The organism is Snodgrassella sp. W6238H11, from assembly GCF_016100525.1.
GTDB lineage: Bacteria > Pseudomonadota > Gammaproteobacteria > Burkholderiales > Neisseriaceae > Snodgrassella > Snodgrassella alvi.
The window spans coordinates 1-42,432 of sequence record NZ_JACFSH010000008.1 but is presented as its reverse complement, the minus strand read 5'-3'; the positions used below and the strand labels follow the sequence as shown (position 1 = coordinate 42,432).

Annotated in this window: 45 protein-coding genes and 1 pseudogene; 27 read left to right on the top strand and 19 right to left on the bottom strand. The window is 41.0% G+C overall.

Going from position 1 to position 42,432, the window contains the following annotated elements:
• The coding region (locus H3V00_RS10610; RefSeq protein ID WP_198231808.1) for an RHS repeat-associated core domain-containing protein at positions 1–514 on the top strand (514 nt) is incomplete at its 5' end.
• Positions 515–704: 190 nt separating this feature from the next.
• Here H3V00_RS10610 and H3V00_RS10605 read toward each other — a convergent pair.
• Positions 705–1,070 (bottom strand): hypothetical protein, encoded by a 366-nt coding sequence (locus H3V00_RS10605; RefSeq protein ID WP_198207896.1) that lies wholly within the window; start codon positions 1,068–1,070, stop codon positions 705–707.
• A 39-nt stretch (positions 1,071–1,109) separates the two neighbouring features.
• On the opposite strand from H3V00_RS10605, the gene H3V00_RS10600 reads away from it, so the two are divergent.
• The 3 genes from H3V00_RS10600 to H3V00_RS10590 all read left to right on the top strand — a co-directional run bounded on the left by H3V00_RS10600 (position 1,110) and on the right by H3V00_RS10590 (position 2,952).
• Positions 1,110–1,907 carry an RHS repeat domain-containing protein gene (locus H3V00_RS10600; RefSeq protein ID WP_198207898.1) on the top strand — a complete coding sequence of 266 codons (798 nt, stop codon included), beginning with the start codon at positions 1,110–1,112 and terminating at the stop codon, positions 1,905–1,907.
• A 12-nt stretch (positions 1,908–1,919) separates the two neighbouring features.
• Positions 1,920–2,348 (top strand): hypothetical protein, encoded by a 429-nt coding sequence (locus H3V00_RS10595; RefSeq protein ID WP_037474060.1) that lies wholly within the window; start codon positions 1,920–1,922, stop codon positions 2,346–2,348.
• A 121-nt stretch (positions 2,349–2,469) separates the two neighbouring features.
• Positions 2,470–2,952 (top strand): immunity 26/phosphotriesterase HocA family protein, encoded by a 483-nt coding sequence (locus H3V00_RS10590; RefSeq protein ID WP_198207900.1) that lies wholly within the window; start codon positions 2,470–2,472, stop codon positions 2,950–2,952.
• Between the two features lie 242 nt (positions 2,953–3,194).
• Here the strand turns inward: H3V00_RS10590 and H3V00_RS10585 are convergent, their stop codons facing one another.
• Positions 3,195–3,353, bottom strand: a complete 159-nt coding sequence (locus tag H3V00_RS10585; protein WP_198231807.1) for a hypothetical protein — start codon at positions 3,351–3,353, stop codon at positions 3,195–3,197.
• A gap of 23 nt (positions 3,354–3,376) precedes the next feature.
• On the opposite strand from H3V00_RS10585, the gene H3V00_RS10580 reads away from it, so the two are divergent.
• Both H3V00_RS10580 and H3V00_RS10575 read left to right on the top strand, forming a co-directional pair.
• The gene (locus H3V00_RS10580; RefSeq protein ID WP_198208159.1) at positions 3,377–4,255 is read left to right on the top strand and encodes an RHS repeat-associated core domain-containing protein; all 879 of its coding nucleotides are present in this window, start codon (positions 3,377–3,379) and stop codon (positions 4,253–4,255) included.
• On the top strand, positions 4,256–4,609 hold the full coding sequence (locus H3V00_RS10575; protein ID WP_198208161.1) for a hypothetical protein: 354 nt from the start codon (positions 4,256–4,258) through the stop codon (positions 4,607–4,609).
• A 122-nt stretch (positions 4,610–4,731) separates the two neighbouring features.
• Here the strand turns inward: H3V00_RS10575 and H3V00_RS10570 are convergent.
• Positions 4,732–5,064, bottom strand: a pseudogene (locus tag H3V00_RS10570) (integrase core domain-containing protein); the annotation flags it as partial.
• A gap of 37 nt (positions 5,065–5,101) precedes the next feature.
• On the opposite strand from H3V00_RS10570, the gene H3V00_RS10565 reads away from it, so the two are divergent.
• Entirely contained in the window at positions 5,102–5,341 is a 240-nt protein-coding gene (locus H3V00_RS10565; protein WP_025315294.1) for an HNH/ENDO VII family nuclease, read from the top strand.
• A gap of 9 nt (positions 5,342–5,350) precedes the next feature.
• Positions 5,351–5,800, top strand: a complete 450-nt coding sequence (locus tag H3V00_RS10560) for an SMI1/KNR4 family protein (RefSeq protein WP_086290327.1) — start codon at positions 5,351–5,353, stop codon at positions 5,798–5,800.
• Here H3V00_RS10560 and H3V00_RS10555 read toward each other — a convergent pair.
• Entirely contained in the window at positions 5,713–6,135 is a 423-nt protein-coding gene (locus H3V00_RS10555; protein WP_198231806.1) for a hypothetical protein, read from the bottom strand. The two genes, H3V00_RS10560 and H3V00_RS10555, sit on opposite strands and share 88 nt — an antisense overlap.
• A gap of 39 nt (positions 6,136–6,174) precedes the next feature.
• Between H3V00_RS10555 and H3V00_RS11600 the strand changes: the two genes are divergently transcribed.
• Both H3V00_RS11600 and H3V00_RS10545 read left to right on the top strand, forming a co-directional pair.
• On the top strand, positions 6,175–6,951 hold the full coding sequence (locus H3V00_RS11600; protein WP_198231805.1) for an RHS repeat domain-containing protein: 777 nt from the start codon (positions 6,175–6,177) through the stop codon (positions 6,949–6,951).
• A gap of 2 nt (positions 6,952–6,953) precedes the next feature.
• Positions 6,954–7,406, top strand: coding sequence for a hypothetical protein (locus H3V00_RS10545; RefSeq protein WP_025315300.1), 453 nt, complete (start codon positions 6,954–6,956; stop codon positions 7,404–7,406).
• 538 nt (positions 7,407–7,944) lie between these two features.
• Here the strand turns inward: H3V00_RS10545 and H3V00_RS11495 are convergent.
• A complete protein-coding gene (locus H3V00_RS11495; protein WP_232335992.1) occupies positions 7,945–8,193 on the bottom strand; it encodes a hypothetical protein in 249 nt (82 codons plus the stop codon).
• Between the two features lies 1 nt (position 8,194).
• Between H3V00_RS11495 and H3V00_RS10535 the strand changes: the two genes are divergently transcribed.
• Together H3V00_RS10535 and H3V00_RS10530 are read left to right on the top strand one after the other, a co-directional pair.
• Positions 8,195–9,301 (top strand): RHS repeat domain-containing protein, encoded by a 1,107-nt coding sequence (locus H3V00_RS10535; RefSeq protein ID WP_198208013.1) that lies wholly within the window; start codon positions 8,195–8,197, stop codon positions 9,299–9,301.
• Positions 9,294–9,746, top strand: coding sequence for a hypothetical protein (locus tag H3V00_RS10530; protein WP_025329789.1), 453 nt, complete (start codon positions 9,294–9,296; stop codon positions 9,744–9,746). The genes H3V00_RS10535 and H3V00_RS10530 overlap by 8 nt, the downstream gene beginning before the upstream one ends.
• Before the next feature lie 242 nt (positions 9,747–9,988).
• Here H3V00_RS10530 and H3V00_RS10525 read toward each other — a convergent pair whose 3' ends face one another.
• Entirely contained in the window at positions 9,989–10,159 is a 171-nt protein-coding gene (locus H3V00_RS10525; protein WP_198208011.1) for a hypothetical protein, read from the bottom strand.
• Here H3V00_RS10525 and H3V00_RS10520 point away from each other — a divergent pair.
• The 3 genes from H3V00_RS10520 to H3V00_RS10510 all read left to right on the top strand — a co-directional run bounded on the left by H3V00_RS10520 (position 10,133) and on the right by H3V00_RS10510 (position 15,355).
• A complete protein-coding gene (locus tag H3V00_RS10520) occupies positions 10,133–10,957 on the top strand; it encodes an RHS repeat domain-containing protein (RefSeq protein ID WP_198208008.1) in 825 nt (274 codons plus the stop codon). The two genes, H3V00_RS10525 and H3V00_RS10520, sit on opposite strands and share 27 nt — an antisense overlap.
• A 638-nt stretch (positions 10,958–11,595) precedes the next feature.
• Positions 11,596–12,501, top strand: coding sequence for a triacylglycerol lipase (locus H3V00_RS10515; RefSeq protein WP_084552574.1), 906 nt, complete (start codon positions 11,596–11,598; stop codon positions 12,499–12,501).
• Positions 12,502–12,874: 373 nt separating this feature from the next.
• Positions 12,875–15,355 (top strand): autotransporter outer membrane beta-barrel domain-containing protein, encoded by a 2,481-nt coding sequence (locus H3V00_RS10510; RefSeq protein WP_198208007.1) that lies wholly within the window; start codon positions 12,875–12,877, stop codon positions 15,353–15,355.
• A gap of 45 nt (positions 15,356–15,400) precedes the next feature.
• On the opposite strand, the gene pgl is transcribed toward H3V00_RS10510, so the two are convergent.
• Entirely contained in the window at positions 15,401–16,099 is a 699-nt protein-coding gene (gene pgl, locus H3V00_RS10505; RefSeq protein ID WP_174830982.1) for a 6-phosphogluconolactonase, read from the bottom strand.
• Positions 16,100–16,736: 637 nt separating this feature from the next.
• Between pgl and lysS the strand changes: the two genes are divergently transcribed.
• Positions 16,737–18,260: a lysine--tRNA ligase gene (gene lysS / locus H3V00_RS10500; protein WP_198208005.1), complete on the top strand. Its 1,524-nt coding sequence runs from the start codon at positions 16,737–16,739 to the stop codon at positions 18,258–18,260.
• A 70-nt stretch (positions 18,261–18,330) separates the two neighbouring features.
• Here the strand turns inward: lysS and H3V00_RS10495 are convergent, their stop codons facing one another.
• The gene (locus H3V00_RS10495) at positions 18,331–18,789 is read right to left on the bottom strand and encodes an FxsA family protein (RefSeq protein WP_025329795.1); all 459 of its coding nucleotides are present in this window, start codon (positions 18,787–18,789) and stop codon (positions 18,331–18,333) included.
• Positions 18,790–18,996: 207 nt separating this feature from the next.
• Here H3V00_RS10495 and H3V00_RS10490 point away from each other — a divergent pair, with 207 nt between their 5' ends.
• The 3 genes from H3V00_RS10490 to H3V00_RS10480 all read left to right on the top strand — a co-directional run bounded on the left by H3V00_RS10490 (position 18,997) and on the right by H3V00_RS10480 (position 21,411).
• Positions 18,997–19,752: a peptidoglycan DD-metalloendopeptidase family protein gene (locus tag H3V00_RS10490; RefSeq protein ID WP_232335991.1), complete on the top strand. Its 756-nt coding sequence runs from the start codon at positions 18,997–18,999 to the stop codon at positions 19,750–19,752.
• A 107-nt stretch (positions 19,753–19,859) separates the two neighbouring features.
• On the top strand, positions 19,860–20,645 hold the full coding sequence (rsmA, locus tag H3V00_RS10485) for a 16S rRNA (adenine(1518)-N(6)/adenine(1519)-N(6))-dimethyltransferase RsmA (RefSeq protein WP_041880532.1): 786 nt from the start codon (positions 19,860–19,862) through the stop codon (positions 20,643–20,645).
• A gap of 37 nt (positions 20,646–20,682) precedes the next feature.
• Positions 20,683–21,411: an amino acid ABC transporter ATP-binding protein gene (locus H3V00_RS10480; protein ID WP_198208003.1), complete on the top strand. Its 729-nt coding sequence runs from the start codon at positions 20,683–20,685 to the stop codon at positions 21,409–21,411.
• A gap of 164 nt (positions 21,412–21,575) precedes the next feature.
• Here the strand turns inward: H3V00_RS10480 and metF are convergent, their stop codons facing one another.
• The 7 genes from metF to def form a co-directional block, all read right to left on the bottom strand.
• Entirely contained in the window at positions 21,576–22,409 is an 834-nt protein-coding gene (gene metF, locus H3V00_RS10475) for a methylenetetrahydrofolate reductase [NAD(P)H] (RefSeq protein WP_198208001.1), read from the bottom strand.
• A gap of 164 nt (positions 22,410–22,573) precedes the next feature.
• The gene (locus H3V00_RS10470; protein WP_025329800.1) at positions 22,574–23,845 is read right to left on the bottom strand and encodes a sigma-54 dependent transcriptional regulator; all 1,272 of its coding nucleotides are present in this window, start codon (positions 23,843–23,845) and stop codon (positions 22,574–22,576) included.
• Complete coding sequence (locus H3V00_RS10465) at positions 23,832–25,934, bottom strand: PAS domain-containing sensor histidine kinase (protein ID WP_084564042.1); 2,103 nt, start codon at positions 25,932–25,934, stop codon at positions 23,832–23,834. The genes H3V00_RS10470 and H3V00_RS10465 overlap by 14 nt, the downstream gene beginning before the upstream one ends.
• A 5-nt stretch (positions 25,935–25,939) precedes the next feature.
• Positions 25,940–26,536 carry a DUF4390 domain-containing protein gene (locus tag H3V00_RS10460; protein ID WP_084547518.1) on the bottom strand — a complete coding sequence of 199 codons (597 nt, stop codon included), beginning with the start codon at positions 26,534–26,536 and terminating at the stop codon, positions 25,940–25,942.
• A complete protein-coding gene (rsmB, locus tag H3V00_RS10455; RefSeq protein WP_198207999.1) occupies positions 26,502–27,755 on the bottom strand; it encodes a 16S rRNA (cytosine(967)-C(5))-methyltransferase RsmB in 1,254 nt (417 codons plus the stop codon). Before rsmB ends, H3V00_RS10460 begins: the two co-directional genes overlap by 35 nt.
• Positions 27,752–28,693: a methionyl-tRNA formyltransferase gene (fmt, locus tag H3V00_RS10450; protein ID WP_084550139.1), complete on the bottom strand. Its 942-nt coding sequence runs from the start codon at positions 28,691–28,693 to the stop codon at positions 27,752–27,754. Before fmt ends, rsmB begins: the two co-directional genes overlap by 4 nt.
• A 67-nt stretch (positions 28,694–28,760) precedes the next feature.
• Positions 28,761–29,264 (bottom strand): peptide deformylase, encoded by a 504-nt coding sequence (gene def, locus H3V00_RS10445; protein ID WP_025329805.1) that lies wholly within the window; start codon positions 29,262–29,264, stop codon positions 28,761–28,763.
• 161 nt (positions 29,265–29,425) lie between these two features.
• Here def and H3V00_RS10440 point away from each other — a divergent pair, with 161 nt between their 5' ends.
• The 6 genes from H3V00_RS10440 (at position 29,426) to H3V00_RS10415 (ending at position 35,060) form a co-directional block, all read left to right on the top strand.
• On the top strand, positions 29,426–30,643 hold the full coding sequence (locus H3V00_RS10440) for a LysM peptidoglycan-binding domain-containing protein (RefSeq protein WP_198207997.1): 1,218 nt from the start codon (positions 29,426–29,428) through the stop codon (positions 30,641–30,643).
• Positions 30,644–31,448: 805 nt separating this feature from the next.
• Positions 31,449–32,195 (top strand): MtnX-like HAD-IB family phosphatase, encoded by a 747-nt coding sequence (locus tag H3V00_RS10435; RefSeq protein WP_198207995.1) that lies wholly within the window; start codon positions 31,449–31,451, stop codon positions 32,193–32,195.
• A gap of 24 nt (positions 32,196–32,219) precedes the next feature.
• Complete coding sequence (locus tag H3V00_RS10430) at positions 32,220–33,041, top strand: carboxylesterase (protein ID WP_198207993.1); 822 nt, start codon at positions 32,220–32,222, stop codon at positions 33,039–33,041.
• A gap of 34 nt (positions 33,042–33,075) precedes the next feature.
• Positions 33,076–33,432, top strand: a complete 357-nt coding sequence (locus tag H3V00_RS10425) for an EamA family transporter (RefSeq protein ID WP_025329808.1) — start codon at positions 33,076–33,078, stop codon at positions 33,430–33,432.
• On the top strand, positions 33,432–33,842 hold the full coding sequence (locus H3V00_RS10420) for a multidrug efflux SMR transporter (protein WP_037392847.1): 411 nt from the start codon (positions 33,432–33,434) through the stop codon (positions 33,840–33,842). The genes H3V00_RS10425 and H3V00_RS10420 overlap by 1 nt, the downstream gene beginning before the upstream one ends.
• 30 nt (positions 33,843–33,872) lie before the next feature.
• Positions 33,873–35,060, top strand: a complete 1,188-nt coding sequence (locus H3V00_RS10415; protein WP_198207991.1) for a DegT/DnrJ/EryC1/StrS family aminotransferase — start codon at positions 33,873–33,875, stop codon at positions 35,058–35,060.
• Here the strand turns inward: H3V00_RS10415 and H3V00_RS10410 are convergent.
• The 3 genes from H3V00_RS10410 to H3V00_RS10400 are packed head-to-tail and all read right to left on the bottom strand — an operon-like array spanning position 35,042 to position 38,482.
• Entirely contained in the window at positions 35,042–35,932 is an 891-nt protein-coding gene (locus H3V00_RS10410) for an arginase family protein (RefSeq protein ID WP_198207989.1), read from the bottom strand. The two genes, H3V00_RS10415 and H3V00_RS10410, sit on opposite strands and share 19 nt — an antisense overlap.
• On the bottom strand, positions 35,925–37,013 hold the full coding sequence (locus H3V00_RS10405; protein ID WP_198207987.1) for a GNAT family N-acetyltransferase: 1,089 nt from the start codon (positions 37,011–37,013) through the stop codon (positions 35,925–35,927). Before H3V00_RS10405 ends, H3V00_RS10410 begins: the two co-directional genes overlap by 8 nt.
• Before the next feature lie 53 nt (positions 37,014–37,066).
• On the bottom strand, positions 37,067–38,482 hold the full coding sequence (locus H3V00_RS10400; protein WP_025329813.1) for an aspartate aminotransferase family protein: 1,416 nt from the start codon (positions 38,480–38,482) through the stop codon (positions 37,067–37,069).
• Between the two features lie 393 nt (positions 38,483–38,875).
• Between H3V00_RS10400 and H3V00_RS10395 the strand changes: the two genes are divergently transcribed.
• Entirely contained in the window at positions 38,876–40,069 is a 1,194-nt protein-coding gene (locus tag H3V00_RS10395; RefSeq protein WP_078474377.1) for an MFS transporter, read from the top strand.
• 139 nt (positions 40,070–40,208) lie between these two features.
• Positions 40,209–41,102, top strand: coding sequence for a polyphosphate kinase 2 (gene ppk2 / locus H3V00_RS10390; protein WP_025329815.1), 894 nt, complete (start codon positions 40,209–40,211; stop codon positions 41,100–41,102).
• Between the two features lie 65 nt (positions 41,103–41,167).
• Here ppk2 and H3V00_RS10385 read toward each other — a convergent pair whose 3' ends face one another.
• Complete coding sequence (locus H3V00_RS10385; protein ID WP_198208017.1) at positions 41,168–41,893, bottom strand: 16S rRNA (uracil(1498)-N(3))-methyltransferase; 726 nt, start codon at positions 41,891–41,893, stop codon at positions 41,168–41,170.
• Positions 41,894–42,432: the final 539 nt, after the last annotated feature.

Below are 42,432 nucleotides of genomic sequence, written 5' to 3'. Positions count from 1 at the left end.
AGACAGAGAAACTGGCTTACATTACAATACGTTCAGGTATTATGATCCGGATATAGGTAGATTTACCCAGCCAGACCCGATTGGGCTGCTGGGTGGCTTGAATCTGTATCAGTATGCGCCTAATGGGTTGACTTGGATTGACCCGTGGGGGTTAAAATCAATATTGCCAGATGATGCTATTGTATGCAGAGGTGGAGCATGCCTTGCTGATTCATTTAAAAATGGTAGTGGTGTTGTAGTTGATGGTACAGGCAAGTTGGATGGAGTTTCAGTAAACAGCGCAGCAGGTAAAACATTAGATCAACTAACTGAAGGTATTCCACACAATAAAGTAGGCGTTACAACGGTTGGAGATATTCGAGCTGCAGGTGGAGATGTTATACCTTCTCCAACTAAAAATAATCCTCATCATGCAACTTTATCAGGTATTACAGCAAAGCAAGCAGAAGCTTTGATGACACCTACTCAGAAGAACCCATCGGCCAAACCAAAATCCAACAAAAGGAATTGTTAATGCAACAAAATAATAAAATATCCGATGATGAATTGAATTTAATAAAACAACGATGTGATAAAGCGACTAAGGGGCCATGGATATCTTACGTCGAAGGTAGAGATCATTCTAGTGGTTCTAATTTTATTATGACTGGAGATGAAAATAATCGCGGGGATGATATTGAGCTTATTGGCGGAACAATAGATGATCAAGAGTTTATTGCACATGCACGACAAGATATTCCTCGATTAATTAATGAAATTAAAAGACTGAAAAAATTAATTGTAGATATATAGTTTAAAAATACAATATCACCGGCAGAATCGAAAGCTGCCAAAACCTGATTCACTGTAACCAGCTCCTGCATTTCAGAGGACACCACTACCGCTACGACGAGCACGGCAGAACTGCCAGCAAACAGACCATCGGCACAACCCAGCACTACCACTACGATGCTGAACACCGCCTGAGCGAAGTACGCATCGAACAAACAGGCCGCAGTCAGCGTTACGGCTACGTCTACGACGCCCTTGGCCGGCGTATCGAAAAACATCAGATAGACCGCGAAGGCCAACCCTACAACCGTACCCGCTTCCTGTGGGACGGGCTGCAGATGATTCAGGAAAGCAGCGCAGACAAACGGCAGAGCCTGTATCTGTATACTGATGAAGGCAGCTATGAACCGCTGGCGCGGATAGACAGAAACGGTAATCAGGAACAACATATCTACTACTTCCACACCGACCTGAACGGCATGCCGGAGGAGCTGACGGATGAAGCCGGTGAAATCGTCTGGGAATGCTCATACCAGCTGTGGGGCAAACCGATACAGGAGATTGCTCATACAGAGATACAACAGAACCTGAGGTATCAAGGACAGTATTTAGACAGAGAAACCGGACTGCACTACAATACTTTCAGGTACTATGATCCGGATATAGGTAGATTTACCCAGCTAGACCCGATTGGGCTGCTGGGTGGGTTTAATCTGTATCAGTATGCGCCTAATGGGTTGACTTGGATTGATCCGTGGGGGTTAACAACAGAAAAAATAAAGCTTGATCCAGATGAGATTCTTGTTAATCCTAAAGATGTTAATTTCTCTCAGAAAACTATTAATAGTGCTTTTGATACACCTGAAGGAAAACGAAATATACAATCAGTAATAAATGATGTTCGTAAGGGAAAAGTAAAAGTCACAGATTTTCCAGCAATAAAAGCTGTGAACGTGAAAGGCCAATTAGTAGTCAGAGATGGCAATAGTCGCTTAGCTATTGCACGCAGCGCAAAGGCTAAACAAATAAAAGTAATTATTGAAACAAATGTTGACAAATTAAGAGATTTTACCGGTAGACTTAGAAACAATGGTCTGCGTAATACAGGGACAACTAAAATTCCGATTTGTAAATAAGAGATAAATGTTATGAAAAAAGATTTTGCTTATGCAGTAGAACTCCCTTATTGGCAAGCCCCAAATGATGATATTATAATAAAATCAAAGGGCGATTCATTAACTGCATTTTTTAAAATATGGAGTTCTTCTGCTAAATACTCTGTATTTACAGGTATATTTGACTTCTCTTACGTTTGGGCTATGCGATTCGAACGTAATAAAGATTTAAGTTATTATATTCCACGCGAAGATGATGATTTCCATGCATGTTATTGGATTGTTCCAGAGTCATCATGGTTGGAAAAATTAAAGGCTGAAAGACGTTCCTTTTTCCCTGATTGGGATAAATATGATGTAGGAGAATACACTCATTATATTATTCAAAGTGATTCATTTTATGTTGAAATAATCGCCAAAGATATTAAAATATCAAGAAAAAAACTAAAGGGTGTTTTTTAAAATTATCATATAGTTTAAATGTCACTAACGCACTGATGCCGGAGCTAAGGCATTAAAAGAATGCTTATCATAGTAAGAAAGGCAATAGTATAAATGGTCGTATAGGAAAAGGAATATGCTGATGAGTGATTTCAAACTATGGGGTTGGGATAAAAAAACACGCACCATGCTACGGTTTATCAAGGCAGGAGACATATTCTGCTTTAAGTTGGATGAACAGAGATATTGTTTTGGCAGAATTATTATCAAGTTTATGGTTGGTCATATTGCCGAGCTGTTTGATAACATTTCTAATTCTCCGGATATATCTGAAGCAGAAATCAAACAAGCCCGGCGATTGATTGAACCAGTGATATTAGACAGCTACTCATTATTTGATAAGAAAATAGAAAAAGGTAGTGACTGGAGAATAATCGGGCATCAACAAAACTATGTGCCTACCGATATGGATGGCGTATATTTCACCTATGGAGAAGAACCGTGGTGTAAGAAGGTGGATATTTGGGGAAATAAAATCCCTATATCTGAACAAGAAGCCGAATCTCTACCTCGTGTATCTGCATTTGGTGACTATAATATTAAAGAATTATTAAAGGATATCTAAAGCCATACTGGGAAGAGTATTATGCTTTTTCCAGCTTTTATTTATTTCAGGAGTAGTACTTGTACTATACCCTGAAACCAGCACAATAATGCTGAGGTTAATTAAAAATTCTACTGGGTTTTACATCAAACGGTATCTGTTAATCAATTTAATACCTGTTTATACCCACCCGTGTATGGATTACCAATTTTGAAACAAATAAATAATTACATATTCTGAAAGCATCTACAGCCCTATCAAGACTAAAAACCACCGGTAACACCCAGCACTATCATTACGATGCCGAACACCGTCTGAGCGAAGTACGCATCGAACAACTCAACAAAACCGAACGATACCGCTACCTCTATGACGCCCTTGGCCGACGTATCGAAAAACATCAGATAGACCGCGAAGGCCAACCCTACAACCGTACCCGCTTCCTGTGGGACGGCTTAAGAATGATTCAGGAAACCGGCCCGAATCATCCTACCAGCCTGTATATCTATACAGACCAGAACAGCTACGAACCACTGGCGCGGATAGACACAGACGGCAACCAAGAACAACATATTCGCTACACTTCCACACCGACCTGAATGGCTGCCCGGAAGAGCTTACCGACGAAAACGGTAAAATACTGTGGGAATGCAGCTTTCAGCTCTGGGGGAAACGGATTCATGAAATCGAACACGAACCCATAGAGCAAAACCTCAGATATCAGGGACAATATTTAGACAGAGAAACCGGCTTACATTACAATACGTTCAGGTATTATGATCCGGATATAGGACGCTTTACCCAGCCCGACCCGATTGGGCTGCTGGGTGGGTTTAATCTGTATCAGTATGCGCCTAATGGGTTGACTTGGATTGATCCTTTAGGATTCTCAAAGAAAGGGGTACCACATGGCTTTAAGAGCTATGGGCAATTTAAGCAATTTGGTCAAACATTACAGGCTGGTCTGAGTAAATTAGGATATCCTAGCTCAGTTTCATACATGCAAGGAAGTTCTGTATCTGGTGTAAGCTTCTCTACAAGACAACCTTTTGATGTTGGTCGTGTTAGTGATTTTGATGTAGCTATATCACATCCAGAGCTATATCAGAAAGCAGAATCCTTAGGGATAGGAAAAGGTGGACGAACTGGACCAATTAAGATGGGTAGTAATATGGCTAAAGATTTAGGTATAGATGATATTCTACAAAGATTATCTAGAATGTCTGGAGATAGACCTGTAAATGCTATGATTTTTAAGTCTTCAGTTGAAATCAAAGCTAAAGGAAAAGGAATCAGAATTCCAGGGAAATGTGGCGGGCGATAAATGAAAAAATTATATTTTCTAAAATACGGCAGTAATAAATCTAAAAAAGAGATAAGTGAATTGTTGAATAATAAATGGGATATAACTTGCTCTGAACATGATAGCTATTATTTTGGGGTGTACTTCTCTTACTGTGGTCTTTATGCGGACAAATTAACTATTACAGATAATTATATCCCGCTATCCGACGAGTGGTTAGATGAAGAAAATAAAGAATTCTGTACATTAATAGAAGTATCTTTTATTAATGGAAAAAATTCTGATAAATTAAGTAAATATAAGTTTTTAAAAAATGTACTTAATCAGGTCGATATACTATCGATGATAAGTGACAAATATATTGAAGAAAATTAATCAATACTTGATAGGTTGTAGTAAAAACTCTCCTTGGATTATTTTGGCTTTTTACTTTCTTGACGTATTAGTAATATCCAGTTTAATTTGTACTAGCTTAAACTTAATCTGACAGACACTATCTACTCATCGGCATTCGTTCTAACACAATGACTGTCTGATGAGTAAAATAAATTTTCTAGCTGCTTTTCCTTAGCCAGTCCTTTTGTCTCTACCCAAGTTTGCCAAGGTGTCTTACCATAACAGTATTTCCCTGAATGTGCTCTTTCCCGATTGTAAAACTCTAGCCAAAGCTCAATATCTTGTTGTATCTCTTTCAATTCTGTATATATTTTACGTCTAAACATAATATCATAACATTCGGTCTTTATCGTCTTATGGAATCGCTCACATATACCATTCGTTTGCGGACTGTAGGCTTTTGTTTTCGTATGCTCTATATCCTCCAATATTAAGTCAAAAGTAAATGAGGGGTGGGCAAACTTAGACTTAATGAAGAATGGATATGCTCCAATAGGCCCAGATGGAAAACAAATGAACCTTCATCATATATTAGGAAAAGAACCCGGCCCAATGGTCGAGTTAGTTTCCTCAACTCACAAACAATATCATAAGCAAATTCATGGATTAATTGAAAATGGAGGGAGCTTTAGAAATACATCTGCTCTAGATAGGCAGTATAATAAATTCAGAAAAGAATATTGGAAATTAAGAGCATTGGATTTTATGTGAGGTAACTATATGGGTGATATTAAAAATCTTGTTACGCGTTTAAATCATGGCGCTCAAGACGAAGTATATTGGCTTGGAGCTTGTGATGAATCACAAATTAACATACTTGAAAATAAGCTAAATTTGTCGTTACCAAATGAATTAAAAGAATTTATTTTATTGGTTGGTGGCGGAGGTGTTGTTGGTGAAGAAATATCAGGCATAGTTGATAATGATGCCTTGGCTGAGTCTGGAGGAGCTATTTATTATGATACTTGTCAGTGTCGAAAGGAATACTCGTTACCATCAGATATGGCAGTTATTTATTTTAAAGATGACGATGTATGTTGGTGTGTTGATTGTAGGAAAAATACTTATGGACAAATAGTTAATTATGATCTTTTCTCAAGAAAAATATCAAACGTTCTTGCACCGTCATTCAAATTTTTTTTTGAAGAATATGTAAACTTACGGACGTAAATTAAGACTGTCGCAACCAGAGATACTGGGAAACCCTGCAATATGATGCCGCTGTCAACCTGCTGGACAGCAAATACAGAGAAGACTACAGCAACTACAACCTGATTCGCTGTAACCAGCTCCTGCATTTCAGAGGGCACCACTACAGCTATGACGAGCACGGCAGAACTGCCAGCAAACAGACCATCGGCACAACCCAGCACTACCACTACGATGCTGAACACCGCCTGAGCGAAGTACGCATTGAGCAAACAGGCCGCAGTCAGCGTTACGGCTACGTTTACGATGCCCTTGGCCGGCGTATCGAAAAACATCAGATAGACCGCGAAGGCCAACCCTACAACCGTACCCGCTTCCTGTGGGACGGCTTAAGAATGATTCAGGAAACCGGCTCGAATCACCCCACCAGCCTATATATCTATACAGATCAGAACAGCTACGAACCACTGGCGCGGATAGACACAGACGGCAACCAAGAACAACATATCCGCTATTTCCACACCGACCTGAACGGTTGTCCGGAAGAGCTTACCGATGCCAACGGCGAAATACTGTGGGAATGCAGCTTTCAGTTATGGGGAAAACAGATTCATGAAATTAAGCACGAACCCATAGAGCAAAACCTCAGATATCAGGGACAATATTTAGACAGAGAAACTGGCTTACATTACAATACTTTCAGGTACTATGATCCGGATATAGGACGCTTTACCCAGCCAGACCCGATTGGGCTGCTGGGTGGGTTTAATCTGTATCAGTATGCGCCTAATGGGTTAACTTGGATTGATCCACTTGGATTACATGTATCACACGGAATTGATGTTCTCGCTGATGACTGGGCAACTAAAGGTGCCCATGCTCATATTGACAAAATGGAGATTGCAATAAAACCTGGAAAAAATGGTGAAATAATTTACAAACCTGTATTTAGCAATACGAATGCAGAATCAATTGCTTGGAAAAAAGCTACTAATAAATTAGATGATTATTTATCAAATCCTAGAAATAAAGCAAAAGTTGTCGACTATTTGGAAAATGCCAAGGTCAGGTGGCCACGTAAGGGAGCTGAATGGAACCATTTACAAAAAGCATTGAAAAAACATGACATAGTAAAAGGAAAACTTGGCAAAATGAAAAAGATAGGGTGTTAAATATGGAAATGTTAAATATAGATATTATTGATATTATTAACAATGGCAGTTTTTTAAAGTGTCTACCGTCTTTAAAGAGAGACATTTTTTTTCATTGTTGTCAAATAGAAACGATGAAATCAGCAACTTTGTATACTGCTAAAATAGGATTCTTTGATATAGAAATAGGTATTTATAAAAAGGAATATAATGACTACGAAATAATTAATTTATCTGACGATAAAAAGGATTCTAATTATATAGCTATTCATGATATGCATGGAATAATGACAATGAATTTCAATAATATATTACAGTCCAACATCATCCAATTACTACCAGAGTATAAAGTAAATCATATAAATAATATAGAACAAATGGAAATATGTTTCTGTAGTGGAAGTACTATAATTTATCAGGATACCGATTTACCACCAGCAATTATATCAAATACGTTAAAGTCTCCAATTTTATAAATTGTAATTAGATCTAAACATTCAGTTTATTCTAGAAATAAAATTATACTCATATAATAAAAATTAATAAATTAAATATTTTTAACATTAAATAATATTTAATTACCTAAATAAGGTAAATATTTTGATGTAGGTCCTGACTATTTATGCCATTAATATATTAAAAGAATATTTAGTAGGGAAAAATAGGATTGTCCTTTACTTATTATAAATAGACAGGATTATATTGATTGTGTTTTTAAAACAATTAAAGAAAATAGATAGTTAAAAATAATAAACCAATTGTGACAATAAAACCAGTTGTTTAGTCTCTAGTAGGCTTGACTTTAGCTATAATGCCTATAGCCGTGTTATCGGCAAATATACCCCCGACACCACCACCTATCAGTACGACCCACTGGGCAATCGCATCGCTACCACCCTGCCGGATGGGCGCACCATCAATAACCTGTATTACGGCTCCGGCCACCTGCACCAGATTAACATCGACGGCCACATCATCAGCGACATCGAACGTGACAACCTGCACCGCGAAATATTACGCACCCAGGGACGCCTGAACACCCAGTTCAAATACGACCGCAACAGCCGGCTGCAACGCAAACAGATACAGCGCAATCAGAATCCCATCCTGCCTGATATCTTCATCGAACGCAGCTACCAGTACGACAACCTCGACCGATTGGTAAGCAAAAAGCACAGCAAACACGGGCAGACCGATTACCGCTATGATCACACCGGCAGAATCGAAGGCTGTCGCAACCAGAGATACTGGGAAACCCTGCAATATGATGCCGCTGCCAACCTGCTGGACAGCAAATACAGAGAGGACTAACAGCAACTACAACCTGATTCGCTGTAACCAGCTCCTGCATTTCAGAGGACACCACTACAGTTACGACGAGCACGGCAGAACTGCCAGTAAACAGACCACCGGTGCCACCCAGCATTACCACTACGACGCCGAACACCGCCTGAGCGAAGTACGCATTGAACAGCTCAACAAAACCGAACGATACCGCTACCTCTATGACGCCCTTGGCAGACGCATCGAAAAACAAAAGTTAGACCGCGAGGGCAAACCTTACAACCGTACCCGCTTCCTGTGGGACGGGTTAAGAATGATTCAGGAAACCGGCCCGAATCACCCTACCAGCCTGTATATCTATACCGACCAGAACAGCTACGAACCACTGGCGCGGATAGACACAGACGGCAACCAAGAACAACATATCCGCTATTTCCACACCGACCTGAATGGCTGTCCGGAAGAGCTTACCGATGCCAACGGCGAAATACTGTGGGAATGCAGCTTTCAGTTATGGGGAAAACAGATTCATGAAATTAAGCACGAACCCATAGAGCAAAACCTCAGATATCAGGGACAATATTTAGACAGAGAAACTGGCTTACATTACAATACTTTCAGGTACTATGATCCGGATATAGGTAGATTTACTCAGCCGGATCCGATTGGGTTGCTGGGTGGCTTGAATCTGTATCAGTATGCGCCTAATGGGTTGACTTGGGTCGATCCGTGGGGGTTAATGAAATGTGGCCTTACAGGGAAGGAAGTTGGCAATGCAACTAACTTACCTATCATTAAGCGTGGTAGCCCTGAATGGAAGAAAGCAACTGAAATAATTCAGAGAGATGGTAAATCCAATTTTAGAGTGAAGGATAAAGCTACTGCTGAACAACTGTTAAAAGATGTTAGAGGAAAGATAGAGATTCAGCCTACTTACTCTGAAATTCCATACAAAAAAGGTTATGAACATCACCCTAATGAATCGCATACAATAAATGCACCAGAGAATAATATACCCCACATAAAATGGAAGGATTGGAGTTTGGGTAAAAAATCTGGTGGAGCTGGGCATATATTTTATGAATAAAAAATTATTAACCATTGATGAAAAAAAATATCCTATTGCATGGAGATTTAATTCTAAAGATTGCTTGCTATCTTTTGATGAAAAAAGACAGATTATTTTTCTTGATACGGAGGAATCTAGTAATTTTTGGGATGTGACATTCCCATTTAACCATTTAATGAAGATGCATTCGTCATTTTGTTCTGTTATAGAAAAAATTAATTTGGATTTTGATCATCCTAACGAATCTTCTTTATTTTTCAAAAATAAATTAACAGACATTTCATTTGCTTTTTTCTTTTGGGGGAAAAAAGCGAGTGCTATTGTACCAGTGGATATTTTTGTAAAATCATGGGATGATTTTTTTTACCCAAGTGATGAAACAAGTATTCTTTTAATTCCCAATGGAAATAAAATGATTTTCTCTTATGAAAAAACATTTTTTTACGCAAATATATCCTTTTGATAAAGATTCAGAAAATACCAGTTGCTGATGTTACCAACTTTATTTTAGCAGATTATAGTTAAGTAAAACTGCAACCTGAGTGTAATAATCAATCTACTTACGTCCACCATTATACCCACAAAAAATTAATTGTTTAGACCAGCGAACAGAATAAATGCCCGTAGCACGTCACCCAAATCAAACAAGCACAGCGTGACGGCAACACCGACCAAACTGAACGCGACAACCTGTACCGCGAAATATTACGCACTCAGGGACGCCTGAACACCCAGTTCAAATACGACCGCAACAGCCGGCTGCAACGCAAACAGATACAGCGCAATCAGAATCCCATCCTGCCTGATATCCTCATCGAACGCAGCTACCAGTACGATAACCTCGACCGATTGGTAAGCAAAAAACACAGCAAACACGGGCAGACCGATTACCGCTATGATCACACCGGCAGAATCGAAGGCTGCCGTAATCAGAGATACTGGGAAACCCTGCAATACGATGCCGCTGCCAACCTGCTGGACAGCAAATACAGAGAAGACTACAGCAATCACAACCTGATTCGCTGTAACCAGCTACTGCATTTCAGAGGACACCACTACCGCTACGACGAGCACGGCAGAACTGCCAGCAAACAGACCATCGGCACAACCCAGCACTACCGCTACGATGCTGAACACCGCCTGAGCGAAGTACGCATCGAACAAACAGGCCGCAGTCAGCGTTACGGCTACGTCTACGACGCCCTTGGCCGGCGTATCGAAAAACATCAGATAGACCGCGAAGGCCAACCCTACAACCGTATCCGCTTCCTGTGGGACGGGCTGCAGATGATTCAGGAAAGCAGCGCAGACAAACGGCAGAGCCTGTATCTGTATACCGATGAAGGCTGCTATGAACCGCTGGCGCGAATAGACAGAAACGGTAATCAGGAACAACACATCTACTACTTCCATACCGACCTGAACGGCATGCCGGAGGAACTGACGGATGAAGCCGGTGAAATCGTCTGGGAATGCTCATACCAGCTGTGGGGTAAACCGGTACAGGAGATTGCTCATACAGAGATACAACAGAATCTGAGGTATCAGGGACAGTATTTAGATAGAGAAACCGGGCTGCACTACAATACTTTCAGGTACTATGATCCGGATACAGGAAGCTTTACCCAGGCCGCTCCTATTGTGTTGCTGGGCAGCTTTAATATGTGGCAGTAGCTCCTGCTTGTTAAACTGAAACGACTCCCGGGTGATTTCCATATAATTCTAAAACTATTTTATTATCAAAATTAATATCAGACAGAATCTTTATCTTTTTATTAATAAACTCATGCCAGTAAAGTTATTAATAAAAAGATTTATATCAATTTATGCAAAAGAAGTTTTTGCATAATAACCTGACTAATATCCAATTATGCAATAATTTAAAAAAATAATGTAAATTTAAATTATTTTTAATAAATAATAAATCTATTTAAAAATAATTTAAATTAATTAGAAAAATTTAACTTTCTGATAAATTTTCCTTATATTAATATATAATATATTGTATTTAAATATAAAAAAATAATAATATATGAAAACATATACCAGTTAACATTATAATGTAATATAATATTTTCTATCTAACTTGCATAAATATGCAATTATAATTATGTTTATAAAATAATTTTAAAAATTTATTTTGCATTATTTGATTGGAAATGATATTATTCTTCCACGGTTGAGATTGGCATAAAACTATTCGAAGAAATAGATTATCCGAAAAGTTTATTTTTAAACTTTTATTTCTGAATCGTACTTATTTATTAAATAATAATTTATTCAAAATATATAATAACAAAGAGGAAAATTAAATGATAAATTTAAAAAAACCAGCTAAACAAACTACTGTTAAAACAAAATATCCACTTGTACTTGTACATGGTCTTTTTGGTTTTGACCGAATTATGGGATATCCCTACTTTTTTAATATCGCTGATTCTCTGAGAAAACTGGGATGTGAAGTTTTTACTGCAGCTGTTTCTGCTACCAATACGACTGAAGAGCGTGGTGAACAGTTACTGGTTGAGGTTAAAAATATTCTGAAAAAGACTGGTGCTCAAAAGGTAAATCTGATCGGACATAGTCAGGGTGCGCCTACCTGCCGTTATGTTGCTGCACTGCATCCGGAATTGGTGGGTTCTGTAACATCTGTAAACGGTGTAAATTTTGGTTCTGAAATTGCAGATTTGATGCTGGATATCCTTTCAGGCAAGCTTGTTGGTGCTACTGCTGATCTGATTGTTGAGTCTTTTATGAAACTGATCAGTTTATTAAGTACTAAACCTTTATTACCTCAGGATTTTGAAGGTGCTCTGAAAAGTCTGTCAACTGAAGGCACTAATGCATTTAATAAAAAATATCCGCAAGGTCTGCCAAAAACATGGGGTGGTCAGGGTAAAGAGCTGGAAACTAATGGTGTTTATTATTATTCCTGGAGCGGTATTATTAAGTCAAACGCAATTAATGAAGGTTTGAATACTGTTGATCCATCCCATGCTATCCTTATAGCATTAGGTGCGTTCTTCAAAAAAGAACGTAAGCAAAATGATGGTTTGGTTGGTCGTTATGCCACTCATCTGGGTAAAGTTATTGGTTCTGATTACCAGATGGATCATTTGGATGCAATTAATCAGATTGCTGGTGCACATCCTACTAAACCGGATCCTGTAAGCATTTATCTGGATCATGCCGCACGGTTACAATCTAAAGGGCTGTAATCTGAGGGAAGCTGTTTTATTTTAATAATAATAATAAATGTCATTCTGACAAAAATCTGAATTATCTTGCCCGGCCTGATAATTATAATAATAGGGCTGTATACAAGTACTGAATCCTGTTTTTTGCAGGATTCAGTTTTTTTATATAAAACTATTGTGGGTATTTATATTATATATGCATTATATAAATATATTTAGTTATGAATACACTTTATAATTTAAATGAATAAATTAATACAACAGAATTTTAAGGCAGGAGTGTAATTAAATTCATTATATGATAAAAAATAATTTAATTTTAATAAACAAATATTAACTTAATTTATAAATATTGTGATATTATTTTTTTATTTGTGTTAAAAGGTTAATTTATATGATGAAATCAATACACCCGCCATTAAAGTTAAAAACTATTCTGCTAGTTGTTCTGGGATCATTGTCGGCTTATAGTGTAGCTGCTAATACTTGTCATGCTATAGACGGATGTAAGGTGCCAGATCCGGAAAATAATAAGATTATTATTACAGCTGATCAATATTATAATGGCATTCCTACTGAGAGTGAATTTAAAGAGTTGTTTACCGAAGCTCACGGAAAAGAAGGTCATAACTTGTCGATGTTCCGGATTCATGAATCAAATAATGCTGCACAATCATTAACGGCAGAATTTTCTCCAAATACTGAAATTACAATAGATACCTCGTATTTAAATAATAAAAAGTACGGAGATCATCGGGAGGATATAGACCATACAGGTGTCAGTTTTGAATCAGAAACGGGAACTGCACAGTTTATGATGCCTAAGGGTGTTCATTTTAGCTTGCAGGGGCAGCCGAAAGAATTTGACGGAGGTATTAAAGGAATTGAACTTAGCGGAGGACATCTGGATTCACAGGCTGATTTTACAATCACTGCTCCTCATTCTCATGCATATTATATTGCTGCTACTGGGGCTGGTACAGCTGCCAGCACAGCGAATATTCATGATTCAGAAATAAAGTTAGGTAAAGATAGTGATTATTCAGCTGCAATTTCAATAGAAGTTTCGGATAATAATAATGCACTCGTCAATGTCAATAATATGAAAATACAAGGTGATGGATATATTAATTCTGGCATAGATATAGTGAATCAGAGTTCAGAGAATCATGCTGTTGCCAATGTTAGCAACACAGAAATAAATCTTACTAATCCGTTCAGTTCAGGTTTTTATCTGAATAACGGAAGTGAAGTAAATGTTAAAAATAGTACTATAAAGTCAGGTATTGGCATTATGCTGGCAACTACTCAGACGGAAGCGGATAAACATACATTTACAATTAAAGACAGCAAGTTAATCGGGCAGGATGCTTTACTAGGTGTCAATGATCATCGTTATTATGTTGAAGATGCTGAGGATGATGATGCTATAGGAGATGAGCAGGTTGCTGCATTACAGCCATTTACTTTAACTGCGGATCATTCTCAATTGGCAGGACGTATTTATATTGATCAGGATCCGAAGCGGGCACCTGAAATAACTTTTAATCTGAATAATGGTTCTTCATGGACAATCAATGGTGATAGTGTCCTGGATGAGCTGAATATTCATGATTCAGTTGTTTCTTTCAGTCAGGGTGGTAAATTTAAAACTCTGACAATAAATGGCGATTTAAATGGTAGCAATAGTCTGTTTAATATGAATACCAGTCTGGCCGATGGACAATCTGATAAGATTAAAATTCATGGTCAGGTTCATGGTGAACATAAAATCAGTGTGGCAGATAGTCGTAAACAGCCCAAAAAACCGAATATTCAGATAACTTTGGTTGAGTCTGAAGGTGGTGACGGATCATTCTCTATGGTTCAGAATTATGTTGATATTGGCAGATATCGCTATTTCTTCCATCAGAACGGAAATGACTGGATTCTAAGTAATGATAATGGTGCCGCATCAGCCGGAGGCGGTCATTATGGCCCTCGGCATGAAATCAGTGATTTTGCCAATTCACTTATCAGTATGCGTCAGGCGGCCAGCCAGTTTGTATATCAGATGCAAAAACCTTTAAATGCACGCTTCAACAGTCTGAAAAATGAGTCACATGTTAATAATATGTGGTTGGACAGTAATTATACCAATAATCATTTTGACAGTACTGGCTCAAGCTATGGGTTGACTACCTCTGGTTTTAAGCAAAAATCATATAGTTTGCAATTAGGTTATGATCATTTGTTACCGTTGGGTAATGACGGTAATCAGACTTATTTGGGTGCTTTTGTGGGGCAGGGGCATTCTAGTGTAGATTTTAATGGTAATTATAAGGACGGTAATCTGAAAGCACTTACTACTGGTGTTTATGTCGGCTGGTATAATACAGCAGGCTGGTTTGCCGATGCGGCTTATCGTTACAGCCATCTGAAAGCTAATGCCAACAAAATGGATAAGGCTACATGGCATAGTAATAGTCTGAGTGTTGATGCGGGTAAAGATTTCAGCCTTTCTGATAAATTGGTAATCACACCTAAAGCTGGTATAACTGCCGGTCGTTTATCCGGTGATGATTATACAAAGAGTACGACTTTTTTTCGTAGTCAGTTAGGTGCGGCAGTTAAAACTACTCTGGCACTGAATAAGGTGAATCTGCATCCGTATGCAGGTGCTTACTGGTTACATGATAAAAACAGTCTGGGACATGCTATTGTTGATGATAGCAATATGCGTATAACCGGAGCTGGTAACAGTGGTCTGTATGAAGCAGGGCTAGGTGTGGATTTTAATTCAAATAATCACGCTGATTTCAAGCTTGATTATGCGAGCGGGCAGCATACAGAGCAGAAATTCGGCATTAATTTTAATTATCGCTATTCCTGGTAATTATGCTGAATTTTGTCAATGCGCCGGTTTTACCCGGCGCATTTTTTATTGAGCCAGATAAATCTGTAATGGCAGTTTCTGTTGATGCAGAACAGCTCTGATTGGCATATCGTTACTATTGATTCCGGCCAGTGCCTGTTGTAGTACCTGTTGTTGTTTTTTGCCGGAAAGTTGCAGATATAAATGTTTACTGTTTAATATTACCGGTAAAGTCAGGGAAATACGATCATGCGGTGCAGTCAGGGGTTTCATGTCTATTACCATTCTCTCGGAGTGCATATCCAGGCCTTTGGATAGATTTTCAGCATGAGGAAAAAGTGATGCAGTATGCCCGTCGTCTCCCATACCTAATACCAGTACATCTATGGGTAGGGGTAATAGTTGCTCCAGACGTGCCTGAATTTCATCTACACCATCATATGGATTTTCAGCTACGGTTTTTAGGCTGATAAAGTGTGCTGCTTTAGCTTTATTTTGTAGTAAATGGGTATGAATCAGCCGTTCGTTGCTGTCTTCGTGGTGTTTATCAACCCAGCGCTCGTCCACGAGAGTAATATAAACTTTCTCCCATGCCAGTTGCGCTTTGCTTAGTATCTGAAACAGCTCTATCGGAGTCGGACCGCCTGAAACGGCAAGAGAAGCGCAATTGCGCAGATTAATTGCATTTTGCAGGTTGGCAATAATAGCTGTAGCCAGAGCTGTATTCATCGCAATAGGTGTGTCATAAAGATGTAACTGATACATGTTCATCTCCTGAAAGATATATCTGGGTTTTATTGGTGATACAGCGATAAGGTTGTTAAATTTAATATTAAAATTATTATTCGCTGGTAATGGGTTAATGAGTTGTATTTCAATGTAATTGTTGTTAAAACAAATAATAGACTGTTGGTATTTTCGTATGTGCTACTGGATATGGTACAGGCTGACGGTTAATATTTTATTGTTATTTTTTATGCTATTTTAATAAATAATAAAGAAATATATATCCGATATTGGCTATTTATAGATTGCTGCTGATAAATTTATGTTCAAGTGTGCTCTTCTGTTTAGCTGATATCAGAGATGTTGCTATCATTAATTTACCCGGGCAGGTTTATATGCTTTGGTTACAGTTTGGTAATAGTTTATTTCTTTGGGATGATATTTAAAGTTTTTGCTGCCGGATGGTGTTAAGTTATTGCTGCTGGGTAAAGAAATTTGTTATGGCAATATGGGATTGCTATAACTGAATCAGGTGTTTTAGATGTCAAACTGGCTGTTTTGACTTAAAATAGGCGGTTATTTTTAATTTTTTATTGCCTGAATTTTATACTATGCTCAATGGTGTCAGGCGGGCAGTTGTTTGTTGATAACAATTGCATATAGTATGAGGATGCATATGAGTGAACAGCAGAATGCGCCGGTAGCTGCCGCGCAAGAAGAACAACTGGATGAAAACCAGATTATGGCACACCGCCGTGAGAAGTTGACGGCGATTCGTGCTGAGGGAATTGCTTTTCCAAATGATTTTAAACGGGATGCTTTTGCCGGAGATTTGCATCAGCTTTATGATGAGTTTGATAAGGATGTGCTGGCAGAAAAGGCAATTCCGGTAAAGGTTGCCGGACGTATTATGCTGAAACGTCATATGGGTAAAGCCAGCTTCGCGACCATTCAGGATATGACCGGCCGTATTCAGCTGTATATCAACAATCAGGGTGTTGGTGAGCAAGTTCATGATACATTCAAGCACTGGGATTTGGGTGATATTGTGGGTGCTGAAGGTGAACTGATGAAAACCAATCACGGTGAGCTTACGGTACGGGTGTCTGGTCTGCGGCTGCTGACTAAGTCTTTGCGACCATTACCTGATAAGTTTCACGGTTTAGCTGATCAGGAACAGAAATATCGCCAGCGCTATGTAGATTTGATAACCAATGAGCAGACGCGTGACACTTTTGTGAAACGGAGTCGGATTATTCAGGCAATACGGAATGTGATGGTAAGTGAGCGCTATCTGGAGGTGGAAACACCGATGATGCATCCGATTCCGGGCGGAGCTACAGCAAAGCCGTTTGTCACGCATCATAATGCTCTGGATATGGATTTATTTTTACGTGTGGCACCTGAGCTTTATCTGAAACGGCTGGTTGTGGGTGGTCTGGAGCGTGTGTTTGAAATTAACCGTAATTTCCGCAATGAGGGCATGAGTACACGCCATAATCCGGAATTCACGATGATGGAATTCTATGAGGCTTATGGTGATTACCAGCGCATGATGGACATGACAGAAAAGGTAATCCGTGCTGCTGCTATTGAGGCAACAGGCAGTGCTGTGGTGAGTTATAACGGTAAGGAGGTAGATTTAAGCCAGCCGTTTGCTCGTATGACTATTGTGGAAGCAATTAAACATTTTAATCCGCAGTATACGGATGAACAGCTGACGGATGAGGCCTGGCTGAAGGCTGAAATTAAAAAACTGGGCGGAGCTTTACCTATGGCTCAGGGTCTGGGCAGTTTGCAGCTGGCTTTATTTGAGGAGTGCGCGGAAGCGCAATTATGGCAGCCTACATTTATTGTGGATTATCCGGTAGAAGTATCACCACTGGCACGTGCATCGGATACTAAACCGGGTTTAACTGAGCGTTTCGAGTTGTTTGTGGTCGGACGCGAACTGGCTAACGGCTATTCGGAATTAAATGATCCTGAAGATCAGGCTGCGCGTTTCAAAGCTCAGGTAGCACAGCTGGATGCTGGTGATGATGAAGCAATGCATTACGATGCAGATTATATTCGTGCTATGGAATATGGTTTACCGCCAACCGGCGGCTGCGGTATTGGCATGGATCGTCTGATTATGCTGCTGACAGATGCTCAAACAATACGTGATGTTATTCTGTTTCCGCAAATGCGTTTAGAGTAGTGAGAATCGTCTTTCTGTAATTTAAAAGCCGCCAGATTAATTCTGTGCGGCTTTTGGTTTTGTTATTCGGTTATTTATGCGGAAGATTTGATTGTGTGCCGGAGTGAGCTGTTTGTTCGTTATCGGTTTCTACAGTGTACTCACCCTCGATAATGTCCCCCTGTTCCGGTTGTGTTGAACGGGAGAAGGATTGGGTTGTGCCGGTCAGAGGCTTGCCGCTAATAGGTAGTAATAACAAGGCAGCAAATATATCTGAGACAAATCCGGGGCTAATAAGCATGATGGAGGCGAATATGTAGCGCACTGGCCATAATAGCTGGTAAAGCGATACATTGTTGCCAGTACGAATGGTAGCCATTGCAAGAAATAAGCCGGACACGCCAATATTACGCAGCATGAAAATACCGCAGACAATTGACAGTAAGATGATAAGCAGTGTCCAGCCGCCACCAATCAGATTGCTAACCAGAATAATGGAAAGGACTTCCAGTACTGCCAGTATCGGTAATGCCCAACCTATGTAACGCATGTAAGTTACCCTTTTAAGCTATAACATTTTTAACAGATGGTTGCAGGATCGAAGAATTCAATATAGCAGTTGTGAAATGGATTTCTCTGCCTGTCTGAAAAGAGGGGCTTACTAGTCAATGAGGCGGGAAAAGCTATGTTAATATCAAGCTAAGATTAGCTAAACAAGTTATGCTATACAGATTCTTGTTAAGATTTTGGTAAATCAATGATACAGATATGGAAATTGAGCGGAATATTATGGCGTTCCGGTTTAAGTGTGTTGCTGGGCGGCTGTTTGTTGCTGGGCGGCTGTTTGTTGCTGGGCGGCTGTGCCAATAATAATCCGGCTAAAGCGCCGGTAATGAATGGTAGAGCGCAAAATGGTTATTACCGGGTACAGCGCGGAGATACGTTATATCGCATTGGTTTGCGATTTAATCAGGATGTGAATACTTTAGTTCGCTGGAATCATCTGGCTAATCCTCATGCTATTGAAGTGGGGCAGTTGATTCGGGTACGTAAACCAAATTCTGTATCAGGCGGTTCTGCGGGAGTAAAACCACAGCCTGGTCGTGTTACACCTAAACCGGATACCGGAACGACTACAACAGCTGCTCCTGATATTCGTTTGCGATGGCCGGTGAAGGGCAAAGTAATCAGTACATTTAATGGTCAGACGCAAAAGGGTATTGATATTGCCGGTAGCCGTGGTACGCCGGTTAAAGCAGCTGCAGCGGGTATCGTAGAGTATGCCGGAGAGGAACTGCGTGGATATGGCAAACTGGTACTGATTAAGCATAGTAACAGTACGATGACGGCCTATGCGTACAATGATTCCCTGAAAGTTGTTAATGGGCAGAAAGTTCAGGCCGGACAGACAATCGCAACAATGGGAGATAGCGGAACCACTGGTGTAAAACTGCATTTTGAGGTTCGGGTGAATAGTAAGGCGGTTAATCCTTTACGTTATCTGTCAAATTAGCGTCAGACTACTGAAAGCAGATGTTAACAGGTACGTTGTACTGATTAGTCTGGTAAGTTGAGAATGGTGGTTTTATTTTATAATTGGGCAAAATTGAAGGAAGTATTATGAAAGAACATCGTGCCCGCAAACGTTTTGGTCAGAATTTTCTGCAGGATAAAAGTATTATTCAGGATATTGTGCGTGCGGTTCGGCCTCAGCCTGAGGATACGGTAATTGAAATTGGTCCGGGTCTGGCCGCAATTACGGAACCTCTTGCTATGGCTGTCAATAAACTGCATGTGATTGAGATTGATCGTGATATTGTAGCCCGATTACGTACGCTGCCATTTGCATCAAAGCTATTAATTCATGAGGGTGATGTCCTACAATTTGATTTTAATACTGTACCCGGTAAAAAAAAGATTGTTGGTAACTTGCCGTATAATATTTCCACGCCGTTGTTATTTCGTTTTGGTCAGTATGCTGATGATATTATAGATATGCACTTTATGCTGCAAAAAGAAGTGGTTGAACGTATGGTGGCAGTAGCAGGCAGTAATGACTACGGGCGTTTAAGTGTTATGTTGCAGTATTTTTTTGAGATGGAAAATTTACTTGATGTGCCGCCTCAGGCCTTTATACCTGCACCAAAGGTAGATTCAGCTGTGGTACGAATGATTCCGCAGTGTGGTCGCATTGGTATTGCTGAGGATTTTAATCATTTTGCTGCATTGGTCAAACAGGCTTTTCAACAGAGACGTAAAACTATTCATAATAATCTGAAAGAATCTGTAGATGATGCAGCATTGATGGCTGTAGGTATTGATCCCGGCAGTCGGCCAGAACGGGTTACGCCAGAGCTTTATGTGGCATTAAGTAATCATTTGTTGCACAATGGCGCTTCTGTCTGAATGATTAATGCAGACAGTTACAGGATGTGGGGAATACATGATTGAATTTAAGAATGTCCATAAATGGTTTAAAGATTTGCATGTTATTAATGGTGTGAATCTGACTGTTAGTCAGGGGGAGGTGGTAGTGGTATGCGGTCCTTCTGGCAGCGGTAAATCTACGCTGATTCGTACTGTAAATCAGCTGGAAAAAATCCAGCAGGGTGAAATCTGGGTTGACGGAATTAATGTTGCTGATCCGAAAGCTGATTTAAATCGGGTACGAACTGAGGTTGGTTTTGTATTTCAGCATTTTAATTTATATCCGCATCTTACAGTTCTGGAAAATATTATTTTGTCACCGATGAAGGTGAAAAAAGAAAGTCGCGCGCAGGCTGAAGCCAAAGCTAAGGAACTGCTGGCTAAAGTAGGGCTGGCGCATAAGTGCGATGCTTTTTCGCAGCAGTTGTCGGGGGGGCAGCAACAGCGGGTCGCCATTGCCCGCGGTCTGGCTATGGAGCCAAGAGTAATGCTGTTTGATGAGCCGACTTCTGCTCTGGATCCGGAAATGATAGGTGAAGTGCTGAAAGTTATGAAAGATCTGGCGCTTAGTGGTATGACAATGATGGTGGTCACGCATGAGATGGGTTTTGCCCGTGAAGTAGCTGATCGGGTAGTATTTATTGATCATGGTGAAATTGTTGAAGAGGCTACTCCGGAAGAATTTTTCCAGCGTCCGCAACATGAAAGAGCTCAGCAGTTTCTTAATCAGTTGTTAACTCATTAGCTATTAATTATTTTGTTGTGATTAATTTAAATTAGGCAATTATATAATTTCGCTGATAAAGAAATAATCAGATTTTACAGCCCTTATCATTAAGACGATAAGGGCTTATTTCATTTGTACTATATTAAAAAAATTTATATTTTAATTTTATTTATTATTCAGTTTTAGTAACCTAATCGCTGACATATAGTCGATACTAGTCCGGCCTGATTCAGGGTATAAAAATGCAGGCTGGGTGCTCCCTGCTGAAGTAAATGGTCGCACATTTCAGTTACTACATCCAGCCCAAGTGCTTTAATTGATGCTGTATCATCTGCATAAGATTGAAGTTTTAGGCGTAACCAGCGCGGAATCTCTGCGCCACAGGTTTCTGAAAAGCGTGCCAATTTGGAAAAGCTGGCAATAGGCATTATTCCCGGAATAATGGGAATATCTATTCCTCTGCCTTGTACTTCGTCCACAAACCAGAAATAACTGTCTGCATTGAAAAAATATTGGGTAATTGCTGAATCGGCGCCGGCCTGACATTTACGTACAAAATGATTGATATCGTCTTCAGCACTGCGTGATTGAGGGTGAAACTCCGGATAGGCAGCAATTTCAATATGAAACCAGTCACCAAACTCCTGGCGGATAAGAGCAACCAGCTCATTTGCATAGCGCAGTCCCTGATGTCCGAAGCCCACGCCAGACGGAACGTCACCACGTAAGGCTACAATATGACGGATGCCCATGTCTTTGTAGGTTTGGAGCAGGCTCATCATTTCTTCACGGCTGGCGCCAATACAGGCCAGATGAGGAGCGGCTGCTACTCCATCATTCATAATATCGGTAATTGTTTGCAATGTACCGGCTCGTGTAGTTCCACCTGCACCATAAGTACATGAAAAATATTCAGGTTGATATTGGCTTAACTGTTTGCGGGTGGTGGCCAGTTTGCGCCGTCCCTCTTCAGTACGCGGCGGAAAAAATTCAAAGCTCAACTGGGTAAAACTCATGATTAAACAGTTTCTCCGTAGGTTATGGTTAGATATCTAACCATAACGTTTCAGACATGCTCAATCAATGTTTTATTGCAAATTTTCTTTGAAAAATCCGCTAAATAATATGAATAAAATTCATGATAAAATTTGCAGAGAATTTATTATCCGGTTTATCTGAATTATTTTTCAGCCTGCCGGCGCGAAAACTGAATACCAAGCTGTTTAAGTTTGCGATAAAGATGAGTTCGTTCCAGCCCTACTTTCTGAGCCACTTTACTCATGTTATGTCCTTCCTGAGCTATGTGGTATTCGAAATAGCGTCGTTCCAGATCCTCTCTCAGTTCACGCAGAGGCAGATCAAAATTGAAGCCATTCATGGTTTCATGAGGCTGGTTATGTTTGAACTGATTCAGAATAGTACTGACAACATTAACGTCAATTTCGTTATTTTCTGCTGTGAGCATCAGGCTTTTAACAACACTGCGCAACTGTTCCAGATTACCCGGCCAGTCGTACTGACGCAATTCATTCAAGGCAGCAGTAGTGAATTTTACTGGCGGAATTTTCTGGCTTTCTGCCAGTTCGGTCGTTATTTGTTCCACCAGAAATACCATATCATCCAGCTGCGAACGCAACGGAGGAATAGCAACAATTAGTGATGACAAGGTATTAAGCAGCTTGTTATCCTGTAACGGATCGGTAATCATTTCTTTAATTGACCTGCTGCAAACGCAGATAATGCGAGCGTTGTAGCGGTCTGCTTTAGTCAGAATGAAACCGATACTTTGCTGGGTACTTTTACCATACTGGGCTATATCGCCCAGATAAAGTATGCCACCGGTGGCTTTCTGCAATAATTCAATAGGAGCGTCAACGATTTGTTCTACTTTGGACGGTTCTACCCAGGGAGTTGAGCTTTTATGAAATGAGCGTGCTACCAGTTCAAAAGGAGAGCCCAGTTCACCGGTTAGTAATACCGGAGTACTGAATTTAGCTATACGTTCCAGTTGCTGATTTAATTCTTTAATTGCAGGGCTGTGACCGAGCTTATCCAGTGTCAGATTGGAAGCAGCCTGCATTTGCCCGTATTTTAAAGCACGGTCTACAGTACTGAGTAATTTTTGCAGGGAAATAGGTTTTTCCAGAAAATCCAGTGCGCCAATTTTTGTGGCTTCTATGGCAGTGTCAATGCTGGCATGGCCGCTCATCATCACTACCGGCATAGTTAACTGTCCGGATTTTGCCCATTCTTTAAGTAAGGTAATACCATCGCAGTCAGGCATCCAGATATCCAGTAATACCATCGCAGGGCGTGTTTGCTGGCGTAGTTGGCGGGCAGTATCGGCATTTTCGGCTGTGGTGACGGTATAACCTTCGTCCTGCAAGATTTCCGATAATAAATCGCGGATACCTATTTCATCATCAACAATTAAAATATCACTGCTTCGCATTTCTATTCACCTGTAATGGTAAGGTTATTTTGACACAAGCCAGTCCGTTTTTCTGATTACTGATTTGGATCCGCCCGCCGTGTTCTTCAATGATTTTTTTTACTACCGGCAATCCCAGTCCGGTACCACCGGGTTTGTCTGTTACATAAGGGTCAAATGCATGTAATAACATCTCCTGACTAAATGTTTTACCATTATTACTTACGTAGAAAAGAATATGTTCGCTATTTAATTCAGTTTGTATGCTTACTTCAGGAGAGTCAGATGCTGCAGCTGCCTCTACTGCATTTTTAAGCAAGTTATGAATAACCTGACGTAAAGCTCCGCTGTCAGCGTTAACATTCATTACTATCTTACTCAAATTAACTGTAAATGTACAATTACTACCTTCATAAAGTACCAAAACCTCGCGTATTAGTTCATTTAAATCAAGGTTTGTGAATTTTAATGCCGGTGAACGGGCATAATTGCGGAATGCCTCAACCATATCTTTCATTGCTGCTACCTGACGGATAATGGTATTAGTAGCACGGCTTAAAATTTGTTTATCCGCTTCGTTTAATTTATCACTGAGTTTCCACGCTAGCCGTTCGGCAGATAGTTGAATTGGTGTCAGCGGGTTACGGATTTCATGTGCCAGTCGTTGGGCAACTTCACCCCATGCTGCTTCTTTCTGAGCACTTACCAGAGTTGTAACATCATCAAATACCAGTACAGTACCGCCACCGCTGTCTTTAGGCAGAGGTGTAGCTTTCCCGAGTAATATCAGAGCCTCATCTTTGTGATTATAGGTAATTTGCGCCGGTTTGTTCTGATATTCTGTAGTTAGTATCTGCTGAAATACATCAGCCAGCATTGCTGTTTGCGGGCTTTGTTCTGTAAGCTGGCTGATATTTTGCCCGAGTATCGGATTCAGATTCTGACCAAGGATGTTCTCCGCCATTTGATTAAAGGTAATCAGGCATCCTTCTGGATTGAGGGTAACTACACCAGTGGTCAGACTATTAAGTATATGTTCCAGATAATGTCTGGCCGCTTCCTGTTGTTCACGTGAGTGGCGTAGCTGTATTGTCATGTGATTAAACAGTCCGGTTAATTTCCCCAGCTCATCATTGCGATAAATGGTTTGTTGTACGTCCAGATCACCTTTGGCCACTGCACGGGCACCATCGGCAAGTGACAGAATAGGGGCAACAAATTGCCGGGCAAAATATAACGCTACCAGCAGAGCCAGAATAATGGACAGCAGGGTAGCCATTAGTAAAGTAGCCAGAAAAAAGGTTTGCAGACTTTGTTTAGTAAAGCTCAGCTCTCCATATTTTGCCCGTGCCGCTTCAATCAGAGTTGCATCCCGTGCTACTTTGGCCGGAATTGGCTGGCGGAAAAACAGGGCTTTATCGCTGTTGTGTCCGGGTAAAAGCAGCCAGCCTTGTGCATAAAGAATATTATTGATACTTTCAATCTCACGGACAGAGCCTGAATTATGCAACTGCTGAATCAGATTCGGGTTAAGTTCGGGATTAGACAGGTGCTGAGGATTATATTCGGCATCAAGCCGTTTATTGTTTAAATTATAAATATCTAACTGACTGAATTGTCTGCTTTTGCCATTTTTTTCTAGAACTGGTACTAGTGGTTGTTCCAGACCAGTGGCTGCAATCAGGGCGATCTGAATATTGGCCGCCCGGCGAACTGTGTTGTCCAGCTCATAATCCAGAGCCGATTTACTCAGGCTGATACTGCGGTTTAGTGCTTCTTCTGTATCGTTACCAAACCACGAATGAATACTGTGTGAGATAAACTGTGCGGATACTCCGAACAGAAATAAGCCGGGTAATACAGCTACCAGGGTAAACATGGAAGCCAGACGCAATGCAATTTTGGAACCGAACTCCTGTCTGTGCCGGCTTTGCAGCAATTTCCACCAATAAGAACCGGCCATCAGCATCAGTGCCAGTACCAGTAGTGAGGCAAATCCAAAAGCAAACCAGAAATATTTTGAGAAAACATTAGTGTTGCCGGTAGCGACAGCCAGAACATACAGGGTCACTACACAGAGTACTGCCATGACCAGAATCAGCCGTCTCATTGTGGTCAGTCCGCGTTAATGACTAGACGATGCCAGCCGGAATCCAATTGCCAGCTATGGGAAGTGAGTGCATTAATCTGAAATGGCTTGGGTAACTGGCTGATACTCAGACTAAGGCGAACATCAGCACGCACTTCATTCGCAGAGACACCACTGAGTGTGCCATTGCTCAGGACACGCCAGTTGGCTACAGCACCAACGGCTCTAAGTGCGGTATCAAGGCTGTTGTATTCGGTAGAGAACGTGGAACCCATGCTGACACGGTAGCGGTTAGTCAGAGGGTGATAAGCGAGTTTGTACTGTATAAGGTTATCACCGCCAATCAGGTTATTAATCCGATTACGGTAAGAAGCGAGCGTGGGAGCTGTTAACTGATAGTTCAGATCAAAATTTAATGGTACGCCCTGAGTCAGAGCCTGTTTCAGTTGGTCGGGCAGCTGGGTATTAAAACGTGTATTGATGGAAAGCTGACCATTACTGGTAATATTAGCCTGAGCACGGGTGGTGCTTATGCCTTCGGCCAGTGCTGCAGTAATGCTCAGGCAGAGGAGACAGGTAAAAAGTAGACTAGATTTTATCGATAAGCGCGTAAAAAAAGCCATCTTGTCTGCTGTTCGGTAATAAAATACGTGAGAGACGCTCGCGGGCATCCGCATGTCGGGTTAAAAAACGGGTTACTTGTTGCTGGTTTTCTTCTGTAAAAATCGAACAGGTGGCCAGAAGCAGGCGCCCACCTGATTTTAAAGTAAGCCACAGATTATCCAGTAAAGCTTCCTGCTGTAGTGCAGTTTTTTGTCCGTCCTGAGGCTGACGTAACCATTTGATGTCAGGATGACGTTTTACTACACCTGAAGCCGTACAGGGAACATCAGCAAGAATGGCATCAAAAGTGTTGCCATCATACCATGAGTGCAGATCTTTTGCGTCGGCACATTGCAAATGTGCCTGCTGATGCAGGCGTTGCAGATTCTCCTGTACGCGCTCAAGACGCTGTGAATCTATATCCAGTGCCGTTACATCGCAGTCTGCCCATTCAAGCATATGTCCTGTTTTACCACCCGGTGCAGCACATGCATCCAGAATGCGCTCACCGGATTGCGGATTGAGCAAAGGAATGGCTTGCTGAGCCCCAAAATCCTGTACAGACACATGTCCTGAAGCGAAATCCGGTAGCTTTGATACGGCTACTGCCTGTTGCAGCATAATGCTGTGTGTATCGAGAATTCTGGCTGGTATACCGGCTGCGGCCAGTTTGGTTTGATATTGCTCAGCATCAGTATAGCGACGATTAACTCGCAATGTCATAGGCGGATGCTGAGCCATTGCTGTAACCATATTATGCCAATGCTGAGGATAATGCTTTTTAAGATAGTTTAACCACCATGCAGGCAGATTGAAACGGGCTGTATCCTGTTTAAGTGCATTGGCTAATAAGTCCTCATGCTCGCGTAGAAAGCGCCGTAACAGAGCATTAACCAGTTTCTGGTAACGACCACCGTGCAATCGGCGTGCATGATTCACAGCTTCATTCACAACGGCATGATGTGCATTGCGAGTAAAATGTAATTGGTATAAAGCAATGATAAGAAGATGGCGAATATCTGCCGGTGGTGAAGCTGTGGTCATTTGCTGTACAAGTTGTTGCAACAGACCTAAATAACGCAGGCTACCATGAGTAAGATCTTGCAAGGCAGCTCTGTCAGAGGCTGACAGCTCAGGATGTTGCTGTATTACCTGAATCAGAATTTCATTGAGATTACATCCGTTTAGGACTTCGCCGATGATATTTGCTGCTAATTGCTGGGCGCGAGCCATACTCATGCATCAGTCTCCGCTGAAGCGAGTAATGTACCCTGTTGCAAGATATTACCGGCTTGGAATGCGGTTACAGACATGGCTTTGCTACCCGCTTTCTGAATTTCTTCAATACTGATGGAGTCTTTGCCACAGGCTACAATCAGTTCATGTTCATTACTGTGTAAAACCATTCCCGGTATGCCTGTGTATGAAACTATTTTAGCGCGCCGGATTTTAAGCGGTTTATCCTGCCAGACAGTCCATGCTCCGGGTACTGGATTGAAAGCACGAATTTTTCGTACAATTTCTGCAGCAGGCCGGGCCCAGTTAATTTGTGCTTCAGCTTTGCTTAATTTATGAGCATAAGTAACGCCTGTTTCACTTTGTGGAATTGGCTGTAGCTGGTTAATTTGTTGTAAATCAGCAACAATTGCATCAGCACCCAGCTGCATTAATGCATCATGGACTTCACTCGCTGTATCGTCTGTTTTAATCGTATATTTATGACGACTGATTACTGAGCCGGTGTCCAGACCGGCATCCATTTGCATGATACATACCCCGGTTTCGTGATCGCCGGCTTCAATTGCACGCTGAATCGGCGCGGCACCACGCCAGCGCGGCAACAGAGACGCATGAATATTGAGACAGCCATATCTGGGAATGTTAAGCACTGCCTGTGGTAGTAATAGCCCGTAAGCAGCTACAACCATGACATCAGCCTGCTGATTTTCCAATATCGCCTGAATTTCGGCCGTTTTTAATGTAGTTGGCTGCATTACGGTAAGACCGTGTGTCAGTGCTGCTTTTTTGACTGCGCTGGGTTGTAACTTTAACCCGCGGCCGCTAGGGCGGTCTGGCTGGGTTAGTACCAGAGGCACGTTAAAACCGGCTGCAACAATAGCATTGAGTGCAGCCGCAGCAAAATCAGGGGTTCCGGCGAAAATAACAGAAGGCTTCATGCAATAAATCCACAACAGGCATAACAGCTATCGCTATGCCAATAAAAAATTCCGACAACAGGTTTTGTTACATTCTTTCGCGTGCGCGTTTTTTAAGCTTAGTTTTGATACGGTTCTGTTTCAGTGGCGACAGATATTCTACAAATACCTTGCCGGCAAGGTGATCCAGTTCATGCTGAATACAGATGGCTAGTAATCCGTCTGCTTCCAGTGTAAATTTTTCACCATGTTCATCATAGGCTTCAACGGTAATGCGCTCAGAGCGGTGCACCATCTCGTAAATACCGGGAACAGATAAACAGCCTTCTTCGTACTCGGTATCACCTTCTCTGTAAGTAATAACCGGATTAATAAATACACGCAGCTGATTACGTTCTTCAGACAGATCCATTACTACTACACGTTCATGCACATCAACCTGAGTTGCCGCCAGTCCGATACCGCGTGCCTGATACATAGTTTCCGCCATATCCTGTACCAGCGTGCGAATTCTGTCATCAAATTTTGTAACAGGTTGCGCAACAGTATGTAAACGCTCATCAGGATATTGTAAAATGTTTAAGAGAGCCATTATGTGTTTAATTCCTTGTTCAATCAATCTGACCTGAGTACATGATGGCAATATGGATTTTTTAAAGATTGTTGATATGGATTCAGGTAAACTGATACTAATATCCATACTATGTCATATCACAATCATTTAAAATAGCAAACTCCCTAAGGATACCTTACATGCATAAACATATTATAACTCTGCTGTGTGCACTAAGTATGGCAATATCTGCACCGGTAATGGCCAAATTAAAATTACGTCCGGATGCACCGGCACAATATGTAGTGAAAAGTGGTGATACTTTGTGGAGCATATCCGGTAAGTATCTTTACAGCCCCTGGCAATGGCCGCAACTGTGGGGTTCTAACCGGGATCAGATTCGGAATCCGCAAAAAATTTATCCGGGACAGGTTTTAAGTCTGCGCTATGTTAACGGGCAGCCGCGTCTGGGTTTTGATAACAGCGGAGGTATTCCAACCATTAAACTGCAGCCACAAATACGTAATCTGTCTTCTGGTTATGGCATCAGTACCATAGATGTCGATTTTTTCCGTATGTTTATGCAGCACCCGCAAGTAATTAGTAAAGAACAAACCAGAGAGGCACCACGTCTGATTGCCGGACCGGATAACCGGGTTATTTATTCTACAGGTGACCGTATCTATGCGGATCGTCAGTTAGAGCCTGGTCGCTATCTGATTTACCGTATAGAACAGAATATTACTGATCCAGATACCCATAAATATCTGGGACAGCTGGTACGCTTTAGTGGTGAAGCAGCAACGCTGGCCGGACAGAACACTGCTCTGGCTGAACGCAGTCCAAAGGATGCAGCCAGCTTACCTGAAGATGAGTATTATACCCGTAAGACACCACTGATTAAGGTTCCTACGCGTACAGCTCAGCCACTGGTTATTACCAATTCAGCGTCAGAAATTAATAAGGGTGATTATCTGTTAAAAATTACAGATGAGCATGATCCGTTCCAGATGATGCCTCATGGGCCCACTACTCAGATTAAAGGTAAAATTGTTTCTGTAATGGACGGTATTCAGGAAGCAGGTCCTTATCAGACAATTACTTTGAATTTAGGTACTAATGACGGAGTTGATAAAGGTACCGTAGTTAGCCTGTATAAAAAAAGTCGCCAGCTTAAGGCTGATTTATCTAATGAGCCTAAGAAATCACGCAGTGTGGTTAAATATCTGAGTATTCCGGCAGAGGAAGTTGGCCTGGCACTGATTTATCGGGTAAGTGATAATTTGTCTTCAGCTCTTATTATTAATGCATCTCAAGCTGTGCAGATAGGAGATTTAGTAATGAACCCGGGTCATGATCTGGATGATGTTACACAGGACTCAACTTACCTAATCAATTCATTCAAAGAAATTCACTAATTGAAACAGCGAATAATATATTGGTAAAAAATGTATTGCTGATGAAATGAATCGAATAAAAGTGCGGATATATCCGCACTTTTATTTTATATAGTTTTATCTATTGCTCTCTATAAGCATAGATATCAAAATTCTCTGCTGCTAAAAATAGCAGTTATGCTTATTATCCTATATTTATCAGAATAATAAATATAGGATAAACAATTGTTTGTTTCTGAATAGCTTTTGCTGAGAATCCGTTCTGATTATTTTATGCCATTTGATTTAAATAAATTATCTATATAATTTAAATTATTGTGAAAAAATAACAATTATTAGCTGACTTCTTTCTAATATTGATATTGCATTAAGTATACTTAAATCCAGTCAGTTTAATTTCTGGTAGAAATGTTTTAAAATAGATCAATTATTCGGTTAAAATATCTAGACATATCAGCTATCTGTATAGATAGTTCTGTTGTGGACAGATTTGGCGGCTTGGTATAGCAGACAGGTAATCTGAGTTTCAGCAAAGTATAAGATACATTTCTGACATGTATTTTCGTTTATTTTATATTAAACTGGAATTAGTGTTCAAAGTGAACGGGTATTATTCTATTGATAGTATATATATTTAGTACCCTTAATCTCCGATCTATCAGCCATATTTAGCCAATTATCATGTTAGGGTAATTGGCTAAAATTTAGTGAAATTATTTACGTTTAGCCTTTACACACTAAGATATTCAAGCATCTTGCATTATCTTTCATTTTCCTTGTTACAATGCCAGCCTGTTTTCATTTGTAATTTTTTATATGGAACAATATGAGTTGTTTCTTCCCCGTTGCGGAAAGCCCGCAAAATCATCAGTCACTTTTTTATGCTAACGATTTGAGTCAGTATACAGTATTGTGTGACTTTGACGGAACCATCAGTGAAAAAGATGTTACTGATACCTTACTGAATCATTTTGGTAATGAGAAATGTGCCTTATTTGAGCAGCAGTGGCAGGAAGGTATTATTGGTTCGCGGGAATGCATGCATCAGCAGATTGCTAATATGCAGGCCAGTAAGGCTGAGTTGGACAGTGTGCTGGCACAAATTAAAATTGATCCTGCTTTTAGTGAGTTTATCAGCTTTGCACAAAGCAGAAATTTAAATGTACATATTGTCAGTGATGGACTGGACTATGCCATTCAGTCCATCCTTAAGCGGTATAATCTGAACTTTTTACCGGTTTTTGCCAATCGTTTATTGCATAATCAACAGCAAGGCTGGGCACTGGATTTTCCTTATGCCAATGATCATTGCCTTAAAGCCAGTGGTAATTGTAAATGTCAGCACCGCCGGAAACTGACTGGTTTTCAAAAGATTTTTTATGTTGGTGATGGTACATCGGATTTTTGTGTGGCAGATAAAGTAGATATGGTATTTGCCAAAGATAAATTAATTGATTTTTGTCAGCAACAGCGGATTGCATATTATCCAATCAAGAATTTTGGCGATGTTACTGCCATTTTGCCTGAGTTGCTTAAAGCTCCGACCGAGAATAGCTGCCTAATTCCAGCATAAGGCATTAATACCTGATTTATAATTATGATTCAAGACTCTTCCTATTTTTTACCCGGTAATCGCAATGGTGTTCTGCTGGTACATGGTCTTACCGGTACACCCAATGAAATGCGTATTCTGGCCAAAGGGCTGCATCAGGCAGGTTTTACTGTCTATGCCATGCAGTTGGCCGGCCATTGCGGTGATGAAGCTGATTTATGTCAGACTACCTGGCATGATTGGTATGCCAGTGTGCAGGAGGCTGCGCAATTTCTAAAACAAAAAGTCGATTGTCTGTTTGTAGCAGGATTATCGATGGGTGCGCTGCTGGCATTGAAACTGGCGGCCGATCAGCCTGAGCTTGTAAAGGGTGTGGGTGTCTATGGTGTAACATTCAGCTATGATGGCTGGTCTATTCCATTCTGGGCAAAACAATCTTTTGTGCTATTACCGTTTTTTAAAAAATTTCATTTATTTCAGAAAACCTCATTTATAGAGAAACCACCGTATGGGCTGAAAGATGAACGTATTCGTGCAACTGTTGCTGCCAGCATGTTCAGTGGCGATAGTGCCAGTGCCGGTCTGGCCGGTAATCCGTTTCCGGCACTGGCAGAAATGCAGGCACTGGCCAAAATAGTGCGGCGACAGTTGCCACAGGTTACAGCTCCCTGTCTGATTATGCATTCCGGTCATGATGATATTGCTAATATTAAAACTAATGCGCGTCTGGTAGAAAAATATGTCAGCGGAATAACAAAATTTATCGTTCTGGATGACAGCTATCACCTGATTACCATTGATCGGCAGCGGCGCGAAGTAATCAATGAATCAGTTGCCTTTTTCGAGCATATAGCGCAAACAGCGTAAGTGAATATCTATCTCGTAGCAAAGGAAATATTATATGACGATGCTTGTATTCATTTTATGGTTTGCCAATATCTGTTTTGATACGCTCGGGCAAATAGCATTTAAATATGCAGCCATTGCGCCAGATAACCGCAATGGCTGGTATTACTGGGTTGATCTGTTCAGTAATTACTGGTTGTGGATTGGGATTGGTTCCTATGTCGCTGAATTTTTGCTTTGGCTGGCATTTTTAAGTCAGGTACCATTGTCACAGGGTATTTTGCTTGGTTCAATTAACATTATCGTACTGATGCTGGTAGGACGGATTTTGTTTCAGGAAAAGCTTACCCGTTTCCGGTTGGCCGGTATGTTTTGTATTACCATCGGAGTAGTACTGGTAGGAGCGTCATAATGCGTAAATTTTATATAGTTGGTTTTGCGCTCTTATTATTGTTTGATACATTGGGGCAGAGCAGTTTTAAATTAACTGCTATTCATGCGCAGCCACTTGCTGCGGATTGGGACTGGATTTCCCGTGTATTTACTCAGCCGTGGGTATATATTGCCATTGCCGGCTATATTGGTGCTTTTTTTACCTGGATGATGTTGTTGAAAAAAGCACCGGTTGGTCCGGCATTTGCTGCATCGCATCTGGAAGTAGTTACGGTAATGCTGGTTTCAGCTTTTCTGTTTCATGAGCACATTACAAATATTCGCATCCTCGGCGCGATATTTATTGTGGCTGGTATTATCTTTTTAGCACTGGCTGAAAAAGAGATCATGGAAACGGAAGAGCACAGTAAAGATGATGAGCCGTGTTAACTTTTCCGGTTCAGAAGATTAGTATTATTTATGTCATACTACTATGAGAACCCGCCTACTGCCGGATTACCGCTAAAGTGGTCTGACTGGCGGCCGGCTGGTCAGTCACTTACGAGCAGAGTCAGCGAACAATTGCATCTGCCGCCCTTACAGCTTACCTGTTCAGGTACAGCAGCACTGATTATTGCGTTAACCACACTTGCACAGCAACAGCCACAGCGTAAAACCGTAATTGTACCGGCATATACCTGCCCGCTGGTTGCGCTGGCCGTTCATCATTGTGGTTTAAAGTTACAGTTATGTGATTTAAAACCCAGTAGTATCGATATGGATATCGCTCAGTTAAGTACTCTGTTAAATGAGCAGGTATTGGCAGTGATACCTACACACTTGGGCGGCCGGGTGACAGATGTCAGTACCGTTAAACAACTGGCTCAGTCCTATCAGATTAGTGTGATAGAGGATGCAGCGCAGGCATTGGGTGCAGAAGTAGGGCAGCATGGTGATATTGTGCTGTTCAGTCTGGCAGCCGGTAAAGGGCTAACTATGTATGAAGGCGGTTTGTTAACCGCCAGTGATATGCAATTACGCAGTAATTTACAAGCTATGTCCGAAAAATTATTGCCACGCCGGTGCAAATGGGAGTTGCTGAGAACTCTCGAATTATTTGGATACACTGCTTTGTATAATCCTGCTGGTTTACATTTTGTTTATGGGCAAGGCAGGAGAAAGGCATTGCGCCGGCAGCAATGGATTGCAGCCGTTGGAGATGATTTTGATTTTGATATTCCAATGCATCGGGTTAGTCGCTGGCGTCAGCATGTAGCTGCTAATGCTTGCCTGCGTTTACCGGCATTTCTAGATATGTTGCAAAAGCAGGCCTACCAGCGTATTGAACAATTGCAGAGTATTTCCGGAATAGAGGTGATCGTCGATCAGCATGGTCGGGGTGTATGGCCTTTTCTAATGGTGTTATTGCCTACAGGCCAACATCGCGATGCTGTATTAAAACAGCTATGGACTAGTCCGCTGGGGGTAACGCGGTTATTTATTCACCCACTGTCTCAATATGATTATTTGCAGCCGATTGTACCAGCTTCATCCATGCCGAATGCTGAAGATTTTGCTGCACGTATGTTAACTATTACCAACAGCCTGTGGCTTACTGATGCTCAATTTTCCCGGATATGTGAAGTTATTCAGGATGCTGTGCGCTGATTCTGAGCCAGAGCGGCAAGCAATTGCTGATTAACAGCATGATGTTTTTCTTGCCATGCAGTCAGTGTAGTAGCCGGAATGGGTTCCTGTTTGTCCATTGCACTCAGTAAGCGTTTTAGCGGGCTGGTATATTCCCACTGAGATACTTCACCAGTAATATCGCTGCCAATAATCCGCTGATTCATAGCGTTAATCACAGTTAATAAATGTTCCAGTTGCATGCGCCCCTGATCCCAGTTGGTTTGTACTACGTCTTTACCCAGAACATCTTTGTCTATCGAGATATATACAGGTTCATTAGTTTGTTGCTGTGTCCGGATAAAAGCGCTTACCAGTTCTTCTGGTGAGGAGAATGCCCGAAAAGCCTGTTTCAGACCAATTGTTCTTGCCCAGCCAACCTGTACATCCATACACCAGTAAGTTAATTTACCCTGAAATAATGGCGCCAGCCGGTTTTCCCAGCTGTGTGCCACCCCTATATCATTTGAAGTAATACCTAATACATGTACATGGCTGACAAAAGGCAATTGCGCCACGTAACTGACCCACGAACCACAGTGAATTCCGAACAGATAACGCATATTATCCGGATGATTATCAAAAATAATGACTTGTATCGGATTGGAGGCACTGAAAAATTGCTGTAAACGCTTAATCAACAATAGTGAAACATGATGATAGTCGCCACTGCCGGTTAATACCGTACCATAATGTTCGGGTAATTGCTGATTCAGTTCAGCCTGTAATTTCTTAAAACTGGTCTGAGAGCAACCAAAACGAATAACTTCCTGCCATTGACCAAGTTCAATTCTTACTGCATCTGGTATAGATCCTGTACTGTGGTCAAAATCCAGAATTACCGTTTTATTCATGTTTTTTACTATCCTGAGTAGGCTGATTGCTATTTTCCTGCCAGATTTTATCCTGTTCGAAACGAGTACTGATTTTTGCCAGTAGCTTTCTTAAAACAGGATTGCGGACATACACCATATGTTTGGTAAAAGTAAATTGTGCACCTAAAGATGCTTTAACTTGCGGATCCGTCCAGCCGGCGACATAAACTTTAAGTCCATGCTCTTTGGCATAATTCAGATTGTAAAACCAGCTCAGATAATACAAATTCAGTTCCCGTGCCTGAGGATAAACAAAACCGATATACTTATCTACCAGCATACCGTTCAGAACAAAACAGATATTGTAACCAATTAGTTCTTGCTGATAATGGTAGGTAAAAATCCTGGCCTGATTGCTGCTGTCCTGTAACAGGCGCACAAAAAAATCTTTGGTTAATAAATCAAAATGGATTTCACTTTGATTATAAACATTCAAATATAACCGATAGTACTCATCTAAAACGGCCTTATTCTGAAAATAGGCATCACCACTGTGTATACAACCAATTTCTACCAGCGATTGCGTTTTTAATTTACGCCGGAAGTTTTTACGCCGCTGATAAGACAGACGGCCTAAATATTCATCGATATCATTAAAATCTATCGGTACCCAGGCTAATGCCTGACCTTCTACTGCAATAAATCCTTCTTGTTGCAATATCTTTATCAGCGATGCAGCATATTCATTTGCCTGATGATTCAGTAATGGTGATTGCTGAGGAATATCTTTCACAATCAGCAGCGGATATTTTTTGCCATAATGCTGTTTAATTTCTGTAGCAAACTGCTGCACAGATTGTTGTTGAGTAAACAGCGCATATTCCGATACAGTAGTACCAATAAAACAAGTTTCAGGTTTCAGAAACTGCTGCCACCAGTTAAATAACGGCCAATGGCGAATTTTTTGCTGGAAATCAGCTTCTGCGGTAGTCAGTAAATCAAACCGTGCAGCAAATGCCGGTACCCCGCTAGTTAATTGCCATGCTGTAAAATCCTGAGGCGGACTGGTCAGAAAAGTGTCGACCAGTTCATTCGGTTCCAGTTGAGTCAGATAATTCATAATTTACTAATACGGCAGCCAGCCTGAATATCAGCCGGCTGCCATTACCAGCCCTAAGCTGTTAACTCTTTTTTAGCACGTGTAATCAATTGATCCAGCAATTCAATACCCTGATCAATTTCCTGTTTAGTAATATGTAATGAAGGCGCGAAAGTAATGACATTTTTGTAATAGCCGCCAATATCCAGTACCAGCCCCATTTTCTGGCCCTGCCAGTCCAGATCACCGGACATACCAATATCCACCATTTTGTCTACCAGAGCTTTATTTGGAGTAAATCCGTCTTCTGTGCAGATTTCGGCACGTAAAGCCAGCCCCAGACCGTCTACTTCACCTATTTCCTTATGGCGCTGTTCCAGTGTTTTTAAGCCCTCAAGGAAATACGCTCCGCTTTCCATAACCATTTTTTCATAGTCAGTTTCGGCCATCATCTTAAATACTTCCAGACCTACCGCTGTTCCTAATGGATTTGAGGCAAAAGTAGAATGAGTAGAACCAGCCGGAAATACCTGAGGATTAATCAGTTCTTCCCGCGCCCACAGACCACCAAGCGGATTCATGCCATTGGTCAGTGCCTTAGCGAATACCAGCATATCTGGTTTTACATCAAAGTGTTCAATTGACCATAATTTACCGGTGCGATAAAAACCCATCTGAATTTCATCAACAACCAGCAAAATACCATATTGATCCAGAACTTTTTTCAGTCCTTTAAAGTAGTTGCGTGGCGGTACAATATATCCGCCTGTTCCTTGCAGTGGTTCCACATAGAAGGCTGCATATTCAGCTTGTCCGGCTTTCGGATCCCACACACCATGGTATTCTGTTTCAAACAGGCGGGCAAAATCTGCCACCAAATGTTCACCATATTCTTCTGCCGTCATTCCTTTAGGACGGCGGAAGGGATAAGGAAACGGAATAAACATAGCGCGATCACCAAAATGGCCATAACGCCGGCGATAACGAAAGCTGGAGGTAATGGAAGATGCACCTAAAGTACGTCCATGGTAGCCACCTTCAAAGGCAAACATTAATGAACGGCCTTCAGATGCATTACGGATAATTTTCAATGAATCTTCAATACACTGAGAACCGCCGACATTGAAATGCACACGACCATCGTGACCAAATTTACGTTTCATATCCAGAGCAATGGTTTTAGCCAGCTCAATTTTAGTAGGATGCAAATACTGGCTGGCACATTGCGGTAATGTATCAACCTGCTGCTTCAGCACAGCATTCAGCCGTTCATTTGCATAGCCAAAATTACAGGCCGAATACCACATCTGTAAGTCCAGATAAGGTGTACCATTTTTATCGTACATATAGCTGCCTTCGCAGCCATCAAAGATTTTTGGCGGATTCACATAATGTACCGTATCACCAAACGAACAGTACTTTGCTTCATCTGCCAGTAACTGTGCATCATCAGGACGATTTACAAGTATTTGAGCACTAGGCTTACTCATCATTTATTCCATTCATTTAAAATAAAACATCTTAATAAAAAGTACATAATTAATACTATTATATCCTGCTAAAGCATCAAAACCGTAAGAAACAAAGGCTAATAACCTGATAAAACCATTATCTGCTCAATATTCAATTATCTTTGCACTTAATTTAAAAAAAGAAAATGTGTAAAACATATTGGCTTAGCAATTCACTGACAATATATAGATTGCACCCTAACCAAATAAAATTTTATATTCACAAAACTAAACAATATTTAATTATCCGCAATATACTTATGCAAAAAAAACTAAAATCAATTTTTACTAATATTTCTCAATCAGTTAGACTTAAATCACAATAAACACACAATTTTACTGGCTACTATTGACCAGCCTAATCACACAACTATGAACACAGAACCTAATCGCATTCCTCATCCCCGCTGGCTTTTATTTGCTCTTGCTGTTGGCGGTTTTGCAATCGGCACTACAGAATTTGCCACCATGAGTGTTTTGCCCTATATCGCCAGTGGTTTAAATATAAGCGAACCCGTAGCAGGACATCTAATCAGCATTTACGCACTGGGTGTTGTCATAGGCGCTCCGGTTATTGCCATATTTGGTGCACGCTTTAGCAGACGCAGCCTGTTACTGGTGCTTATGGCATTTTTCTCTCTGACACATCTCGGCACGATGCTGGCTCCAGATTACCGCAGTATGATGTTATTTCGCTTTTTAAGTGGCTTGCCGCATGGAGCCTATTTTGGTGTTGGTGCACTGGTTGCCGCAGCTATGGTGCCTCCGGATAAGAGAACTCAGGCTGTAGGATTAATGATGATCGGTTTAACCATTGCTACCACCATCGGCGTACCTTTGAGTAGCTGGCTGGCTCAAGCAGTAGGCTGGCGGGTTGTTTTTCTTATCGTTGCCATACTGGCTGCTTTAACAGTGATACTGGTAGCTCTTTTTTTACCGGCAAATTGTATGCAAGGAGGCGGTAGCAATGCGCTGCGTGAACTTAGTGCACTGACCAACCGGCAAATATGGTTGACACTGGCTATAGGAGCCATTGGTTTTGGCGGCATGTTTGGCATATATGCTTACATGGCTTCAACACTTGAAGATATTACCGGTATGTCACCTAAAAGCGTACCACTGGTGATGTGTCTTTACGGTGTAGGCATGACTCTTGGCAATATTATCGTGCCACGCCTGGCCGGTCGCCATGTGATGGGTGGATTAGCATGCTTACTGGCCTGGTCTGCTGCTATGCTGGCCTTATATCCTTTTGCAGTGCATCATCCTTACTGGATATGTATTCAGGTTGTACTAATCGGTATGAGCGGTGCTGTAGGTACATTATTACAAATTCGTTTGATGGATGTAGCTAAAGAAGCTCAGACACTGGCTGCAGCACTCAACCATAGTGCTTTTAATGCTGCCAATGCCTTAGGACCCTATTTAGGCGGCTTAACCATTGCCGCCGGCTGGGGATGGACAAGTACAGCATGGGTTGGCGTCGCTCTTGCTATCATCGGTTTAATCGTATGGTGGTTTACAGTAAAAGATGAACAGCGCACTGCTGCCGCAAATCTGCAATAACTAAGTTTATTCATGTATACAGAACAGTAAATAATATTGTAAAAACATGTAACTGATGTTGCAAATAACTGTTAACATTAATAATCTGTTAATATTAAATTTACTTTAATTATTAATAACAACAGATAGGGGAAGTATTATGACTGCAAACCAGCAGCAATCTGAAACCAAAATACCTGATACTGAGCAGGGAGAAAGCCAGAATAACACTTGTCCGAATAAAAGTACCAAACATAATCAAGATAAAAATACCAAACATAAAAAATTATCTCAAAAGAAATACTACAAAGAGCTGGAAAAACTTCAGGGTGAAATGGTTGCCCTGCAAGAATGGGTAAAAGCCTCCGGACAAAAAGTATGTATTATTTTTGAAGGTCGCGACGGAGCAGGTAAGGGTGGTGCAATTAAAGCTGTCACAGAGAGAGTTAGTCCTCGTATTTTTCAAACTATTGCCTTGCCGGCACCAAGTGAACGCCAAAAGTCACAAATGTACATGCAGCGCTATATTCCTCATTTACCTGCGGCTGGAGAAGTCGTTATTTTCGACCGTAGCTGGTATAACCGTGCTGGTGTAGAACGCGTGATGGGATTCTGTACCGAAGAAGAAAGTAAAGAATTTCTCGAAGTTATTCCATTTATGGAAAAAGCTATAGTTAATTCCGGTATCATCTTGCTTAAATACTGGCTTGAAGTGAGTATGGAAGAACAGCATAGACGCATGCTTGGTCGAATTAACGACCCACGTAAAATCTGGAAGCTTTCTCCCATGGATATCAAATCCTACAGCCGCTGGTATGACTACTCCCGGGCTCGTGATGAAATGATCATGGCAACTGATACCTCATGGGCACCGTGGTACGTGGTTGATTCTAATGATAAAAAGAAAGCGCGTCTGAATATCATTAAACATATATTGAGTGAAATTCCGTATAAAAAGACACCACGGAAAAAGGTCGAATTACCAAAACGTCAGGATAAGGGTGATTATCAGGAACCTAATTATCCTTATCGTTATATACCAGAAGAATATTAATACAGAACCAGCCAGATAGCAGACTAAACTGGCTGGTTTTATTATCAGTTCCGGATTTTTCCAATTTACCCGCGAAAGTCTCCCCATAGCAACTGCATTGCCGCAATAGCTGCCAAAGATGCTGTTTCTGTCCGTAATACTCTGGGTCCTGTGCTGATTGCATTAAAGCCATGATTAATTGCCAGCTCTTCTTCAGCCTGGCTTAATCCGCCTTCAGGACCAACCAGCAATACTACTGCCTGTGGCTGTGTAAACTGATTTAATGCTCGGGGCTGGTTTAAACTCATCAGCAGTTTTAAATCATCCACACCCAGAGCACACAATGCATCTGACAATACCGTTATCGGTTGAATTTGAGGTACTACCGTTCTGCCGCATTGTTCACAGGCACCAATAGCAATATCCAGCCAGCGCTCAAGTTTTTTCATTGCCCGTTCGCCACTTAAGCGCTGGCTACTGCGTTCCGTCAGTACTGGCTGAATCATAGTTACGCCCAGCTCCACAGCTTTTTGAATAGTTAAATCCATACGATCACTACTTGATATGGATTGCATCAACGTAATATTTAATGGTGACTCTAAATTAATATCTGTACTTTCACGAATCAGTACATCCACATTTTTCTTACCCATTGACGTAATTTCAGCCTGATAGACCTTTCCAAGCCCATCAAAAAGCTCAATTACCTCACCTGGCTGGTAGCGTAACACCTGTACATGGCGAGCAGCCGTATCAGGTAAAGAGAATGCATCTGAAACTAAAACACTGGGCGGTAAATAAAAACGGGGCATAATAGTAGTAAAAAAATCAATCAATAATCCAGAGAATAAAAATAGCCGGATTAACATTTAAAAAATTAAATGACTATTCTAATTGTTTATAGAAATACAAAAATGAGTATAAAAATACCTAATCTATAAGCCATACATTTAAATAAATCTACAAACATTAATTCTTATATCAGCAATACAAATTATAAACAATGATACCTTTTCGCAATCTAAAGAGTATTAATTCTTAGAACTAACGAATATGAATACACAGCTCGTTTAATAAACACACAGACAAAGCAAGTCATGAAAGTTTGAAAAGTAATCAAACTGAGTCAAAGGCACCAAAAATAAACTCAGGAAAAACAGTTGAATGAGAAGAAAGTCAAAAATAAATGCAGGCAGGAGTTGACAGGGGATTTGTGGAGGCGTATAGTTCGCCTTCTTCGCTGATGACGCGACACGAAACAAACGAACAGTTTAAAGTAGAACGCAGTCGAAAGCAACGCTCTTTAACAGAACAGATTACCGATAAGTGTGAGTGCCAAGCGGCCTCACAC

Coding starts and splice junctions, on each gene's coding strand:
- H3V00_RS10410 (WP_198207989.1), bottom strand. CDS start 35,932: ATGAATAAAACGGTAATTCTGGATTTTGACCACAGTACAGGATCTATA.
- H3V00_RS10590 (WP_198207900.1), top strand. CDS start 2,470: ATGAGTGATTTCAAACTATGGGGTTGGGATAAAAAAACACGCACCATG.
- H3V00_RS10395 (WP_078474377.1), top strand. CDS start 38,876: ATGAACACAGAACCTAATCGCATTCCTCATCCCCGCTGGCTTTTATTT.
- lysS (WP_198208005.1), top strand. CDS start 16,737: ATGAGTGAACAGCAGAATGCGCCGGTAGCTGCCGCGCAAGAAGAACAA.
- H3V00_RS10565 (WP_025315294.1), top strand. CDS start 5,102: ATGAAGAATGGATATGCTCCAATAGGCCCAGATGGAAAACAAATGAAC.
- H3V00_RS10460 (WP_084547518.1), bottom strand. CDS start 26,536: ATGGCTTTTTTTACGCGCTTATCGATAAAATCTAGTCTACTTTTTACC.
- H3V00_RS11600 (WP_198231805.1), top strand. CDS start 6,175: ATGATTCAGGAAACCGGCTCGAATCACCCCACCAGCCTATATATCTAT.
- H3V00_RS10435 (WP_198207995.1), top strand. CDS start 31,449: ATGAGTTGTTTCTTCCCCGTTGCGGAAAGCCCGCAAAATCATCAGTCA.
- H3V00_RS10470 (WP_025329800.1), bottom strand. CDS start 23,845: ATGCGAAGCAGTGATATTTTAATTGTTGATGATGAAATAGGTATCCGC.
- H3V00_RS10530 (WP_025329789.1), top strand. CDS start 9,294: ATGAATAAAAAATTATTAACCATTGATGAAAAAAAATATCCTATTGCA.
- pgl (WP_174830982.1), bottom strand. CDS start 16,099: ATGTATCAGTTACATCTTTATGACACACCTATTGCGATGAATACAGCT.
- H3V00_RS10515 (WP_084552574.1), top strand. CDS start 11,596: ATGATAAATTTAAAAAAACCAGCTAAACAAACTACTGTTAAAACAAAA.
- H3V00_RS10495 (WP_025329795.1), bottom strand. CDS start 18,789: ATGCGTTACATAGGTTGGGCATTACCGATACTGGCAGTACTGGAAGTC.
- H3V00_RS10415 (WP_198207991.1), top strand. CDS start 33,873: ATGTCATACTACTATGAGAACCCGCCTACTGCCGGATTACCGCTAAAG.
- fmt (WP_084550139.1), bottom strand. CDS start 28,693: ATGAAGCCTTCTGTTATTTTCGCCGGAACCCCTGATTTTGCTGCGGCT.
- H3V00_RS10430 (WP_198207993.1), top strand. CDS start 32,220: ATGATTCAAGACTCTTCCTATTTTTTACCCGGTAATCGCAATGGTGTT.
- H3V00_RS10575 (WP_198208161.1), top strand. CDS start 4,256: ATGAAAAAATTATATTTTCTAAAATACGGCAGTAATAAATCTAAAAAA.
- H3V00_RS10440 (WP_198207997.1), top strand. CDS start 29,426: ATGCATAAACATATTATAACTCTGCTGTGTGCACTAAGTATGGCAATA.
- rsmB (WP_198207999.1), bottom strand. CDS start 27,755: ATGAGTATGGCTCGCGCCCAGCAATTAGCAGCAAATATCATCGGCGAA.
- metF (WP_198208001.1), bottom strand. CDS start 22,409: ATGAGTTTTACCCAGTTGAGCTTTGAATTTTTTCCGCCGCGTACTGAA.
- H3V00_RS10400 (WP_025329813.1), bottom strand. CDS start 38,482: ATGAGTAAGCCTAGTGCTCAAATACTTGTAAATCGTCCTGATGATGCA.
- H3V00_RS10600 (WP_198207898.1), top strand. CDS start 1,110: ATGATTCAGGAAAGCAGCGCAGACAAACGGCAGAGCCTGTATCTGTAT.
- H3V00_RS10560 (WP_086290327.1), top strand. CDS start 5,351: ATGGGTGATATTAAAAATCTTGTTACGCGTTTAAATCATGGCGCTCAA.
- ppk2 (WP_025329815.1), top strand. CDS start 40,209: ATGACTGCAAACCAGCAGCAATCTGAAACCAAAATACCTGATACTGAG.
- rsmA (WP_041880532.1), top strand. CDS start 19,860: ATGAAAGAACATCGTGCCCGCAAACGTTTTGGTCAGAATTTTCTGCAG.
- H3V00_RS10535 (WP_198208013.1), top strand. CDS start 8,195: ATGATGCCGCTGCCAACCTGCTGGACAGCAAATACAGAGAGGACTAAC.
- H3V00_RS10510 (WP_198208007.1), top strand. CDS start 12,875: ATGATGAAATCAATACACCCGCCATTAAAGTTAAAAACTATTCTGCTA.
- H3V00_RS10385 (WP_198208017.1), bottom strand. CDS start 41,893: ATGCCCCGTTTTTATTTACCGCCCAGTGTTTTAGTTTCAGATGCATTC.
- H3V00_RS10490 (WP_232335991.1), top strand. CDS start 18,997: ATGATACAGATATGGAAATTGAGCGGAATATTATGGCGTTCCGGTTTA.
- H3V00_RS10420 (WP_037392847.1), top strand. CDS start 33,432: ATGCGTAAATTTTATATAGTTGGTTTTGCGCTCTTATTATTGTTTGAT.
- H3V00_RS10405 (WP_198207987.1), bottom strand. CDS start 37,013: ATGAATTATCTGACTCAACTGGAACCGAATGAACTGGTCGACACTTTT.
- def (WP_025329805.1), bottom strand. CDS start 29,264: ATGGCTCTCTTAAACATTTTACAATATCCTGATGAGCGTTTACATACT.
- H3V00_RS10465 (WP_084564042.1), bottom strand. CDS start 25,934: ATGAGACGGCTGATTCTGGTCATGGCAGTACTCTGTGTAGTGACCCTG.
- H3V00_RS10545 (WP_025315300.1), top strand. CDS start 6,954: ATGGAAATGTTAAATATAGATATTATTGATATTATTAACAATGGCAGT.
- H3V00_RS10595 (WP_037474060.1), top strand. CDS start 1,920: ATGAAAAAAGATTTTGCTTATGCAGTAGAACTCCCTTATTGGCAAGCC.
- H3V00_RS10480 (WP_198208003.1), top strand. CDS start 20,683: ATGATTGAATTTAAGAATGTCCATAAATGGTTTAAAGATTTGCATGTT.
- H3V00_RS10425 (WP_025329808.1), top strand. CDS start 33,076: ATGACGATGCTTGTATTCATTTTATGGTTTGCCAATATCTGTTTTGAT.